Raw genomic sequence first — 54,285 nt, 5'->3', positions numbered from 1 at the left:
GACAGTACTTTTTGCACCGCGGCCGGCATCGCTTCCAGCTCGGCGAACTCGCGGGCGACCTCGTCCGGGTACTTCGTGCCGCGCGCCTGCGCCAGCGCGAGGCCGACGAGATAGTTCGCGGCGATCTGCGCGAGGAACGCCTTGGTCGACGCGACGCCGATCTCCGGACCGGCGTGCGTGTACAGCACGGCGTCGGACTCACGCGGGATCTGCGCGCCGTTGGTGTTGCAGACCGCGAGCACGCGGGCCTTCTGCTCGCGCGCGTGCCGCACGGCTTCGAGGGTGTCCGCGGTCTCGCCGGACTGCGAGACGGCGACGACGAGCGTGTCGCGGTCGAGCACCGGGTCGCGGTAGCGGAACTCCGACGCCAGCTCCACCTCGACCGGCAGCCGGCACCAGTGCTCGATGGCGTACTTCGCGACGAGCCCGGAGTGGTACGCCGAACCGCAGGCGACGACGAACACCTTGTCGACGTCGCGCAGGTCCTGGTCGGAAATGCGCTGCTCGTCGAGGATGATCCGGCCCGCCTCGAAGTGGCCGCGCAGCGTGTTCGCCAGCGCCTCGGGCTGTTCCTCGATCTCCTTGAGCATGAAGTACTCGTGGCCGCCCTTCTCGGCGGCCGACAGGTCCCAGTCGACGGTGAACGGCTTGGCCTGCGCGGCGTCGCCGTGGAAGTCGGTGACCCGGTAGCCGTCGCGGGTGATGACGACCAGCTGGTCCTGGCCCAGTTCGACGGCCTCGCGGGTGTGCTCGATGAACGCCGCGACGTCGGACGCGACGAAGTGCTCGCCCTCGCCGACCCCGACCACCAGCGGCGAAGACCGGCGTGCGGCGACGATCGTGTCCGGCTCGTCCGCGTGCGTCACGACGAGCGTGAACGCGCCCTCCAGACGGCGGCAGACCGCGGCGACGCTGGCCGGCAAGTCTCCCTTGGTGTCGCCCTCGGTGTAGGCGAGAGCGACCAGGTGCGCGGCGGTTTCGGTGTCGGTGTCGCTGGCCATCTCGATGCCCGCGGCCTCGAGTTCAGCGCGCAAGGCGGCGAAGTTCTCGATGATCCCGTTGTGCACCACCGCGACGCGACCGGTGGCGTCCCGGTGCGGATGCGAGTTGCGGTCGATCGGGGCCCCGTGCGTGGCCCAGCGGGTGTGGCCCATGCCCGCGGTGCCGGCGAACGCGTCGCGGCCGACCTCGTCGAGCCGAGCCTCCAGGTTGGCCAGCCGGCCGGCCTTGCGCTCGACGGTCAGCGCGCCGGCGCCGTCCAGCACCGCCACGCCAGCCGAGTCGTAGCCCCGGTATTCCATGCGGCGGAGCCCACCGAGCACGACGTCCAGAGCCGGGCGGTGTCCGACGTATCCCACGATTCCACACACGCGAACTAGCGTAACGAGACAAGTCCAGTCCCCTACTCCGGTCCCTAGAGCGGGGTTTTCAGTGCCGCTGAGCTGGGCGAGCGGCCTTCCGGACAACCATTGGCCGGTTCTTCGCGCACCGTGGCGGCGGACCCCTAAACCGCTCGGGGTGGCGCACCGGGCCGGGACTGGGCACGGGCAGTAAGGTCACGCGCATGGCCAGCAAGCCCAAGCAGCTGCTCACGGAGCTGTCCCACCCGGGTCCGCACGAGGTTTTGCGCGGCAATCTCGCCCTGGTCGGACTGCCCGGCGTCGTGTTCACCCCGCGCCAAGGCCTCGGCCTCCCGGCCATCGCGTTCGGGCACGGCTGGCTGCAGCCCGCCACCCGCTACCGACAGCTGCTGCACCACCTCGCGAGCTGGGGCGTGGTCGCCGCGGCCCCCGCGACGCAGCTCGGCCCGCTCCCGTCGCACCGCCTGCTGGCCGGCGACCTGCTGACGACGCTCGACGTCATCACCACGGTCCGCCTCGGCCCGGACGGCATCAGCGTCGACCCGGAAAAACTGGGCCTGGCCGGCCACTCCACCGGCGGCGGTTCGGCAGTGCTGGCAGCCGCCCAGTCCGCCGCCGCGGGCGACGACGCCCGCCCGAAGGTCCGCGCGGTGGCGACAGTGGCCGCGGCGCAGACCTTCCCGCCCGCCACGGACGCCGCGAAGGTCATCAACGCCCCCGGCCTGCACCTGGCGGTGGACGGCGACCTGGTCGCCCCGGCGGTCGGCCACGCGGACGCCATCGCCCAGGCGTGGGCCGGCCCGGTGCAGCTGCGGACGCTGTCGAAGTCCTCCCACCTGGCGGTGACCGAGGGCCGGCACTGGAGCCAGCTGCTGCTGCAGGGCAAACCGCAGCGCGCGACGCAGCAGCTGACGAAGGCGCTGTTCACTGCGTTCTTTCTCACGCATTTGACGGGTACGGAGAAGTACCTGCCGCTGCTGGACGCCGATGTGAAACGCGCGCCGATCGAGGTTCCGGAGGACGAGGAACCGGCTGCCTGATCAGCGGATGCCGGTCAGGTAGCCAGCCAGTCGGTGTTCGTGTAGTCGTCCTCGTCGTGGTGCACGCCACGCCGATGCCGTCCCGACGCCGCGGCAGGCGGTGCCGGAGCCGGCGGAGGCGTGCTGGGCCGTTGCGGAGCAGGCTCGGCAGGCACATAGCCGGCGCGACGTTCCTTCTCCGCTTCCTCGTCTTCGAAACCGAAACTGACCTCGCCCTTGGCCTTGTCGCCGACGGTCGACTCCATCACCCAGCCGCCGGCCTTCGCCGCGCGGCGAGCGTTCTCCTGCACGCGGACGATCACCTGGCCGACCGTGCGCAGCTGCTTGTCGCTGGCCTCTTTGCTTTCCTTGAGGTCTTTCCGGACCCGGCTGCCGATCAACGCGAGCCGTTCCTCGGCCTCGCGTTCGATCTGAGCCATCTTGTGGCGGAACCCCGCCCCCAGGTCTTCGCTGCTCACCGCGTCCTCCCCCGTTCTAACGGCCAGGCTGATCGTCGTCGAGCAGCGACCCGCTGATCCGGTTCGAGCCGGCCTGCGAACCGAAAAGACCGCCGTCGGCCCGGTACGCGCTCGACGAACGTTCCTGCTCCTGTCCGCCGCCCGGCGCGTTGCCGAGCCCGCCCATCATGCCGCCGCCCATCATCGCCGGGGTTCCGGAGCCGCTCGCCTCGTGGTGCACCGGGGCGGTGCCGAGCTGCGAGGTGTCGGTCGGCGGGGCATCGCCTGCCGAGGCGGCCATCGGATCGCCGGTGTCGCCAAGGCCGGGGTGGGGAACGGTGCCGATCCCGGGGTCGGAGGAGAACGGGTCGAGCACCGACTGGGCACTCGTCGACTCGTCCGGGCCTGATGCCGCGGCGGGCGCGCTCGCCGGCTCGTGGGTCACCGGCAGTTCGTGCGAGGACGGCTGGCCCGGGATGATCCGGTGCTCATGGGCGGCTGGCTGGTCCGGAACGGCCTGGTGGCTCTGCGCGGCGGGCTGCTCGGGAACGATTTGCTGACCTTGCGCGGCGACCTGGTCCGGAACGACCTGGTTGGCCGCCGCGACGACCGGCTGGCCCGCGGCTGCCGCCGCGTCCGGCACCGGCGTCCCGGGAGGCGTCGGCACACCCGGCGTGGCCTGCCCGCCGGCCGCGGCTCCGCCGCCGGAGTGGTGGCCGCTGGGGTTCAGCGCACCGTCGTCACCGAGGGTGTACTTCGTCGGATGTCCCGAGCCGTCGTCGATCGTCACGACCGTGGGACCGTCGGCCCCGGACAGCCGCTCGGCCACGATCGACAGCTTGCCGTCCTGGATGTGGATCTTGCCGTCCGGGCCCGGCTGGTACTTCTGGCCGGCTCCCTGCGTGCCGTCGGGGTTCTTCGCGGCGTCCGGGGTTCCCTCGTGGCCTTGGCCGGTCCCTTGCGCCCCGTCGTGGCCCTGCGGCCCGAACCCGGTCGCCGGGTCCGGATGCTGCTGCCCGGGCAGCGAAGTCCCCGGCGGTTGCGTCGCGCCGGGCTTCGCCTGGTCCCCGAAGTCGAGGTCGTAGGTCTTCGGCTTGCCAGTGCCGTCGTCGACGCTGATCCCCATGTGCCCGTCCTTGCCGGGTTCGGACATGGAGATCTTGTGCCCGTCGTGCTCGACGGTCATCGTCTCGGGCTCTTCGGGTTTGAGGGCCGCGCCCGTCTTCGGGTCGATCGGATACGGCTGCCCAGTCTTCGGATCTACCTCGAGCGGCTGGTGAGTGACCGGGTTGAGCCCCTCGGCCGATTGCGGCTGGGTCTGCGGCGGTTCCGGCGTCTTGGGCATCTGCGCCGCGGCCGGCATCGGCCCCGAGCCGCCGGTGCTCGGCATCCCCGAATCCTTGCCACCGCCGCCGGAGGACGACGGCACGGTCTGCTGGCCGCCTCCGTCCGACTGCTGGCCGCCGCCTTGGTCAGCGGGCTTCGACGACGTGGTGAAGAGGTCCTCGCGGGCCTTGCCCAACGACGCGCCCAGCTCGTTCCACACCTGGTCGACACTGGTGCGCGTGTGCTCGCAGACCTGCTGCCAGTTGGTGACATGCTTGTCCATGAAGCCGCAGAACCCGGCGAGCCACTTCTTGGCCCATTCCTGCCCGGCGTCCTTGGTCTCGTCGTTGAGGTCGTTGCAGTCGTCTTTGATCGTGTCTTGCAGGTCCTTCGGCATCAGCCGGAGAAAATGCTTGAAGTCGTCGTCGCTGGCGTTGCGCCCCATCTCGGCGACCCGGATCAGCCGGTCGATGTCGCCCGGCGAGAAGTCGCCTTTGTTGGGGTACTCGGTGATGTAGTAATCCTGCAGCCACTGGCATTTCGCCCGGATCAGCTTCGCGATCGACGCGATGCTGCGGTCAATCAGCCCCGCCCCGTCCTTCAGGGTCTGCTCGACGGTCTTCGTGCCGTCGGTGATCCCCTTCCAGGACTGCTGGGCCTTGTCCCGTGCGTCGCCCGACCAGTTGGCGAACACCGTCGCCATCCGGTTGTCCTGATCCGCCGCGGCGTCCACAATGGACGCGTTGACGTCCGTCAATTCCTTGGCGGCGGCCTTGAATTTGTCGAACGGGATGTCCCGCTGCTCGTCGAACGGGTCGCCGACGTGCGGCTGGAACGGGTGCTCCGGCAGGTTCTGCGCGACGAGGCCGCGGGCGCGGTTGTAGAGCGGCAGCAGGTTCCGGAACGGCTGCAAGCCCGAGACGCCGAGGTCGAGGATCTCGTTCGAGTTCGCGACACCCGGATCGGTGTCGGTGTTCTTGGCCCCTTGGTCCTTCAGCTTCTGCTTGTCGCCGTCAACGGCCTGCTGCTGCTTGTCCTGCGCCGCCTTCGCGCCTTTGTCGGCTTCGTCTTTCGCCTTGCCGTACCAGTCGTAGACGTCGCTCTTGCTCGACCACTCCCAGTCCATGTCCCCTTCGGAGATGGACAGCGTCTGCTTGTAGTAGTCGCGCCAGTGGTTGCGGTCTTCGTCGCTCTGGAAGCCGTAACTCTGCGCTTCGCCGTCGTCGTCTTCGTCCTCGACGTAGTCGAAGTAGCGAAGTGCCAGTCCCCGTTTGGTGTTGCGGTCGATGCTGGGGTCGTTCATCAACTGCTGGAACTCTTGGAACGTCGGGAAGTTCCCGCTGCGCTTGGCCATCAGCGCTTGCCGCTCTTCGTGATGGAGTCCGAGCTGCTCGCCTCGTTGGCGGTGTACTTCTTGCTCGCCGACCCGAGGTTGTTCCCGAAGTCCTCACAGGCCTTCACGTAGCTGTCGACACATTTGCCGACCGCCTCGATCCCGGTCTTGTACAGCTGGAACGAGCCGTGGTGCTTGCGCCCGAAGTCCGCCTCGGTGATCTGGATCTGCTTCAACGCGGGCAGCGTCGTCTGCAGACGGTCCTTCGCCGCGTCCCGCACGAATCCGCCCGCCGTCTCCAGCATCTGCGGATCGACATTCTGCCGGTTCCCCACGCTCGCCCCTCCTCGACTGCCCAGTGCTTCCGGACCTTGGACGCACGGAAGCCGTCGGCGGTGCCGGACACTCGTCTACGGAATGTACCCGGAGAGTGACGAGGGGCGCAGCGATTCGGGCAGTTCGGTCAGGAGACCGCGGACACGACCCCGGCCAGCCGGTCCGCCGCTGCCTGGGCCGTGGCGTGGGCCGGGGCTTCCACCATGACCCGCACCAACTGTTCGGTCCCGGACGGGCGCAGCAGGACCCGGCCTTCCTCGCCGAGTTCGGCTTCTACCTCGCCGACCGCGTCGCGGACCTCGGCGGAGCCGGCTACTGCTGCCTTGTCCGCGACCGGGACGTTGACCAGCACCTGCGGCAGCCGGTTCATCACCGAGGCCAGCTCGGCCAGCGGTTTGCCCGTGGCGGCCATCCGGGCCATCAGGCGCAGTGCGGTCAGGAGGCCGTCGCCGGTGGTGGCGTGGGCGGGGAGGACTACGTGGCCGGACTGTTCGCCGCCGAGGGCCAGGCCGGAGGCGCGCAGTTCCTCGAGCACGTAGCGGTCACCCACCGCAGTCGTGACGACCGTGATGCCGTGTGCCTTCATCGCCAGGTGCAGGCCGAGGTTGCTCATCACGGTCGCGACGAGCGTGTCCTTCACCAGCGCGCCTTCTTCGGCGAGCGCCAGCGCCAGGACGGCCATGATCTGGTCGCCGTCCACCAGCTCGCCGGCGGCGTCGACGGCCACGCAGCGGTCGGCGTCTCCGTCGTGGCCGATGCCGAGGTCGGCACCGTGTTCGACGACCGCGGCGCGCAGCAGGTCGGGGTGGTTCGAGCCACAGTTGTCGTTGATGTTGATGCCGTCCGGCTCCGCGTGCAGGGCCACGACCTCGGCGCCGGCCCGGCGGTACGCCTCCGGGGCGGCCGCGGACGACGCGCCGTTCGCGCAGTCCACCACGACCTTCAGGCCGGTCAGCGGGTGCGGCGTCGCGGCGACCAGGTGCTCGATGTACTTGTCGAGCGCGTCCGGGACGTCGGTGACGCGGCCGACGCCGTCGCCGGTCGGGCGGGTGATCCCGGTCGCGTCGAGGCCGGATTCGATCTCGTCCTCGATGCTGTCCGGCAGTTTGTGCCCGCCGGCGGCGAAGAGCTTGATGCCGTTGTCCGGCATGGGGTTGTGCGAGGCGGAGATCATCACGCCGAGGTCCGCGTCGAGCGCACCCACGAGGTACGCGACGGCGGGCGTCGGCAGCACGCCGAGCCGCAGGACGTCCGCACCGGCCGACGCGAGGCCCGCCACCACGGCGGCCTCCAGCATCTCGCCGCTCGCCCGCGGGTCGCGGCCGACCACGGCCACCGGACGGTGCGAACGGTCGTGGGCCGCCAGCACCCGGGCGGCGCTCGCCGCGACCGACAGGGCCAGCTCCGGGGACAGGTCGGCGTTGGCCAGACCGCGTACCCCGTCGGTGCCGAACAGTCGAGCCATCTCGACCTCCTTGTCTTGATTCACCGGCCTCGGGGCGTGCCGGGCCTCGACAAACCTAGCGCCGGACCCGGCAGGGGTACTCCCCTGCCCTACCCCAAGACAGTCGTGCCAGTGGCGGAAAACGCATCAACCAGCCCCGAAAACGCCGGAAGCGCCCATCCGATGGACGGATGGGCGCTTCCAGGGTTGCGCCAGGGCTGAAAATCAGCGCTTGGAGTACTGCGGGGCCTTGCGGGCCTTCTTGAGGCCGTACTTCTTCCGCTCCGTGGCGCGCGCGTCACGGGTCAGGAAGCCGGCCTTCTTCAGGGCCGGACGGTCGTCGGCGTCGACCTCGACCAGCGCACGGGCGATGGCGAGACGCAGCGCGCCCGCCTGGCCCGAGATCCCGCCGCCCTTGAGGTTGGCGAAGATGTCGAAGGAGTCCGGCTTCTCGACGGTCACGAGCGGCTCGCGGATGAGCTGCTGGTGGACCTTGTTCGGGAAGTACTGCTCGAGCGACTTGCCGTTGAGCTTGAACTCACCGGTACCCGGCACGACGCGGACGCGGACCACGGCCTCCTTGCGGCGGCCGACCGTCTGCGCGTTGCCACCGGCGGCACGCGACGGGCGCGGGGCGGCGGCGGACTCGCTGGTCGCCACGGCCTCGGCGGGGGTCTCGGTCGAAGCGACGACCTCGGTCTCGGTGCTGGTCAACTGTTCCTCACTCACTGCGCGACCTGCGCGATCTTGGTGATCTCGCGCGCCTGCGGCTGCTGCGCGGCGTGCGGGTGCTGCGGGCCGGCGTACACCTTCAGCTTCTTGGCCATGGCGCGGCCGAGCTTGTTCTTCGGCAGCATGCCCTTGACCACCTTCTCCACGAGGTGCTCGGGCTTGGTGTCGAGCAGCTCGCCGAAGGAGCGCTTCCGCAGACCGCCGGGATAACCGCTGTGCCGGTACGCGAACTTCTGCTCGCGCTTGTTACCGGTGAGAGCGACCTTCTCGGCGTTGACGATGATGACGAAGTCACCGGTGTCCACGTGCGGGGCGTAGGTCGGCTTGTGCTTGCCGCGCAGCAGCGTGGCGACCTCGGTCGCGAGCCGTCCGAGCACGACATCCTCGGCGTCGATCACGTGCCAGGCACGAGTGACGTCGCCGGGCTTGGGGCTGTACGTGGGCAAGGGTCTACCTCGTCGTCATTGCGTGTGGGTAATGTGCGGGCCGAGCGCTGACGCGCCGCAACGCACAACGACATATGAAGATACCCCTGTGGTCCCGTTGCTTTGCAGCGGGGGGTGCGAAGGCGCCTCGTCGGCCGGTCGCAGCTTACCCGACCTGCTCCCGGAACCACCACGCCGCCGCGCGGGTCGTACCAGGATGAGACGATTCGGGCGCGCAGCCGCGCCAGCACGACGAGCACCTGGGGACAGCAGTTGAAGACACGAGCGAGGACGATCCGGGCCGCACGGACGGCGGGAGCCGTCGCCGCCGTGCTGGCGCTCGCGACCGCGTGCGGGCAGGCCCGCGCCGGCACCGCGCTGCCCGACGGCGACCAGGCCGCCGCGTACGTCGGCGCGAAGTTCGAGAAGGCCATGTCGAAGCTGGGCGACACGATCACCGAGCCGCGCGATGTGACCAACTCCGCGGACCGGTACTTCAAGTTCGACGACAGGTACCTGCACAACATCGTCACCTCCGCGCGCACCGGCAGCCCGGAGAGCCGCATCGTGCACAACCGGTCGCAGAAGAACCCCAACGAGTTCCTCGACACGTTCACCCCGGCCGACGGCGCCGTCGAGTACCTCTACTTGGGCCCGGCCTACAAATCGCTCGCGCCGACGCCGTGGGTGTCGATGCCCAAGCCGGAGAACGGGCTCGTCCAGCCGTGTGTGTGGGGCGGGGTGCACATCGCGTGCAAGATGGGCGCCGCGGTCGACAGCGCGTACAAGGCGGACAAGAAAGCGCTGCGCGGTGCGAAGAGCTCCGCGGACGGCACCGAGCAGCTGAGCGTGAACGTGCCGTTCGCGATCTTCCTCGACCAGCGCGTCGAACTGCTGCCGGACAAGGTCGTCAACCAGGTCGGGCCGGAACTGCGCAAGGCCGTCGTGCCGAGCACGATCACGCTCAAGCCGGACGGTTCGCTCGCCGCGTTCACCATGGCGGCCAAGTTCGAGGGCGACGGGCACAAGGTCGAACTGCGCTACGAGTTCAAGTTCACCGGGCAGGCCACCGTCTCGGACCTGCCGACGGTGCCGGACGCCTCGCAGGTCACCGTCCTCGCGGACGACGCGGCCAAACAGGACTTCTACCGCAGGCTCGCCGACCTGCAGGGGCGTTGATGCGCGCCCTTCCGCCGGCCCCCGCGCCGATCGACCCCCGAGGTGAGCACCGATGACCCAGCCTCCCGACCAGCAGCCGCAGTGGTGGCAGCCGGGGAACCAGCCACAGCAGCAGCCGGGTTATCCGTCCGAAGTGGACAACTCCGGTTGGCAGGGCGGCCAGTGGACGCCGCAACCTCCGGCGCAGCAACAGTTTCCGCAGGGGCAGTACCCGCAGCAGGGTTATCCGGCCCAGCCCTACGGCCAGCCGCCGAGCCAGCCGACGCCCGCGCCGTACGGCGGACCCGGTCAGCCGCAGAGCCAGCCGACCCCGGTCCCGCCGGGACAGCAGTCCTCCGGAAGTCCTTACGGCGGCGGGTTCCAGCCGTCCGAGTACGGCGGACTCGGCGCGTTTTCCTCCGCGAAGCCGGGGAAACCGCGGTCGAAGAAACCGTTCCTGATCGCCGGGGCGGTCGTGGTGGTGCTGGCCGCCGCGGGCGGGATCTCGTGGGCGGCCGGGGTGTTCAGCGGGGACACCCTCGACCAGAAGTCGTTGCAAGAGGGCGTTTCCCGGGTGCTGAACGAGAACTACGGCGAGCCGGACGTGAAGAACGTCGTGTGCCCGTCCGGGCAGCCGATCGAGAACGGCACCACGTTCGACTGCACGGTGCAGGTCGGCGGGCAGCCGAAGAAGGTGACCGTGCGGGTGCTGAACGACAAGCCGGAATATTCCGTCGGCGCTCCGCACTGACGAGGTCTTAAGCCGTGGGCCCGGACCGGGCACCGCGGAAAGAAGTCGCTGCGGGAGGGCATTTCCCAGGGTGCGCAACGAGCCGCCCGCAGCGCGCCAGAATATTCCGGCAACGCCTCGCGCCGAGCGCCGAAACCCGTTCCTCCGACGAGAAGCGGGTGGGGGAAATGGCTTCCCTGCGGGAGAATCCGCCGACCCGGGCGGCCTCGAAGTACGCACACGAAAACGGCGGGCCCGCACCCGAAGGTGCCTGGCCCGCCGTGGTTTCGGAGCTTGGCTCAGAACAGGTTCTGCACCGAGCGGTCCGTCGCCTGGTAGCCGTCCGCGATCTGCGGCAGCACGGCGGCGATCTGCGCCAGCAGCTGAGTGAACTCCTCGAACTTCTGGTTCCACTCGTTCTGGGCCTGGTGGTACTGGTCCTTCGCTTCACCGGTCCAGCTGTTGGTCAGCGGGCTGAGGTCACTCTGCAGGTTGTCGAAGAGGGTCTTCAGCTCGCCGCCGGTGGCGGTGCAGTCCTCCGCGGCGCGGTGGATGGTACCCGGGTCAACAACAATGCGGCCGTCAGGCATGTCGAACTCCTGTCAGAAGAAAGAATGAGGAAAAGGCGAATCTGAACGGAAAAGAACTGGATCAGCCGAGAACGCCGAAGCCCTTGTTGAGCGAGTTGATGTGCTCGTGCTGAGCCGCCTCGCTCTTGGCGTAGGTGGAACCCGCTTCCTGGAGCAGCTCGCCGATACGGTGCAGCGCGTCGTTCAGGCCGCGACCGCAGTCGTCGAAGCGGCGCATGACGTTGTCGAAGGCGCGCTGCGCGTCGCCTTCCCAGCCCGCGCGGGTCGCTTCGATGTTGGAGCGCAGGTCGCTCAGGTTCTTGTTCATCCGGCTGGTCGCGTCGACGACGCGCCCCTCCGCCGCGGTGAATTCCTTCGGATCCCCAGTGAAACCGCCAGCAGCCATGGGAGCTACCCCCTTCGTCAGTGGTTGTGCGCGCCGGCTGGTGTTTCCGGCACTGCACCTACGACGAAGACATTGCCAGTTCGGTTCACACTTGTCGCGACTTCTTCGCAAGTAGTTGCTTGCGTGAACGCGGGCCAAGGGAACCGCCCGGCAACGGCCCGGTGAACGGCTTCCCGGTGTCCCCGAAAAAACCTTGTCCACCAGCGTGGTTAGCACACGCACAGCCGGTTCCCGGAACGTTTCAGGAGTCCCGGCTCATGATTCGCGACTGCGAAAAGTCCTCGTCCTCTTCACTCGTCCGGGGCTGTTCGGGCGAAATATCGGGACGAACGGGAACCGGCTCGGGCACGGCGGGCTCGGCGGGCATCGGCAATCCGCGGGCGGCGCGGAACCGGCGGGCGGCCCCGCGCAACGCGGACGGCGCGGGTTCCGCGGCTCCGGAAAGCCGCCGCCTGCCGAACTCCTTCAGCAATTCCCGGTTTTCGCTGCGATGCCGTTCGCTGCGCGCGAGCGCGGTGCCCGCGACGCGGCGCGAGAAGGTGACGGCGTCCTGTCCCGCTCGGGTGAATGCCGCCGGCGCGGATTCCGGTTCGGACGGCACAGGCGCTCCTTCAGCTGGTGATCTTCAGCGTGCGCACCACTTGCTCGCACGCGGCGTCGACGCGCTGCTGCACCGCGGGAGATTGGTACTGGCAGCCGACGTGCACCCGGATCCGCCCTTGCACGAGCACATACCAGCGGACGGTAATCCGTTCCGGTTTGCTCTCGACATAGCCGATCACGTTGCGGCCACCGTAAGTCAGATCGGGGCGGAACGCAGTGTAGTTCGCGTTTCCGCTGACCCCGGACCGCAAAGCGTCGACGAGTTTCTGCCGGTCCGCCGTCGCGTCGTAGTCCATCACGAACTCCTGCGCGAGCACGAGATCGTTGCCGTTGGCCGCGTCCTGCGGGTGCAGGATGACCTGCCGGTCCGCGACCTCGTCGGTGGTCTGGATCCAGTCGCTCGGCGCGACGAGGCTGAAGTCGTATTGCGAGAACGAACGGCCCTGATCCGAGGTGTTCCCGCGGCTGACGAAGTAGACGACTCCGGCCGCGACCAGCGCCACGACCGCGACCGCCGCGGTGATCAACCACAGCCGACGGCGTTTCTTCGCCCCGCCACCGGAGTCTTCCGCACCGGGAACGGCGAACGCCCCGTTCCCGGAACCGTTCTGCCCCAACGCGTTCTTGCCCGGACCAGTCCGCAATGGACTCGCGCCGACGGGCGCTACCGCTCCGAACGGCGCGCTTTGCGGTCCCCTGGCCGCCTCCGCGGCGGAGAACCCGCGCGGCGGCAACGGCTGTGCCGGAGGGGTGCGCGGCACCGGCGCCGGACCTCGCCGGACCGGCGCGTCCCCGCGGACGATCTCGGTGCGGTGCTCGGCAGGCCCCGGAATCGACGACCCGGGCAGCACGCCGGTGCGGTCCGGTTCCAGCAGCACCGCACGCAGCGCGCCGCGCGCCACGACGGTCTCCGGCTGGTCGAGGCTCGTCGGCACCACGCCGGTGCGCTCGTGCACCAGCCGGGAGATCATCGGGATCCGGCTCGAACCGCCGACGAGGAAGATCGCCGCGAGCTGCTTCGGGCGCAGGCCGGAGTCGGCGATCGCGGCGCTGGTCAGCTCGACCACCCGGCCGAGCTGAGGCCCGATCAACCGCTCCAGGTCCGCCCGCGTCACGTGCGCGTCCGCGAACGGCGGCGGCAACGGGACATCGGTGTAGGTGTGCCGCGACAGCGTTTCCTTCGCGCCGCGGACGTCCTGGCGCAGCACCCGGCGCCGCCGTCGCTCAGCCAGCTCGCGGCCCTCGACCAGTTGCCGCCACGCCTGCGGATCCGTGCCGGACACCAAAGAACCGACGTGCTCCAGCAACGCCTGGTCGATGTCGGCCCCGCCGAAACTCGGGTCGCCGCGCGTGGCCAGCACCTGGAACCCGCCCCGCTGCGGCGGCGCGCCCGGCACTCGCGCCGCGCGGGCGGCCTCCGGCGACCGCTGGACGACGCTGACGTCGACCGTGCCGCCGCCGAGGTCGAGCACCGCCAGCGCGTCGCCGGGACGGCCGGAGAACTCGACCGTCCGCCCGCCCGGCGAGGCCTCCGGGGCGAACGTGGCCGCGTGGTACACCGCCGCGGCCACCGGTTCCGGCACCAGCGCCACCTCGCGCGCCAGCCGGCCCGCGGCCTGGCGCAGCAGCCGGGTGCGGATCGCGCCCCAGTCCGCCGGGTGCGTGAGCACCAGCAGGTCCACCTCGACGTCGCCCGCGACGCGCCGCGCCTCCGCGACCGCCCGGTCCAGCACCGCGTGCACGACGTCGATGACCCGCAGCACCGAATCGCCGAGCAGCAGATCGCCCTCGTCGATCCGCCGCTTCGGATTCGGCTCGTACCGCGACGGGTCGACGGCCGCCTGCCGCTCGGCCTCCTGGCCGACGAACAGGGTGCCGTCGGACGCCGCGTACACCGCCGAGGACATCAGCGGCTGCCCGTCGATCACCACGACCTGCGGTTCGCGGCCGTTGACCGACACGACGACGCAGGTGCTCGAGGTCCCGAAGTCGACCGCGACCCGCACCGTCACCGGGCACCCCTTCCGTCAGCCGCGACGGCTCCCCGGTCGGTCAGTCGGGCTGGATCCACGACACCTGCACGAGCTGCTTCCCGTTCTTGCGGCTCAGCATGTTGCCCCGGCCCGGCGGCATGGCGCTCGGCCGGATGTTGCCGATCAGCACGCCCTCGTCGCGCGAACCGTTCATCACCATGCCGGTGGCCGCCAGCTCCTTGAGCTTGCCGATGATCGGGTCGTACGCCGCCCGCGACGCGCCACCGGTGCGCCGGACCACGATCAGGTGCAGGCCGACGTCCTTCGCCTGGGCGAGGAACTCCGACAGCGGCTTGAGCGGGTTGGTGGACTGCGTTGCCACCAGGTCGTAGTCGTCGACCAGGATGAACAGCTCCGGACCGGTCCACCAGGACCGCGTCTTCAGCTGCTCCTGGGTGACGTCCGGACCCGGCAGCCGCCGCGTCATCGACCCGTGCACGTCCTGGACCATGCTGTCCAGCTGCGCGGACGACACGGCGTAGCCGAGCAGCGAATCGCCCTCGAGGAACCCGAGCATCGTGCGCCGGTAGTCGACCAGCAGGACCACGGCCTCCTGCGGCGTGTAGCGCTCGGTGATGCCGCGCGCGATCTGCCGCAGCAGGTTCGTCTTGCCGGACTCGCCGTCGGCGAACGCGAAGAAGTGCGGATCCGCGTCGAAGTCCAGGTAGATCGGCTGCAGGTCCTCCTCGTTGACGCCGATCGGGATGAGCTTCGTGTCCCGCTTCTGGTCGAGCTTCAGGACCTCTTCGTAGGTGATCATCTCCGGCAGCAGGCGCACCTGCGGAGCCACCCGGCCGCGCCACGCCCCGCGAATCTTCGCGACCGCGTCCGCGACGCCCGCCGCGACCGTCTCCGGATCGCTCGACCCGTCGATCCGCGGCAGGCCGGTGAGCAGGTGCAGCTTGTCGCGGGTGAGCCCGCGGCCCGGGCGCCCGGCCGGGACGTTGACCGCGATCCGGCGGTCCATTTCGGACTCCGTGGGGTCACCGAGGCGCAGCTCGAACCGCGTGCCGAGCATGTCCTTGATCGCCGGGCGGAGGTCCGCCCACCGGTTGGCCGAGATGATCACGTGCACGCCGTAGGCGAGACCCTGGGTGGCCAGCCGCGTGATCGACGTCTCCAGCTCCTCGAAGTCGTCGCGCAGGGCCCGCCAGTTGTCCACGATCAGGAACGCGTCGCCGAACGGGTCCTGCTCCGCCGTGATCTCGCCGCGGCGCTTCCGGTTGCGGAACTCCGTCATCGAGTCGACGCCCAGCGCCCCGAACCGGCCTTCGCGCTCGGTCAGCAGCGTGGTCAGCTCCGCCACGATGCGCCGCGCCTTGTCCGGCTCGCGCCGGGCCACCGCGACCCCGCCGACGTGCGGAAGGTCCGCGAGGCCGGCGAGCGTGCCGCCGCCGAGGTCGAGGCAGTAGAACTGCGCTTCCTCGGGGGTGTGGGTGAGCGCCATCGACATGATCAGCGTCCGGAGCATGGTCGACTTGCCCGACTGCGGGCCGCCCGCGATGACGCCGTGGCCCTGCGCACCGGAGAAGTCCGCCCACAGCAGGTCGCGCCGCTGCTCGTACGGCCGGTCGACGATGCCCATCGGCACCTGCAGCCTGCCGTTGCCGAAGAACCCGACCGGGGAGAGCCCCCGGTCGTCGGTGGGGTTGAGGTTCGGCAGCATCGTGTCGAGCGAGTTCGGCTCGTTCAGCGGCGGCAGCCACACCTCGTGCGCCGGCGGGCCCTGCCCGACCAGGCGGCTGACGATCACGTCCAGCTCGCTGGGCTCGACCGCCTCTTCGGACTCCTGCTGTTTCGGAGCCTCTTCCTCGACGACCGGCTCCGGCTCGGGTTCCTTCGGCAGTTCGACGAAGTCCGGCACGAACAGCTGCGGCCGCTTGTCCGCGCGCACCACCGTGGCGGCGGGCCCGGCCGCCTTGATGCCGGCCGGCCGGTACGGCCCCGACACGTAGGAAGCCTTGAACCGCACCAGGGTCGAGGTGTCGTACTTGAGGTAACCGCCACCGGGGACCGACGGCAGTTCGAACGCGTCCGGCACGCCGATCGCCGCGCGGGATTCCGCCGCGGAGAACGTCTTCAGGCCGATCCGGTAGGACAGGTGCGAGTCGAGACCGCGCAGCTTGCCCTCTTCCAGCCGCTGCGACGCGAGCAGCATGTGCATCTGCAGCGACCGGCCCAGCCGCCCGATGGCGACGAACAGGTCGATGAAGTCCGGCTTCGCCGCGAGAAGTTCGGAGAACTCGTCGCAGACGATGAACAGCGCGGGCAGCGGGTCGAGGTCGGCTCCGTTCTCGCGGGCCTTCTCGTATTCCCAGACGTTCTTGAAGTTGCCGCCGTTCTTCAGCGCTTCCTGGCGGCGGTTCATCTCGCCGGCCAGCGCGTCCTTCATGCGGTCGACCAGCGTGACCTCGTCCGCGAGGTTGGTGATGACCGCGGACACGTGCGGGGCCTTGTCCAGGCCCAGGAACGTCGCGCCGCCCTTGAAGTCGACGAGGACGAAGTTCAGCGTGCTCGACGAATGCGTGGCCAGCATGCCCAGCACCAGCGTGCGGAGGAACTCCGACTTGCCGGAACCGGTCGCGCCGATGCACAGCCCGTGCGGGCCCATGCCCTCGGCCGCGGCCTCCTTGATGTCCAGCTCCACCGGCTGGCCGTACTCGCCGACGCCGAACGGGACGCGGTAGCGGTCGCGGATCGGCCGGGGCCGCCACGCCTGCTGCACGTCAAATGTCATCGGGTCGCCCGGGATGCCGAGCAGTTCCAGCAGCGACGGGTTGGACAGCAGCGGCTCTTCCTCGCTGACGTCCGTTCCGCCGCCCCCGCCGACGCGGTACGGCGCGATGAGCCGGGCCAGCGCCTCGACCTCGACCACGCTGAGCGAGTCCGGGCGGCCGAACCATTCGACCCCGCCCGCGCTGCGCGCGCCGAGCCGCTCCTCCTCGACCACGAGCCGCAGGCCGCGCCGGGCGGCCAGGTTGCCGATCGAATCGGAAAGGTCGACCAGGGTGACGCCGACCAGGCCCTCCTCGAGGATGATCTGCTCCTCGCGGGTGACCTCGGCGTCGTCGATGACGATCACGACGTGCGGCTGGTCCGGCGCGGGCGTCGCGTTGCGGGAGAACCGCTGGCGGTCGCGCAGTTCCTCGTCCAGCCAGTCTTCGATCTGCTTGAGCGAACCCGCCATCATGCGCAGCTGGCCGATGCCGTCGGACAGCGTGGGGTGCTGGGCGTGCGGGAGCCACTTCGCCCATTCCCACTCCTGCTTCGCCCGGCCCGCGGTGGCGACCGCGATCATGACGTCGTCCGGGCTGTGGAAGGTGACCAGCTGGGCGAGCATCGCGCGGGTCAGCGCGCGGGTGCGGTGCCGCTCGCCCTGCATGCTGACCGCCGCGAACCCGCGGAGGGTGATCTGGGTGGGCAGGTCCGGCACGATCGAGTGCGCGCGCACGAACCGGCGCAGCGCGAGGGTGGCGATCGGTTCCAATTCGTCCACCGGGCCGGTCTGGGGCGGGACCAGCCGGGTGGCGAGGCGGTGCGAGCTGCGGCCGACGCGCAGGTGCAGGAAGTCCTGGTCGTTCTGCCTGCGCTCCCACATCCGGCGGCTCGCCGCGAGCGACCACAGCGACTGCGGGTCCGGGTGCACCCATTCGAGCGCGGCGCGCTGGTCGACCATCGCCTCGCGGGCGCGGTCGCGCATCTGGCCGAGGTACCGCAGGTAGTCCTTGCGGTCCTCGTCCATCTCGGCCTTCTTCTGGCCGCCGCCCTTTCCGCCGCCTCCGGCGAGCATGCCGACGGTGCCCATCAGCATCATGCCGCTCATCATGATCGTGGTCGGGTTTTTGCCGCCCGCCGTGAACATGAAGACCATCATCCCGAGCGACGCGAAGATCATCACGCCCGGAATAGCCTTGGCGACGATGTTTCCCGGGATCGTGCGGGGCACCTCGGGCGGCGGCTCGAGATGCACCTCGCCGCCCGGCGGGCGCGGCGCGGCCAGCCGCGGCGACTTCTTGAACTGCAGCGTGCTCATCTCGAAGGACCCCTCTATTCCTGCTCGACGCCTGCACCCGGGTGCGCGGGACAACCTATCGAACGTCGTCCCGGAAATCCGGCCAACTCCAGGATCGGCACCTCGCACCCCTCCCCCAGGCCCCGGCGGGGCCCGTCCTCCCAGTGCGCCCGAGTGTAAGGACCGCCACCGACAGTTATCGGACCAGGCGGACGAACCCGCTGGTCGATCTGGCCCAGCCCGGCCGGTACGGGTACTTTCGCCGATGATTTGCGGAGACGCGCTGAAACCTGTCCCCAGGTTCGGTATAAGTTCCCCGGGAGCTGACTCTTCAGAGCGGGGGATCTAGTGGCAACGGGCACGACGGTATTCAGCAGGGTCACGGTGGTCGCACCGACGACGCGCATCGACGTCGCGCTTCCGGCCGACGTGGCGGTGGCCGACCTGCTGCCCATGCTTCTGGAGATGGCCAAGGAGGTCACTCCGGACGGCGGGGCCCGGCACGGCGGGTGGGCGCTGGCCAAGCTCGGCGACGCCCCGCTCGACCCGAGCCGGACGCTCGCGTCCCTCGGCGTGGTCGACGGCGAACTGCTGCAGCTGCGCAAGCGCAACGAGAACCCGCCGCCGCCGATGTACGACGACGTCGTCGACGCCATCGCGGAGGCCGACCCGGACACCTTCCGCCCGTGGACCAAGGAAACCGCGCGCCGGTTCGGCCACGCCGCCGGCGGGCTCGCCCTCTTCTTCTCCGCGCTGGCCCTGTTCTTCAGCGGCTCCCTCTACGGCGGTTCCGCGCTCGGCCCGGCGATCGCCGGCGGCCTCGGCGCGATCGCCTGCGTCGCGGTCGGCGCCACGCTCGCCAAGGCCTACCAGGCCGAGGCCACCGGCGTGCTGATCGCTTCCGCGGGCGGCCTGCCGCTGGCGTTCGTGAGCGGCTTCTACATCGTGCCCGGGCTGTCGGTACGGGCGAACCTGCTGCTCGGCGCGGTGCTGGTGCTGATCGTCTCGGCGGTCTGCATCCTCGTGGTCAGCGCGGGCATCCGCGTGTTCATCGCGACCGCCACCGCGGGCGTGTTCGGCGCGCTCGCCTTCCTCGTCGCGACGCTGGTGACCAGCGCCGACACCGCGTCGGTCGCGGCGGGCACGGTCGCCGTCGCGCTGGGCTGCATCTCCTTCCTGCCGCGCGCCACCATCTGGCTCGCCAAGCTTCCGCTGCCGTACGTGCCGAGCACCGCCGAGGAACTGAAGGAAGACTCCGGCTTCCCGGACTACCAGGCGATCGAGCAGCGCACCGCGGTCGCGCACGACTACATGACCGGCCTGATGATCGGCTGCGGCGCCACCACGGCCGTCGCGGCGATCCTCGCGGCCACCGCCCCGAACGTCTTCGGCATCATCCTCGGCGTCATCGCCACGCTGGTCCTCCTGCTGCGCGCCCGCGCCTACGCCAACGGCGCGCAGGCGATCGCGCTGCTCACCACCGGCATGGTCGCCGCGGCGGGCATCCTGCTCGGCTGGCTGTTCTTCTCCGCCACCGCCGAGCAGCGGCTGCTGTACGTCTTCGGCGCGCTGATCCTGATCGCCGCGGCCGCCCTCGTGGTCGGCGTGGTCTTCCCGGACCAGCGCTTCTCGCCGCCGCTGCGGCGCACCGTGGAAATCATCGAGGCGATCTGCATCGCCGTGGTGCTTCCGCTCGCCCTCGGCGTGATGGACCTCTACTCGACGCTGCGCCACCTCAACCTCAAGTGAGCGCCGCGATGGGCTCCCGACGTTCCTTCCCGCGCCGGCTCGGCCTTCCGGGCCGGGCCGGGGTGGCGCTCTTCGCGGCCGGGCTCGGGCTGGCGTCCCCGTTCGCCGCCGCTCCGGCGGCGGCGCAGACGTCAAGCGCGCCCGCGGGCACCTGGGCCACTCCGCCGCCGCTGGGCCCGGGCGACGCGCCGCCCGCCGACAGCGGCCGCCCGGACACCACGTACAAGAAGAAAAACGAGTGCGTGCAACGCAGTCTCGGGCAGAACGTCGAGATCAACTTCCGCCCATGGGGCCAGGAATACCTGCAGCTGGAGAAGGCGCAGGAGATCGTCCGCGCGGCGACCGGATCGGTCGGCGGCAAGCAGCGGGTCGCCGTGATCGACACCGGCGTCACGCCGCATCCGTGGTTCCAGGGCCGGGTGGAAAGCGGCGGGGACTACGTCGCCAACCCGGACAACGGCGCGGACCCGGGCCTGCAGGACTGCGACGGCCACGGCACCGAGGTCGCCGGGATCATCGCGGGCAACCCGCAGGACCCGAAGGTCGGCTTCATCGGCGTGGCCCCGGACGCGCACATCGTGTCCTACCGGCAGCTGAGCGAGAACTACGCCAAGGACGACAACCCGCAGCCGCCCGCGGCTCCCCCGTCGAGCGGGACCGGCCAGCCGCCCTCGGGCGGCAACAGCCAGCAACCCCCGGCGGGTAGCGGCAACAGCCAGCTGCCCCCGTCCTCGGGCGGCGGCACCGGCAGCGGCAGCGGCACGGCGCCCCAGCAGGACAACAAGGGCGACAACCGGCAGCTGCAGAAGGAAGGCACCGCGGGCACGCTGAACACGCTCGCGCAGATCATCCGCGGCATCGCCGACAGCCAGAAGGCCGGCGTGATCAACATGTCGGTCGACCACTGCCGCGCGGGCACCGCGCCCGGCGACATCCAGGAGGGCGAGCGCAAGGTCCAGGCCGCGGTGCACTACGCGGTCGAGAAGAACATCGTGGTCGTCGCGGCCGCGGGCAACGTCTCGGAGAACTGCCCGCAGAACGACCAGGCCGACCCGAACAAGCCGAAGTCGATCGTCACTCCGCCGTGGTTCTCCGACGACGTGCTGTCCGTCGCCGCCATCCAGGAGGACGGCGGCGTCGCGCCGTTCAGCGTGCACGGCCCGTGGGTCGGCGTCGCCGCGCCGGGCACCAAAATCGTGTCTCTCGACCCGGCGGAGCACTCGACCGGACTCGCGAACCTGACCATCGCGAACGGCAACCCGTCGCCGATCCAGGGCACCAGCTTCGCCGCGCCGTACGTGGCGGGCGTCGCCGCGCTGGTCCGCTCGATGTTCCCGAACATGGACGCACGCGACGTGGTCAAGCGGCTCAAGGCGACCGCGCAGCATCCGGCCGCTCCGGGCGGGCGCGACAACTTCGTCGGCTACGGCGTGATCGACCCGGTGGCCGCGCTCACCGCGAACCTGCCCGGCGACACCGGCAACCTCTCGCTGCCGAAGCCGGTGGTGCAGGAGGCCAAGCTGCCGCCCGCCGACGGCATCAGCTCGACCCCGATGATCGTCGCGCTCGCCGGCACCGGCGGCGGCGTGGCGGCGCTGCTGATCACGCTGTTCGTGGTGCACACGATCCGGCGGAACCGGTCCGGAACGGCACCTCCGCGATAGCTTCGCGCCACCACAACGGGCCGTTCCCCGAGGGGAGCGGCCCGTTGTGTTCCAGCGCAACGGAGGAATCCGGTTCCGGGCAAGGAAAAGGCCGCGCGCCGCGGATATCGCGACGGCGGCCTTCCGGGTCACTTCCCGGATTTCGGCGGCTTCCCGTCCTTCTCCGGCCGCCGCGCGGGCGGGTCCTGGCCGATCACCGGCGGAGTCACCTGCGCGGGCTCGCCGAAGATCTCGGACGTCTTCGCCGGCGTGCGTTGCCTCGGCTTGTGCTGCGAACTGCCGCCGCCCCCGCCTCCGCCGCCCATTCCGGCGAAGCCCATCATCGGCATCATCGACGTGCCCGACCCCTGGTTCGCCGCGGGCTGCGCGGCCGGGGCCACCGGCTCGACGGGCGGAATGCCCGCCTGCCCTTGCTCCAGCCGCGGATCGGCGGCGGTTTCCTTGCCGTGCCGGGAATCCTCCGCGGCGGACGGCGTCACCGAATCGTCCGAAGAGGCCACTGTGGACTCTGTGGACTCTCCGGCGGCAGCGGCGGGTGCGCTCGCGGGCGCGTCCGCGTCGTGCAGCCGGAACTGCTGCGCCGGATAGTGGTGCCGCAGTTCGATGCTCGACGGGCTCCCGGCCGGAGCGTCCACTCCGGCGCACAACCGGCCGAACTCGCGCAGGACGTCCTCCGCGGCCTCGTGCAAGGACTTCAGCGACTGTTCGGTCTCCCGCAGCTGCGACCGCGCCCGCGAAGCGCCGCCGCTGGGCAGCATCGCCGATTCCGACAGCAGATCGGCCGCGTCGACCAGTATCTCCTCCGCCGCGCCCGCGATCTTGCGCAGCGATTCGGCGAGCTGGTCGATCGAACCGGCGAGCGCGTCGAGCGCGTCCTCCGCGCCCTCGCTCGCGGCACGGATTTCGCCCAGGTACGCGACAAACGCGTCCGCGTCGGGACCGGACCACGACGCGTCGATCCGGCCGAGATCCTCCGCGAGGTCGGCGGACACCCGGGCCGCCGTGCGGGCCGCGCCGCGCAGGCTCTCGGCCTCCGCGTCCAGTTCCTCCCAGCGGCCGGTGAGCGGCCGGTAGTAGGCGGCGACCGGATCGGGCACGCCCAGCTCGCGGGCCAGTTCGGTCACGTACGCCAAAGACGGCTCGGTCACGAGATCCTCCCGGCGCGTTCGATCCGCTCGGCCGCGTCGGCGTCCCGTTCGGTGTGGCCGGTGGTGAGCTGCTCCAGCGCCGCGGTGACCGATCGCAGCGCGGCCACCCCGGCCGCGAGCTGACCGCGCAACGCTTGCGAGGCCTGTGCGTACGACTCCGGCACGCCCAGCCGCGCGCCCAGCTCGCCGTACGCCTCGGCGGTGCTCGCTCCCGCGCCGACCTTGCCCGCGGCGGTCTCCAGTTCGTCGGCCGCCCGCGCGACTTTCGCCGCGTAGCCGCCGACGACCGCGCCGTCGATCCGCACGGCGCTTGTTCCCGGACTGCTTCCCGGCGCTGCCACGTCAAACCCTCCGCTCACCCGGCTCTGGTCCGAGTGTGACGGACGGAATCCGCCGTCAGTTCCCGGCAGGTTGCTGCTGTCCGGCCGCCTGCGGTTTGTACGAGCCCGCGTTCGGGTCGATCGGGACCGAATCGAACTGCTTCATCACGTTCTGCACGTTCAGCGACGCCCCGGTCGGCAGGAGCCCGATGATCGACTCCGGCGCGGGAAGCCGGTTGTTCAGCCCCAGTTCCTCCGCGGTCGCCGCGTCCGGCACGCCGTAGCGGATGCCGCGGTCGGAGATCAGCTGGATCGGGCCCTTGCCGAAGGTCTTGTCCGATTCGGTGGCCGACTGCACCACCGCGCCGTACCCGGTCGGCATGTAGAAACCGGTGATCGGCACGCCGTTCGGGCCGGTGTTGCCGACGCTCAGGATCTTCGAGGTGCCGTCGGCGTTCTTCTCCACCGGGATCTGCTTGTTGATGTACACCGAGGTGTGCGCCTGGGTGTGGTCGGCGTTGAGCGACCAGCCGAGGCACGCGACCGGGGAGCCCTGCGTGGCGTCGAGGACGGTCGGGACGACCTTCGGGTAGTCGTCGACCTGGACGTAGTCCGGGTCGCCCTTCTGCAGCACCTTGACGTTGTTGATCTTGTCGAGGCCCAGCGTCGGCGTGGTGGCCGTGCCGCCGCTCTTCGCCGTGCGGACGATGTCCGCGACCGCGGGCGACACCTTCTGGATGCCGCTCTTGGCGATCAGCCAGTACTCCTGCGCGCCGCCGGTCGGCTGGGTCGAGAAGACGTTGCCGACGGTCAGGCCGTCGAAGCTGCTCGACGGCGTCGTGTTCTCGCCCGCCACCAGCGGCGGGGTCAGCTTGGTGACCTCGGGGATCGCGTTGAGGAAGGCCTGCGACACCTTGCGCGCCTTCGTCGGAAGATGCAGCGCGGACCGCACCGGGTCGTTGGAACCGGACGGCACCTCGGCGCGCACGGTGTTCGCGTTCGGCCGGCTCTGCGTCGCCGGCAGCCGGTAGATGAGGTAGGTCTTGCCGTTGCCCGCGTCGCCGAGCAGCGCCTGGTTCTCCTGCAGTTCGCTGCCGAGCTTGTCGACGCCGGCGATCACGTCCGTGTTCGTCTTGTTGACCGAGTCCTGCTGCGGCAGCGACGGGTCGAGCACGACCTCGTCGCACACCGCCCAGTTGGGGGAAATCCGCTGGTCCGCCGACGGGATCAGCTGCGGACCGTCCGGGATGCCGGTGAGCTTCTCGCGCGGCATGTTCTTCAGCTGTTCATCGGAGACGACAGTCGGGTTCTTCACCTCGGACGCCTGCTGGCCGCCTTGGCCGCCCTGCTGTCCCTGGCCCCCCTGCTGCTTCTGCGCCATGAGGATCAGCCGCGCCGACGCGAGGTTGAACGTCGGGATCAGCCTCGCCGGGTTCCCGGTGACGACATATACCGTGCCGGACTGCTCGCCGATCACGATGTTGTCCGACGACGGCACCGACGGCGCGGGGCTCAACAGCCCCCACAGCACGAAAACGACGGCGCCCAGGACGCCGAGGATCACTCCGACCGCGGTCGCGCGCCCGTGGGAGCGCATCGGGTCGTGCAACATCACCGCGTCGCGGCGGACCAGCGCGGACTGCATCCGGCGCAGGACGAACTTGTATGCCTGAACCTGAGACTTAGTCGTGGGTGTTGATGGCATTCTCGACCTACAGTCCTCCCCGTCGCGGTACGGTTCCGCAGGATAGCCGTACGGGGACCGTCTGGTGTGGGGTTTCTACCAACTCCGGTTAGGGTCAGGCATCCCGGGACCGGCTTTCCGGGTACGCAGCACTCACGAGGGGAAGAGAACGCGCGGATGTCCGTCAGCACGCCTCCACGTCCGCCTGGTCCGCAGGGGCCGCCGCCGCCTCCCGGGGGACGTCCCCCGGGCCCGCCGCAGCGGCCCGGAAGAACCGGCGGCCCCGGCGCGGCTCCCGGCGGACCCGGCCTTCCCCCGCGCACTCCCCCTCCCGGCGTCCCGGGCGGTCCCGGTCGTCCCGGCGGACCGATCACTCCCGGACCCGGCGTTCCCAAGCCCGGCGGTCCTGGCGTGCCCGGCGCTCCGGGTCCGGGCGGGCCCCCGCCTGGCGGACCCGGCGGTCCCGGTGGTCCCAAGCCCGGTCCTGGCGGGCCGAAGCCCGGCGGCCCCGCTGGCCCTGGCGGTCCGGGCGGTCCCGCTGGCCCGAGGACTGGACGTCCTGGCGGCGGCGGACCTAACGCTCCTCGTCCCGGAGGTCCCGGAGGTCCCGGAGGTCCCGGCGGACCTGGTGGTCCCGGTGGTCCGGGCGGACCTGGCGGCGGCGGACCCGGTGGTCCGGGGGGACCCGGCGGCGGCGGACCAGGTGGTCCCGGCGGCCCTGGCGGACCCAGCGGCGGCGGCCCGGAAAGCGGCGAACCCGCCCCGACCGGCGGCACCGCGACGGCGCTCCGGATGGCCCCGCCCTCGCGGCGGCGCTCCGGCGGCATCACGCTCGGCCCGCTGCCCGTGGTCAACCTCGTCGTGCTGGAAGTCGGCGTCGCGATCGGACTCGTGCTGCTGGCGATCAACATGCAGCTCAAGTACGTCGCGATCGGCGTCGCCGCGCTCGGCCTGATCCTCGCCTTCCTGCGCGTGGGCGGACGCTGGTTCACCCAGTGGCTCTCGCTGACGCTGCGGTACCGGTTCCGCTCGCACGGCCGCGTGGCGACCCCTCCGCCGCCGACCAGCATCGAGGAACTCGCCGAGGAAAGCGCGGTCACCGGCCCGGAGGACGCGCGCGTCAGCCTGCTGCGGCTGGCGGTGCCGGACCTCGTGGTGGCGCACGCCGTCGACCACGAACGGCAGGAAGTCGGCATCGCCTGGAACGAGGGCACCTGGACCGCGGTCCTGCTCGTCGAGCCGATGCCGGCGATGATCTCCCAAGCAGGCGGCGCGCCCAGCCTTCCGCTGTCCGCGCTCGCGCCGTGCCTGGAAGACCGCGGCGTGCTGCTGGACTCCATCCAGATGATCTGGCACAGCTACCCGGGTTCGGCCGCGATGCCCGCGGACGCCCCGGCGCTCAGTTCTTATCTCGAGGTGCTCGGCCCGCTGCCCGCGGCGGCCCGGCGGACGACGTGGATCGCGGTCCGGCTCGACCCGCGGCGCTGCCCGGAGGCGATCCGGGAACGCGGCGGCGGCGTCGTCGGCGCGCACCGCGCGATGATCGGTGCGCTGTCGCGGGTGCGCAACGCGCTGGAGTCCCAGGGCGTGCCGACCCGGCCGCTGGACCCGGACGAACTGCTGCGCGCCAGCATCTCGGCGGCCGAACTCACCGCGGTCGCCGGCTCGAACGAGAAGGTCAGCCTGCAGGAGAGCTGGACCGGCGTCACCGCGGCCGGCATCGGGCACTCGAGCTACGCGATCACCGGCTGGCCCAAGGGCAAGATCAGCGGCAGCCTGAACGGGCTGACCAGCGTGCGCGCGCTGTCCGCGACGGTCGCCATGGCGATCTCGCCGTCGGCCGACGAGGGCCGCATCGGCCTGCGCGGCGTAGTGCGGCTGAGCGCCCGCAACCCGCGCGAGCTGGACGCCGCCGACCAGCGGCTGCAGAGCATCGCGGAGCGGCTGGACGTCGACCTGACCCCGATGAAGGGCATGCAGATCCCGGCGTTCTCCGCGACGCTGCCGATCGGAGGGACCGCGTGAGTACTCGAGTTCGCGACGCCGGGCAGAACACCGGGCTCGCCCCGGAGTTCACCGTCGACCCGGCCATGCTCGACGCGATCAGCCCGTCCGGCGACCGCGGCGGCGTCGTCCTCGGCTCCGGTCTCAAGGGCGAACCGCTGACCGTCTCCGCGCTGCGCTCGCAGCCGACCCGCATCGTGCTCGTCGGCGGCCTTTACCTGGCCCGCCAGGTCGCGCTGCGTGCCATGGCAACCGGTGCGTGGGTGGTCGTGGCCACCGGGCGTCCGGCAGCGTGGCAGGTACTGCAGCAAGCCGCCGGAAGCCGCGACGGACGCCCGTCGCCGCTGGTGCAGATCCGCCGGCTCTCGCCGGTCGAACTGCCGCGCCCGTCCGAGGACGCCCCACTGCTCGTGGTGACCGACGGCGGACCGACCCCGCAGGACCTGTTCCCGCCCCGCTCGCCCTGGCAGACCACGGTGTACGTGCTCCCGTACCTGCACCCGCAGGCGGGCACCACGGCGAACGCCGCGGACCTCGTGCTGATGCAGCGGCTGCCCGCCGGACAGGCCGAACTGGCCGCCCGGATCTGGCGGCTGCCGCCGCAGATGATGCGTCAGCTGACCACGCTGAAGGACGACCAGGTCGTGGCGCTGGGCACGAACCTGTGGCGTCCGCTGCGGCTGGTCACGACGCAGAAGGAACAGCAGTTGCTCGGCCCGGTTCGCCGCGGCGACTGAGCACGATCAGAACGGTGAAGGCCTCCTTGCGGGATTCCGGCAAGGAGGCCTTCACCATTTTCAGCGATCGGCGGTGTGCGACGCGCGAGCCCATTCCGCCAGCCGCTCAGCCACCGACTGATACGGCAAAGTCGCGGTCGCGATCACCAGGTCGTACGCCTCGTCCTCCGGCGCGTCCAGGTCGAAGCCGTTGAGCCCGCCCCCCTCAGCGAGGTCTGCCGCCGGTGCGTCGGGCAGGCCTAGGTCGCGCACTCCGGGCACGCGGAGGTCAGCCGACAGCAGGAGCAGGTTGTCCAGCGTCAGGTACTCGTTTTTCACTGCGCCAGGCGATCAAACAGGGCGGTGTAGCGGGAGCGGCCTTGGAGGGAAAGCTCGTGAACCCGGCCGTTCCGGACCCGGCGGGCTGCGGCGTCCGTGATCGTCCGCGCCGCTGTTTCGTGCTCGCTCACCCCGTCCGCCTCGGACAGCAGCGCGAGCGCACGCTCCGCCTCGTCGTTCAACCACAAAATCCGACCCACCCTGACCTAAAGCTCGGTCGACGACCGCACGTTCCGGGTCTGCTCCGCCCGCGCGGCCAGCAGCTCGTCCGGCGGATAGTCCACCGCCGTCAACGTCAGCCCGTGCGCCGGGGCGACCGCGCTGTCCCGCGTCCCGCTCGCCAGCACCTCGCCCGGCCACCCGGTTCCCCGCCGCCCGTCCCCCACGAGCAGCAAGACCCCGACCAGACTGCGGACCATCGAATGACAGAACGCGTCCGCGGAAACCCGCACTTCCAGCAGGTGCTCGTCGATCCGCGTCCACTCCAGACGCTGCAGCTCGCGGATCGTCGTGCCGCCCTCGCGCTGTTTGCAGTACGCCGCGAAGTCCTGCAGTCCCAGCAATTCCGCCGCGGCAGCGTTCATCCGCTCTGTCGACAGTGGACGGCCCCAGGCCAGGGTGTCGTTGCGGCGCAACGGATCGACGCCCCACGGAGCGTCGGAGACGCGGTAACGGTAGTGCCGCCGGATGGCCGAGAACCGGGCGTCGAAACCGTCCGGGGCCACGCGTGCGTTCAGCACCCGCACATCGGCGGGCAGAAGTTTGTTCCAGCGGCCGCGCATGCGCGTCAGGTCCGGGATTCCCCGTTCGTCCACGGGTATCCGGCCCGGCGCACCGGGCGCGAACGGGACGACGTCGACGTGCACGACCTGTCCGGTCGCGTGCACCCCGGCGTCCGTGCGGCCCGCGACGACCACGGATTTCGGCACCGCTTCCCCCGGCGGCTGCCGCTGCAGCGCCTGCTCCAGTTCTGCCTGCACGGTGCGGCGGCCGGGCTGGCGGGCCCAGCCGGAGAAGTCCGTGCCGTCGTAGCTCACGTCCAAGCGCAGACGAACGAGCCCGCCCTCCCCGTGGGGAGCGGCGGGCTCGTCCGATGCAGACAGTGCCGGCAGGACTCAGTCCTTCTTGGCGTCGGCGTCGCCTTCGGAGGCAGCGGCCTCGTCAGCGGCCGGAGCCTCTTCGGCAGCCGGGGCCTCTTCGGTCGCGGCGGGGGCCTCAGCGGCCTCCTCGGCGACCGGAGCGGCGGCGACCTCGTCCTTGGCGAACTTGGTCTTGCGAGCCCGCTCGGCCTCGGACGTCACGGTCTTCTCCGCGACCAGTTCGATGACGGCCATGGCGGCGTTGTCGCCCTTGCGCGGCATCGTCTTGGTGATGCGGGTGTAGCCGCCGGCGCGCTCCGCGAAGTGCGGGCCGATCTCAGCGAACAGCTTGTGCACGACGTCCTTGTCCCGGACGACCTTCTGCACCAGGCGACGGTTGTGCAGGTCGCCCCGCTTCGCCTTGGTGATCAGCTTCTCGGCCAGCGGGCGGACCCGCTTGGCCTTGGCCTCGGTCGTCGTGATCTTGCCGTGCTCGAACAGCTGAGTGGCCAGGTTGGCCAGGATCAGCCGCTCGTGCGCGGCAGACCCGCCGAGCCGGGCTCCCTTGGTAGGGGTGGGCATGACTTTCTCCTAGTTCAGCTCACAGCGTCCGGGCACGAGGCCTCAGAGCTGCTCGGTCTCTGCGTAGTCCTGGCCATCGTCGTGGCCGTCGTCCGAAATCCCGCCGCCGATGCCGGCGACCCCTTCCGACCAGCCTTCGCCGTCGTAGCTGGTGGCAGCCGCGGACGGGTCGAACCCGGGCGGGCTGTCCTTCAGCGCGAGGCCGAGGCCGACGAGCTTCAGCTTGACCTCGTCGATCGACTTGGCGCCGAAGTTGCGGATGTCGAGCAGGTCCGCCTCGGAGCGCGAGACGAGCTCGCCCACCGTGTGGATGCCTTCGCGCTTCAGGCAGTTGTACGACCGGACGGTGAGGTCCAGGTCCTCGATCGGCATCGCGTAGGCGGCGATGGTGTCCGCCTCCTGCGGCGACGGGCCGATCTCGATGCCCTCGGCGTCGACGTTCAGCTCGCGAGCGAGACCGAACAGCTCCACCAGCGTCTTGCCTGCCGAGGCCACCGCGTCGCGCGCGGTGATCGACGGCTTGGTCTCGACGTCCAGGATCAGCTTGTCGAAGTCGGTGCGCTGCTCGACACGGGTGGCCTCGACCTTGTAGGTCACCTTCAGCACCGGCGAGTAGATGGAGTCGACCGGGATCCGGCCGATCTCCGCGCCCGCCTGCTTGTTCTGCAGGGCCGGAACGTAACCGCGGCCGCGCTCGACGACGAGCTCGATCTCGAGCTTGCCCTTGCCGTTCAGCGACGCGATGTGCAGATCCGGGTTGTGCACGGTGACGCCCGCGGGCGGCACGATGTCGGCAGCCGTGACCTCACCCGGGCCCTGCTTGCGCAGGTACATGGTGACCGGCTCGTCCTCTTCCGAGGACACGACCAGTTCCTTCAGGTTCAGGATGATGTCGGTGACGTCTTCCTTCACCCCGGGAACGGTGGTGAATTCGTGCAGCACGCCGTCGATGCGGATGCTCGTCACGGCCGCGCCCGGGATGGACGACAGCAGCGTGCGCCGCAGCGAGTTGCCGAGCGTGTAGCCGAAGCCGGGCTCCAGCGGTTCGATGGTGAACCGGGAGCGGGTCTCGTTGACCGTCTCTTCGCCGAGAGCCGGCCGCTGGGAAATCAGCATTCCTTAATTCCTTTCCAGACGACGCCCGCCATATGACGTCGAAGGGATGGCGTGGCGGCGGCGCACTGGACGCCGCCGCCCCGTAACCAGTCGCAGAGACCGGTTACTTCGAGTAAAGCTCGACGATCAGCTGTTCCTGGACCGGAACGTCGATCTGCGCGCGCTCCGGCAGCTGGTGGACCAGCACGCGGAGGTTCGACGGCACGACCTGCAGCCAGGCCGGGACCGGACGCTCGCCGAAGGCTTCCTTCGCCGCCACGAACGGCAGCATGCCCATCGACTTCGGCCGCACGTCGATGATGTCCCACTTGGTCACCTGGTAGGACGGCACGTTGACCTTGACGCCGTTGACCAGGAAGTGGCCGTGGCTCACCAGCTGCCGCGCCTGACGGCGGGTGCGGGCGATGCCGGCACGGTAGATCACGTTGTCCAGCCGGGACTCGAGGATCTGCAGCAGGTTCTCACCGGTCTTGCCCGGACGCCGCACGGCTTCCTTGTAGTACCGGACGAACTGGCGCTCGAGAACGCCGTAGGTGTAGCGAGCCTTCTGCTTCTCCTGCGACTGCAGGAGGTACTCGGACTCCTTGATGCGCCCGCGGCCGTGCTGGCCCGGCGGGTAGGGGCGACGCTCGAAAGCCTGGTCGCCGCCGATGAGGTCAACCTTGAGGCGACGCGAAATACGCGTCGCGGGGCCGGTGTAACGAGCCATTTCTTAGTACTCCTCCCCGTTCCTCAGACCCGGCGCCGCTTGGGCGGGCGGCAGCCGTTGTGAGGCTGCGGGGTCACGTCCTGGATGGTGCCGACCTCGAGGCCGGCCGCCTGCAGCGAGCGGATCGCCGTCTCGCGGCCCGAACCCGGGCCCTTCACGAAAACGTCGACCTTCTTCATGCCGTGCTCGGCCGCCTTGCGGGCGGCGTTCTCGGCGGCCATCTGCGCGGCGAACGGGGTCGACTTGCGCGAGCCCTTGAAGCCCACGTGGCCGCTGGAGGCCCACGCGATCACGGCGCCGGTCGGGTCCGTGATGGAGACGATGGTGTTGTTGAAGGTGCTCTTGATGTGCGCGTGACCGTGCGCGACATTCTTCTTTTCCTTGCGGCGGACCTTCTTGGCCCCCGCGGTGCGGGACTTGGGTGGCATTGTCTGAGGGTTCTCCTGTTAACGCGCGTTCTCTTGGTGAGCGGCGACCGCTTCCTGCTGCCCGCGCCGGATGATGGATCCGGCGTCGGTGTAGAGGTTCCGCAGCGCCATCGGGCGGGCGTAGAGCGCCTTGGGCGAGACACAAGCCGTGGAGCGACGGACGGAACCGCCCATGCGAACGACCTTCTTGCCCTGGGTGCTCACTTCTTGCCAGCCTTCTTCTTGCCGGCGACCGTCTTCTTCGGGCCCTTGCGGGTGCGGGCGTTGGTCTTGGTGCGCTGACCGCGCACCGGCAGACCGCGACGCCAGCGCAGACCCTGGTAGGTCCCGATCTCGATCTTGCGCCGGATGTCGGCGTTCACCTCACGGCGAAGGTCACCCTCGACCTTGAAGTTTTCGTCGATGTAGTCCTTCAGCTTGACGAGATCCTCGTCGCTGAGGTCCTTGACGCGGGTGTCGGCGTTCAGCTCGGCAGCAGCGATCATCTGCTTCGAGCGGGTACGGCCGATCCCGTAGATGTAAGTCAGCGCGATCTCCAACCGCTTCTCGCGGGGAAGGTCGACGCCAGCGAGTCGTGCCACTGGTGCTCCTTTTTCGGGTTCGTCTCCAGGTCTGCTCCCCGTCCGGTTCCGGAACCGACTCGCCTGTCGTGCCCGTGGCTTGCGCCCCGGGTGTCCCGGCCCCGGCCTGAAGTCCGGGGGTGCACCGGACCGCTTTCGCGGCCCGGCAGGTACGGGGAGGGTGGGTTAGCCGTCAAGCGGCCTGCTGCAGTGCGGTGGTCAGCCCTGACGCTGCTTGTGGCGCAGGTTCTCGCAGATCACCATGATCCGGCCGTGACGGCGGATCACCTTGCACTTGTCGCAGATCTTCTTGACGCTCGGCTGGACCTTCACGTCTTCCTGCTTCCTGCTCTGCTCGGCTCTGGCGTGATCACTTGTAGCGGTAGACGATGCGACCACGGGAGAGGTCGTAGGGCGACAGCTCCACGACAACCCTGTCTTCGGGCAGGATGCGGATGTAGTGCTGCCGCATCTTGCCGCTGATGTGTGCCAGGACCTTGTGGCCGTTCTCCAACTCGACGCGGAACATCGCGTTGGGGAGCGGCTCGACCACGCGGCCTTCGACCTCGATGGCCCCGTCTTTCTTAGCCATGTCCTCCGCAATCCCTGATGCACGCTTGATGTGCACAGCGTGATCGGTTTTGAGCTCGAGTCCTTGCTTACTGGGTGGTGCTCGGCCACACTCAGGTCCGGGTCCACGTGGTTCGCGAGAATTCACGAGCATGCTGGAACCGGCGCATGAGCGCGCCGACTTGACAGTGTACGCAACCCGTGTAAGACCCCGGCGACCGGGGTCGAAGTAAACCCGTGTGAGTGGCCGCTCAGGACTCTTCGGGCAGAGTGAGCACCCAGGGACCGTCCTCGGTGATCGCGACGGTGTGCTCCCAGTGCGCGGCGCGCGACCCGTCGATGGTGACGACCGTCCAGCCGTCTTCCAGCTCGAGGGTTTCGCCGCTGCCGCCGGTCAGCATGGGTTCGACCGCGAGCGCCATGCCGGGCTTGAGCCGGGGGCCCTTGCCGGGTTTGCCGACGTTCGGCAGGAACGGCTCCATGTGCATCTGGCGGCCGATGCCGTGACCGCCGTATTCGAGGATCTCGCCGTACTCGCGGCCGTCGTCCTCGCCCGCCTGGCGAGCGGCGGTCTGCACGGCGAACGAGATGTCGGTGAGCCGGGAGCCCGCGCGGACGGCCTCGATGCCCGCCCACATGGCGCGTTTGGTCGCCTCCGACAGCTGCCGGTCCTTCTCGCTGACCTCGCCGATCTCCAGCGTGACCGCGGAATCGCCGTGCCAGCCGTCGAGGATCGCGCCGCAGTCGACCGAGATCAGGTCGCCGTCGGCGAGCACCTGCTTGGCCGACGGGATGCCGTGCACGATCTGCTCGTTCACCGACGCGCAGATCGACGCCGGGAATCCGTGGTAGCCCTTGAACGACGGCACCGCGCCGGCGTCGCGGATCGTCTGCTCGGCCAGCTCGTCGAGCTCGGCCGTGCTGACGCCGGGCCGGGCGAGTTCGCGCACGGCGGCGAGGGTGCGGGCGACGACGAGACCGGCCGCCCGCATGGCCTCCAGCTCGCCGCGGGTCTTGACCTCGATCATGCGCCCGCGGCGGAGCACTTGCAGAACACGCAATCCTCCGAGATTCACGTGCGGTCGCGCAGCGCTTTCAGCACGCGGTCCGAGATCTCCTGCACCTCGCCGACGCCGTCGACCTTCACCAGGATGTCGGCGTAGTACTCGAGCAGCGGCGCGGTTTCCGACACGTACACCTGCTGGCGGCGGCGGATGACGTCCTCGGTGTCGTCCGAGCGGCCGCGCGACATGAGGCGGCTGACGACGACGTCCTCGGCCACGTCGAGCTGGATGACCGCGTCGAGCTTGGTGTCGGCCTCGCTCAGCATCTCGCCGAGCACCTCGGCCTGCTTGGTGTTGCGGGGGAACCCGTCGAGCAGGAAGCCCGCCTTCGCGTCCGGTTCGGCCAGCCGCTCGCGGACCATCTCGTTGGTCACCGAGTCGGGGACCAGCTCGCCCGAGTCCAGGTACCGCTTGGCCTCCTGGCCGAGCGGGGTCTCCTGGCCGACGTGCGCCCGGAAGAGGTCGCCCGTCGAGATGTGCGGGATCCGCAGCTGCTCGGACAGGGCAACCGCCTGCGTGCCTTTGCCCGCGCCGGGCGGTCCGACGAGAACCAGTCGCGTCACTTCAAGAACCCTTCGTAGTTGCGCTGCATCAGCTGGCTTTCGATCTGCTTCACGGTGTCGAGCCCGACGCCGACCATGATCAGCACAGCCGTGCCACCGAACGGGAAGTTCTGGTTGTTCCCGCTGCCGGTGAGGGACAGGAAGAAGTTCGGGAGGATCGCGATGATGCCCAGGTACAGCGAGCCGGGAAGAGTGATCCGGCCCAGCACGAAGCTGAGGTACTCGGCGGTGGGACGGCCGGGCCGGATGCCCGGGATGAAGCCGCCGAACTTCTTCATCTCTTCCGCACGCTCGTCCACGTTGAACGTGATCGTGATGTAGAAGTAGGTGAAGAAGATGATCAACAGGAAGTAGAGCAGGATGTGCACCCAGCTGCTCTGGTTGACCAGGTAGTTCTGAATGAACGACTGCCAGCCCGAGTTGCTCTGCGGGTCGCCGATCAGCTGGCTGAGCAGCTGCGGCAGGTACAGCAGCGACGAGGCGAAGATGACCGGGATGACACCGGCCTGGTTCACCTTGATCGGCAGGTAGGTCGACGTGCCGCCGTACATCCGGCGGCCGACCATGCGCTTGGCGTACTGCACCGGGATCCGGCGCTGGCCCTGCTCGACGAAGATGACGCTGGCGATGATCACCAGTCCGAACGCCAGCACGACGACCAGCGCGATGCCGCCGCCGTTGCTGATGATGTTGGCGCCCTCGGCCGGGATGCGGGCCGCGATGTTCAGGAAGATCAGCACGGACATGCCGTTGCCGACGCCGCGCTCGGTGATGAGCTCGCCCAGCCACATCATCACCGCGGTGCCCGCGGTCATGGTGACCACGATCAGCGTCAGCGAGTAGATGCTGTTGTCCGGGATGATCGGCTGCGAGCAGCCCTGGAACAGGGTGCCGCGGTCGGCCAGCGCGACCACGCCGGTGGCCTGCAGGATCGCCAGCGCGATCGTGAGGTACCGGGTGTACTGGGTCAGCTTGTTCTGGCCGGACTGGCCTTCCTTCTTCAGCTCCTCGAACCGGGGGATGACCACGGTGAGCAGCTGGATGATGATGCTCGCGGTGATGTAGGGCATGATGCCCGTCGCGAACAGCGACAGCTGCAGCAGCGCGCCGCCGCTGAAGAGGTTGAGCAGCTGGTACACGCCCTGCTGGTCGGCCTGTGCGGTACAGGCCTGCACGGCGGCGAACGAGACCCCCGGAGCCGGGATGGTTGCACCGATCCGGTAGACCGCGACGATGGCTAGCGTGAACAGGATCTTCTTGCGTAGATCCGGCGTCGCGAGAGCCGAGCGGAATGCGCTGAGCACGCGGGGGACCTCCTCGGCGTCGTCGGTCGTCCCAACCGACGATCGGCTTGGCCGGTACGAGACCGGCGGGATGTCTGACTCACTGGCAAGCCAGGAACGCTTCAGGGCAAACAGGCCCGGAAGCGTGCCGCCGACTCTAACAGCTTCGCATGGGCCACCCGCAGCGCGTGTGCGTTTTACGTCTCACCACGAGCCGACCGAGCACCCAAGAGCCGCAGGTGAGGCCGGTCGGAGCACAGATGATCACCTGTTCGGCCCGCACCGTTAGGCGGGCTTTCCCGCCGCAGCACGGAAAACGGCACCGGACTGAGTTCCGTGAGGGCCACCTTCACGTACTCAGAGTCCCTCAGGGTTCCCCTCACGACCGCATTCCCTCAAGGAGCCCCTCACGGAACCAGATTCCCTCAAGGAGCCCTTCACGGACCGCCTCCACCTGCCGCAGGAATGCGCGCCCCAATGTGGCATTGGGTGCGTCAGACGCACCGAACGCCACATTGGGTGCGTCGCATGCACCCAATGCCACATTGGGGCGCAAGCCCCACCCACCAACAACAGCAACCGGTGCACCTAACGATCGAGGCACCCAGCCCCTCCCCCACACCCCGATACGAAGCCTCCCTGCGGTCTGGGGGTGCTTGTCAAGGCATCTTTCCCGCCTTGACAAGCACCCCCAGACCGTCAGCACAATCAAACTTCGGGGTGCCCCACGTAAGACCCACGGCAAGGTCGCCCGCCAGGGCGACGAGCCGAAACAAAACGGGCCCGCCCGGAAAACCCGGACGGACCCGTTTCTAAACCGAAGCCAGATCAGCTGACGGTGGCCGAACCACCAGCAGCCTCGATCTTCTCCTTGGCAGAACCAGAGAAAGCGTGCGCGGTCAGCTCAAGCTTGACCCCGTTCAGGTCCCCGTTCCCGAGCACCTTAACCAGCTTGCCCTTGCGAACCAGCCCATTCGCAGCCAGCTCCTCCGGCCCGACCTTGCCGCCATCAGCGAACACCCGGGCGATGTCGCCCACGTTCACCGGCTGGTACTCGGTGCGGAACCGGTTCTTGAAACCACGCAGCTTCGGCAGCCGCATGTGGATGGGCATCTGCCCACCCTCGAACCCGGCGGGCACGTTCTTCCGGGCCTTGGTGCCCTTCGTGCCGCGACCCGCCGTCTTGCCCTTCGAACCCTCACCACGGCCGACGCGGATCTTGTCGCGCTTGGCGCCAGGAGCCGGACGAAGGTGGTGGATCTTGATGGCGGTCATGCCTGGACCTCCTCGACCTCCACCAGGTGGCGGACGGTGTGGATCAGGCCGCGCACCTGGGGGGTGTCCTCACGCACGACGCTCTGGCGGATCTTGCGCAGCCCGAGGGTGCGCAGCGACTCGCGGTGAGCGTGCTTCGTGCCGATCTTGCTCTTGACCTGAGTGACCTTGAGCTGAGCCATGTCAGACCCCCTGGCCGGCACGCTGGCGCAGCATCCGGGCCGGGGCGACGTCCTCGAGCGGCAGACCGCGGCGAGCGGCCACCTCCTCCGGACGCTGCAGACCCTTCAGAGCCGCCACGGTCGCGTGCACGATGTTGATGGCGTTGTCGGAGCCGAGCGACTTCGACAGCACGTCGTGGACGCCCGCGCACTCCAGCACCGCGCGCACCGGGCCGCCGGCGATGACGCCGGTACCAGCGGACGCGGGACGGAGCAGCACGACCCCGGCGGCTTCCTCACCCTGGATCGGGTGCGGAATGGTGCCGGCGACGCGCGGAACGCGGAAGAAGTTCTTCTTCGCTTCCTCGACGCCCTTGGCGATGGCCGCGGGAACTTCCTTGGCCTTGCCGTAGCCGACGCCGACCTGGCCGTCGCCGTCGCCGACGACCACCAGAGCGGTGAAGCTGAAGCGACGACCGCCCTTGACGACCTTGGCGACGCGGTTGATCGTCACGACCTTCTCAAGGTGCGGGGTCTTGTCCTGGGCCGCCCCGCCACGGCCGCCGTCGCGCCGGTCGCGACGGTCCCGACGGTCACCGCGGTCGTTGCCGCCCTGACCCGGTCCGCCCTGGCCGCCGCCGAATTGCCGTGTACGTCCCGGCATCAGGCTTTCCTTCCATTCACGAGCATGTGCATCAGAACTTCAACCCCGCCTCGCGGGCGGCGTCGGCGAGCGCGGCGATGCGGCCGTGGTAGGCGTTGCCGCCACGGTCGAACACCACGGCTTCGATGCCGGCGTCCTTGGCGCGCGAAGCGACCAGTTCGCCGACCTTGGCCGCCTTGGCCTTCTTGTCGCCCTCGAAGGACCGCAGGTCCGACTCGAGGGTGGACGCCGACGCCAGCGTGTGACCGGCGAGGTCGTCGATCACCTGCACGGTGATGTGCCGCGAGGACCGCTTGACGACCATGCGCGGACGCACCGGCGTGCCGCTGATCTTCTTGCGGAGGCGGAAATGCCGACGGGCCTTGGCGACGCGGCGGCGGGTCGAGATGTCCTTGCCGACCGGCTTGCGCTTCGTGGTAGTCGTGTCGCTCATCACTTACCCGTCTTTCCGACCTTGCGGCGGATCTTCTCACCCTCGTAGCGCAGGCCCTTGCCCTTGTACGGGTCCGGGCGGCGCAGCTTGCGGATGACCGCGGCGGTCTGGCCGACCTTCTGCTTGTCGATGCCGGACACCGAGAACCGGGTGGGCGACTCGACCTTGAAGGTGATGCCTTCCGGAGCCTCGATCTTGACCGGGTGGCTGTAGCCGAGGGCGAACTCGAGGTCCGAGCCCTTGGCCTGCACGCGGTAACCGACGCCGTGGATTTCCAGCTTCTTCTCGTAGCCCTCGGTCACGCCCACCACGAGGTTGTTCACCAGCGTGCGGGTGAGGCCGTGCAGGGCGCGGCTGGTGCGCTCGTCGTCCGGGCGCTTCACCAGCAGCGCGCCGTCCTCGCCGCGCTCGACGGTGATCGGCTCGGCGACAGTGTGCTCCAAGGTGCCCTTCGGCCCCTTGACCTTGACGTTCTGGCCGTCGATGGTCACCTCGACCCCGGAGGGGACGGAGACCGGCAGCTTTCCGATGCGTGACATGTCTGTGCCCCCTTCCTTACCAGACGTAGGCGAGGACTTCGCCGCCCACGTTGTTGCGCTTGGCCTGCCGGTCGGTCTGCAGCCCCGCGGACGTCGAGATGATCGCGACGCCGAGGCCGCCGAGCACGGACGGCAGTTCGGTCGATTTTGCGTAGACCCGCAGACCCGGCTTGGAGACGCGGCGAAGGCCGGCGATGCTCCGCTCGCGGTTGGGGCCGTACTTCAGCTCGACGACCAGGTTCTTGTGCTTCTCGCCCGGCTCGTCGCGGTAGCTCGCGATGTAGCCCTCGCGCTTGAGGATCTCGGCGATGTTCGCCTTGATCTTCGAGTGCGGAAGCACGACCTCGTCGTGGTACGCCGAGTTCGCGTTGCGCAGACGGGTCAAGAAGTCTGCGATCGGGTCGGTCATCGTCATGGTGACCTGTCAACCTTTCTCGCCTGGTTCCCCGCCTCGCCCGGCCGGAGCGGTGTCCGGCCGGGTCGGCGGGGCCTGTGGCGAACTGGGAATAGAGTTTCGAGCCTTACCAGCTGGACTTGTGAACGCCGGGCAGTTCACCTGCGTGCGCCATTTCCCGGAGGCAGATCCGGCACAGGCCGAACTTGCGGTAGACCGAGTGCGGACGCCCGCACCGGTTGCAACGGGTGTAGGCGCGCACCGCGAACTTCGGCTTCTTCGAGGCCTTGCTGATCAGCGCTTTCTTGGCCATCTCAGTTCTCCTTGAACGGGAAACCGAGCTTGCGCAGCAGCGCCCGGCCCTCGTCGTCGGTGGTGGCGGTGGTGACGACGGTGACGTCCATGCCACGGGGGCGGTCGATGTCGTCCGGGTTGATCTCGTGGAACATCGACTGCTCGTTGAGACCGAACGTGTAGTTGCCGTTGCCGTCGAACTGCTTGGCCGAAAGACCGCGGAAGTCGCGGATACGGGGCAGCGCGATGGTCAGCAGCCGGTCGAGGAATTCCCACATCCGGTCGCCGCGCAGCGTGACGCGCGCGCCGATCGGCTGGCCCTCGCGCAGCTTGAACTGCGCGATGGACTTGCGGGCCTTGCGGATCTCCGGCTTCTGCCCGGTGATCAGGGCGAGGTCGCGGACCGCGCCGTCGATCAGCTTGCTGTCCCGGGCGGCGTCCCCGACACCCATGTTCACGACGATCTTCACGACGCCGGGAATCTGGTGCACGTTGGGGATGGAGAACTCCTTCTGGAGCTCGCCCTTGATCTCTTCGCGGTACCGGGTCTTGAGACGCGGCACGATCTTCTCTGCGGTGGTCATGTCAGATGTCCTTGCCGTTCCGGCGCGAGACCCGGACCTTCTTGCCGTCCTCGCCGATGCGGTAGCCCACCCGGGTCGGCTTGCCGTCCGAGTCCACGACCATCACGTTCGAGACGTGGATGGGCGCTTCCTGGGTCACGATGCCGCCGGACTGCGCGCCGCGCTGGGTCTGGGTGATCCGGGTGTGCTTCTTGATCCGGTTGACACCCTCGACCAGAACGCGCTCGCGGTCCGGGTAGGCCTGGATGACCTTGCCCTTGGCGCCCTTGTCCTTGCCGGCGATAACGACGACCGTGTCGCCCTTCTTCACCTTCATCACAGCACCTCCGGCGCGAGCGAAATGATCTTCATGAACTTTCGGTCGCGCAGCTCGCGGCCCACCGGGCCGAAGATGCGGGTGCCCCGGGGCTCGTTGTCGTTCTTGATGAGCACGGCGGCGTTCTCGTCGAACCGGATGTAGGAACCGTCCGGACGACGGCGCTCCTTCACCGTGCGGACGATGACAGCCTTGACGACATCGCCCTTCTTCACCCCGGCGGCCGGGATGGCGTCCTTCACGGTGGCGACGATGATGTCGCCGATGCCGGCGTAGCGCCGCCCGGAGCCGCCGAGCACGCGGATGCAAAGAATTTCCTTCGCACCGGTGTTGTCGGCAACCCGAAGCCGCGACTCCTGCTGGATCACGTCAACTCCTGTATGTCGCGCTGGTTCTCGCCTGCCGGCGAGCCTTGCGGAACCAAGGACTCCGAGGAGCCCTGCTTACTTGGCCTTCTCCACGACCTGCACCAGACGCCAGCGCTTGGTCGCCGACAGCGGCCGGGTCTCCATCAGGGTGACCCGGTCGCCCACGCCCGCCTCGTTGTTCTCGTCGTGCACCTTCACCTTGGAGGTGGTGCGGACGACCTTCGAGTAGCGCGGGTGCTTCTTGCGGTCTTCGAGCTCGACCACGATCGTCTTGTCCATCTTGTCCGAGACGACGTAACCCTCGCGGACCTTGCGGTAGTTCCGGACGGTCTTCTCGGTGGCTGCCTCGCTCATGCGGCACCTTCACTTTCGGCGTCGGGAGCCACGGACAGCCCGAGCTCGCGCTCGCGCATGACCGTGTAGATCCGCGCGATGTCCGTGCGGACGGTGCGCAGCCGACGGTTGTTGTCCAGCTGCCCGGTCGCCATCTGGAAGCGGAGGTTGAAAAGCTCCTCCTTGTATTCCTTCAGACGCAGCACGAGCTCTTCGGCGGTGAGCTCACGCAGCTCGGATGCCTGTGCGGCTCCGTTAGCCATCAGAACTCACCTTCCCGGGTCACGATGCGGCACTTCATGGGCAGCTTGTGGATCGCGCGGCGGAGCGCCTCGCGGGCGGTCTCCTCGTTCGGGAAGCTGATCTCGAACATCACGCGGCCCGGCTTCACGTTGGCGATCCACCACTCGGGCGAACCCTTGCCGGAACCCATGCGGGTTTCCGCCGGCTTCTTGGTCAGCGGGCGGTCCGGGTAGATCGTGGTCCACACCTTGCCGCCACGCTTGATGTGACGGGTCATGGCGATACGAGCGGACTCGATCTGCCGGTTCGTCACGTAGCTGTGCTCAAGCGCCTGGATGCCGTACTCGCCGAAGTTGACCTTGGTACCGCCCTTGGCGGCGCCGTGGCGCTTCGGGGAGTGCTGCTTGCGGTGCTTGACCCTGCGCGGGATGAGCACGTCTCAGCCCTCCGTCTTTTCTGCGGTCTCGGTGGCCGGGGCCGCCTCGGTCGCGTTGTCGCTCTTCGCAGCGGCGGCGGCGCGTCCGGCCTCGGTCGAGGTCGGGGTCGTGCCCGACGAACCGGAACGACGCGGCCGGGACGGCCGGTCGCCGCGGTCGCGGCGCGGCGCGCGGTCCGCTGCCGACGCGGCGGCGTCGCGCTCGGCGCGCGCCTTCAGCCCGCCGACCAGCTCGCCCTTGTAGATCCACACCTTCACGCCGATGCGGCCGAACGTCGTCTTGGCCTCGAAGAAGCCGTAGTCGATGTCAGCGCGCAGCGTGTGCAGCGGGACCCGGCCGTCGCGGTAGTGCTCGGAACGGGACATCTCGGCGCCGCCGAGACGACCGCCGCACTGCACGCGGATGCCCTTGACCTGCGGCGAGCGCATGGAGGTCTGGATCGCCTTGCGCATCGCGCGGCGGAACGCCACGCGGTTGCTCAGCTGCTCCGCGACGCCCTGGGCGACCAGCTGCGCGTCGGCCTCGGGGTTCTTCACCTCGAGGATGTTCAGCTGGACCTGCTTCTTGGTCAGCTTCTCCAGCGCGCCGCGGATCCGGTCGGCCTCCGCGCCGCGGCGGCCGATGACGATGCCCGGCCGGGCGGTGTGGATGTCGACGCGGACGCGGTCACGGGTGCGCTCGATCTCGACCTTGGAGATGCCGGCGCGCTCCATGCCGGTGGAGAGCAGCTTGCGGATCTTGACGTCCTCGGCCACGTACTCCGCGTACTGCTTGTCGGCGTACCAGCGCGACTTCCAGTCAGTGGTGATACCCAGGCGGAAGCCGTGCGGGTTGATCTTCTGGCCCACTACCGGCCACCTGCCTTCTTGTTGCTCTTCTTCTCCGCAGGCCGCGACTCGACCACCACGGTGATGTGGCTGGTGCGCTTGCGGATCCGGTACGCACGGCCCTGGGCACGCGGACGGATGCGCTTGAGGGTCGGGCCCTCGTCGGCGGTCGCGGACTTGATCCAGAGCGTCTCCGGGTCCAGCTGGAGGTTGTTCTCGGCGTTGGCCGCCGCGCTGGCGATGACCTTCGCGAGCGGCGTGCTGGCCGCCTGCGGCGCGAACCGGAGCACGGCCAAGGCCTCGCTGACGCTACGACCCTTGACGAGCTCGATCACCCGGCGCACCTTCATCGGCGCGTCCCGGACGAAACGAGCCCGCGCGACGGCCGTGGGCAGCTCTTCTGCCGTGGCCGTGGCGTTTGACTGGGCGTTCATCTGCTTCCCTTAACTTTCTCTGGCCCGCTCAGCGGCGGCGCGACTTGCGGTCGTCCTTGATGTGGCCCTTGAAGGTCCGCGTCGGGGCGAACTCGCCCAGCTTGTGACCCACCATCGCCTCGGTGACGAACACCGGGACGTGCTTGCGGCCGTCGTGCACCGCGATCGTGTGTCCCAGGAAGTCCGGGATGATCGTGGAGCGCCGCGACCAAGTCTTGATCACGGTCTTCTTGCCCGATTCGTTCAGCGCGTCCACCTTCTTGAGCAGGTGGTCGTCCACGAACGGGCCCTTCTTAAGGCTGCGTGGCATGTGCTTCTACCTCCCTGCTCAGCGCTTCTTGCCGGTGCGCCGGCGGCGGACGATCAGTTTGTCGGACGGCTTGCTCTTGCGGGTGCGGCCTTCGGGCTTGCCGTTCGGGTTCACCGGGTGACGGCCACCGGAGGTCTTGCCCTCGCCACCGCCGTGCGGGTGGTCGACCGGGTTCATCACGACACCGCGGACGGTCGGGCGCTTGCCGCGCCAGCGGTTGCGGCCCGCCTTGCCCCAGTTGATGTTCGAGTGCTCCGAGTTGCCGACCTCGCCGACGGTCGCGCGGTTGCGCACGTCCACGTTGCGGATCTCGCCCGAGGGGAGACGCAGCTGGGCGTAAGGACCGTCCTTGGCGACGAGCTGCACGCGGGCGCCGGCGGACCGGGCCATCTTCGCGCCGCCGCCGGGGCGGAGCTCGATCGCGTGGATCACGGTGCCGACCGGGATGTTGCGCAGCGGCAGGTTGTTGCCCGGCTTGATGTCGGCCCGGGGGCCGTTCTCGACCGTGTCGCCCTGCTTCAGCTTGTCCGGCGCGATGATGTAGCGCTTCTCGCCGTCGGCGTAGTGCAGCAGCGCGATGCGCGCGGTGCGGTTGGGGTCGTACTCGATGTGCGCGACCTTGGCCGGCACGCCGTCCTTGTCGTGGCGACGGAAGTCGATCACGCGGTAGGCGCGCTTGTGGCCACCGCCCTTGTGCCGGGTGGTGATCTTGCCCGAAGCGTTGCGGCCGCCGGTCTTGCTCAGCGGACGCAGCAGCGACTTCTCCGGCGTGGACCGGGTGATCTCGGCGAAGTCCGAGACGCTCGAACCGCGACGACCCGGGGTCGTCGGCTTGTACTTGCGGATGCCCATACTCAGCTCAGTCCTTTACGCGGTGGGTCCGCCGAAGATCTCGATCGCCTTGCTTTCCGGCGAAAGAGTCACGATGGCGCGCTTGGTGTCCTTGCGCTTGCCGAAGCCGGTACGAGTCCGCTTCCGCTTGCCCTGGCGGTTGGCCGTGTTGACGCTGACGACCTTCACGCCGAACACCTTCTCGACCGCGATCTTGATCTGGGTCTTGTTGGCGTCCGGACGGACGATGAACGTGTACTTGTGGTCCTCGAGCAGCCCGTAGGACTTCTCGGAGATCACCGGCGCGAGCAGGATGTCGCGGGGGTCCGGGATGGCGACCGAGCTCACTTCTCGTCACTCCCTTCCGAAACCTCGCTCGAACGCGCGAGGGCCTTGACGACCTTCCCGCGGACGGGACCTGCCACGAACGCGTCGTAGGCGGCCTTGGTGAACACGACGTCGTCGTTGACCAGGACGTCGTAGGTGTTGAGCTGGTCAGCCCAGATCAGGTGCACGTACGGCAGGTTCCGCGCGGACACCCAGGCGAGCTCCTCGTCGCGGTGCAGGACCACGAGAACGCGCTTGGCCTGGGTCGCGGCGGCGATCGCCGTCTTGGCGGCCTTGGTCGACGGCTTCTCGCCGGTGACCAGTTCCGTCACGACGTGCAGCTGGCCGGCGCGAGCCCGGTCGGAGAGGGCGCCACGCAGGGCGGCGGCCTTCATCTTCTTCGGGGTGCGCTGGGTGTAGTCGCGCGGCGTGGGGCCGTGCACGACGCCACCGCCGGCGAACTGCGGCGCGCGGGTCGAACCCTGGCGGGCGCGACCGGTGCCCTTCTGCCGGTACGGCTTCTTGCCGCCACCGGAGACCTCACCGCGGGTCTTCGTGTCGTGCGTGCCCTGGCGCGCGGCGGCCAGCTGGCCCACCACGACCTGGTGCATCAGCGCGACGTTGGCCTGCACGTCGAAGATCTCCCCGGGGAGCTCGACGGTGCCGTCGGCTTTACCGGCCGGGGTCTTCAGCTCGACGCTCGTCATCGTCAGTTACCACCCTTCGCGGCGCTGCGCACGAACAGCAGGCCGCCCTTGGGACCGGGCACCGCGCCCTTGATCAGCAGCAGGCCGTCCTCGGCACGCACCGCGTGCACGGTCAGGCCCTGCGTGGTGACCCGGTCGCTACCCATCCGGCCCGCCATCCGCAGGCCCTTGAACACGCGGCCCGGCGTGGCGCAGCCGCCGATGGAACCCGGCTTGCGGTGCACGGCCTGCGCACCGTGGCTCGCGCCCTGGCCCTTGAAGCCGTGGCGCTTCATGACACCGGCGTAGCCCTTGCCCTTGCTGGTACCGGTCACGTCGACCGTGGTGCCGGCCTCGAACACCTCGGCGGTGATCTCCTGGCCGACCTCGTAGGTCTCGGCGTCGGTGGTGCGCAGCTCGGCGAGGTGCCGGCGCGGCGTCACGCCCGCCTTGTCGAAGTGGCCGGTGCGCGGCTTGTTCACCTTGCGCGGGTCGACCGCGCCGAACGCCAGCTGCACGGCCGCGTAGCCGTCTTTGTCGGTGGTCCGGACCTGGGTCACCACGTTCGGACCGGCCTTGACGACAGTGACCGGGACGACCCGGTTCTGTTCGTCGAAGACCTGGGTCATGCCGAGCTTGGTGCCCAGGATGCCCTTCATTTGCCTGTCAGACATGAGTTCTTATCTCCGCCGCTCGCCCAACGCTTACTGGATGTTGACGTCGACGCTCGCCGGGAGGTCGATGCGCATGAGCGCGTCCACCGTCTTCGGCGTCGGGTCGAGGATGTCGATCAGACGCTTGTGCGTGCGCATCTCGAAGTGCTCGCGCGAGTCCTTGTACTTGTGCGGCGAGCGGATGACGCAGTAAACGTTCTTCTCGGTAGGCAGCGGCACCGGCCCGACAACACGGGCGCCGGTGCGCGTGACCGTTTCCACGATCTTGCGCGCCGAGGTGTCGATCGCCTCGTGGTCGTAGGCCTTGAGCCGGATGCGGATCTTCTGTCCCGCCATGGTGGCTGCGTTCCTTGTCGTCTCGTGCCGCTTTGTCTCGTCAACCTGGGCCGGAACCCGGGTTTCAGCAGTTCAACGGCCCTGTCCCCGGTCCACGCGGTCGGGCGTGTCGCGCCCGCCGCACAGACGGATCCCTAAGGATCGTCGTCTTGCCTGGTCTTCCTCTACGTGAGGAGGCCGCGGGCCGCCCCGGAGGTCGTCCCTACTGGCCTTTGCCCGCTAGCCTCACCCGAAGGAAGAGCTCCACGGACCGTGGCCACTCGCGCCAGGGCGGCCGGAACCCAGTCGATTGAAAACCGAGAAGGATTCGGCCGCCCCAGGACGAGCAACCTGAATAGTGTCGCACACGTGAGTTGACGCCCTGAACTCGGGGGTGTATTGACCCGAATTCAGGGCGCCGACGTCACTTGATGATCTTGGTAACCTGGCCCGCGCCGACGGTCCGGCCACCCTCGCGGATGGCGAAGCGCAGACCCTCGTCCATGGCGACCGGCTGGATCAGCACGACGCTGATGTCCGTGTTGTCGCCCGGCATGACCATCTCGGTGCCCTCGGGGAGGGTCACGACGCCGGTCACGTCCGTGGTGCGGAAGTAGAACTGCGGGCGGTAGTTGTTGAAGAACGGGGTGTGCCGGCCGCCCTCGTCCTTGGACAGGATGTAGACCCGGCCCTCGAACTCGGTGTGCGGGGTGGTGGTGCCCGGCTTCACGACGACCTGGCCGCGCTCGACGTCCTCGCGCTTGATGCCGCGGAGCAGGAGGCCGACGTTGTCGCCCGCCTGGCCCGAGTCGAGCAGCTTGCGGAACATCTCGACACCGGTGACGGTGGTCTTGGTCGACTTCTCGCGGATGCCGACGATCTCGACCTCTTCGTTCACGTTGACCTGGCCGCGCTCCACGCGACCGGTCACGACGGTGCCGCGACCGGTGATGGTGAAGACGTCCTCGATCGGCATCAGGAACGGCTTCTCGAGGTCACGCACCGGGTCCGGAACGTTGTCGTCGACGGCGTGCATCAGCTCGAGCACGGCGTCGGCCCACTTCTGGTCGCCCTCGAGGGCCTTGAGGCCGGACACGCGCACGACCGGCGCGTCGTCGCCCGGGAACTCCTGCGAGGACAGCAGCTCGCGGACCTCCAGCTCGACGAGCTCGAGGATCTCCTCGTCGTCGACCATGTCGGCCTTGTTCAGCGCCACCACGATGTAGGGCACGCCGACCTGGCGGGCCAGCAGCACGTGCTCGCGGGTCTGCGGCATCGGGCCGTCGGTCGCCGCGACCACCAGGATCGCGCCGTCCATCTGGGCGGCGCCGGTGATCATGTTCTTGATGTAGTCAGCGTGACCCGGGGCGTCCACGTGCGCGTAGTGACGCTTCTCGGTCTGGTACTCGACGTGCGAGATGTTGATCGTGATGCCGCGCTGCTTCTCTTCCGGCGCGTTGTCGATCTGGTCGAACGCACGGGCCTCGTTCAGCTCCGGGTACGCGTCGTGCAGAACCTTGGTGATCGCCGCGGTCAGCGTGGTCTTGCCGTGGTCGACGTGACCGATGGTGCCGATGTTGACGTGCGGCTTGCTCCGCTCGAACTTCGCCTTCGCCACTGGAATGTCCTCCTGGACTGGATTTGCTTTGTGCTCGCGGGGCAGCGTGGCTGCCGCCCCGCGAATGTTCCTTCGTCGTTGCTGCGGACGTTCAGGAGAGTCCCTTAATGCCCGCGAGCGGAGGGGATTACTCCCCCGTCGCCTTCGCGATGATTTCCTTCGCGACGTTCGCGGGAACCTCGGCGTAGGAGTCGAACACCATGGAGTAGTTCGCCCGGCCCTGGGTACGGGACCGCAGGTCGCCGACGTAGCCGAACATCTCCGACAGCGGGACCAGTGCCTTGACGACACGGGTACCGGCGCGCTCCTCCATGGCCTGGATCTGGCCACGGCGGGAGTTGAGGTCGCCGATCACGTCACCCATGTAGTCCTCGGGAGTCGTGACCTCGACGGCCATCATCGGCTCGAGGATGACCGGGCCGGCCTTCTTCGCGGCTTCCTTCATCGCCATGGAACCGGCGATCTTGAACGCCATTTCGGAAGAGTCGACCTCGTGGTACGCGCCATCCAACAAGGTGAACTTCAACCCGACGAGCGGGTAGCCGGCCAGCACGCCGTACTGCATCGCGTCCTGGGCGCCCGCGTCGACCGACGGGATGTACTCCCGCGGCACGCGGCCACCGGTCACCTTGTTGTCGAACTCGTAGAGAGCACCGTCGGTGCGCTCGAGCGGCTCCAGCTTCACGATGACCTTCGCGAACTGGCCGGAACCACCGGTCTGCTTCTTGTGGACGTAGTCGAGCTTGTCCACGGTCTTCTTGATGGTCTCGCGGTAGGCGACCTGCGGCTTGCCGATGTTCGCCTCGACCTTGTAGTCGGACTTCATCCGGTTGACGAGCACCTCGAGGTGGAGCTCGCCCATGCCGGCGATGATCGTCTGACCGGTCTCCTCGTCCAGGTTGACCTGGAACGTGGGGTCCTCCTCGGCGAGCTTCTGGATCGCCAGGGAGAGCTTTTCCTGGTCGGCCTTCGTCTTCGGCTCGATGGCCACCTTGATGACCGGGTCCGGGAAGGTCATCGACTCGAGGACGACCGGGTTCTGCGGGTCCGCGAGGGTGTCGCCGGTCGTGGTGTCCTTCAGGCCGATGACCGCGTAGATGTGGCCGGCCAGGGCCTCGTCGACCGGGTTCTCCTTGTTGGAGTGCATCTGGAAGATCTTCCCGATGCGCTCCTTGCGCTCCTTGGTCGCGTTGACGACCTGCGCTCCGGCGGCGACCTTGCCCGAGTAGACCCGGATGTAGGTCAGCTTGCCGAAGAACGGGTGCGCGGCGATCTTGAACGCGAGCGCGGAGAACGGCTCCTCGGTCGTCGCGTGCCGGGTGACCGGGGTCTCGCCGTCCGGCAGCAGGCCCTCGACCGGCGGCACGTCCAGCGGGGACGGCAGGTAGTCGATGACCGCGTCCAGCATCGGCTGCACGCCCTTGTTCTTGAACGCGGAGCCGGCCAGGACCGGGAACGCCTCGCGGGTGACGACGAGGTGGCGGATGCCGTTCTTGATCTCGTCCTCGGACAGCTCTTCGCCCTCGAGGAACTTCTCCATCAGCGCGTCGTCGGTCTCCGAGACGGCCTCGATCAGCTTCTCGCGGTACTCGGCCGCGCGGTCGGCCAGCTCGGCCGGGATGTCCTCGACGGCGTAGTCCTCGCCCTTCTTGACCTCGCCGCGCCAGACCAGGGCCTTCATCCGGACCAGGTCGATGACGCCCTCGAAGTCGTTCTCCGCGCCGATCGGCAGCTGGATGGCCAGCGGCCGGACGCCGAGACGGTCCTCGATGGTCTTCAGGGTGTAGTAGAAGTCCGCGCCCAGCTTGTCCATCTTGTTGACGAAGCAGATGCGCGGGACGTCGTACTTGTCCGCCTGCCTCCAGACCTGCTCGGACTGCGGCTCGACGCCTTCCTTGCCGTCGAAGACGGCGACCGCGCCGTCGAGCACCCGCAGGTTGCGCTCCACCTCGACGGTGAAGTCGACGTGCCCGGGGGTGTCGATCAGGTTGATCTGGTAGTCGTTCCAGAAGGTGGTGGTCGCAGCCGAGGTGATGGTGATGCCCCGCTTCTGCTCCTCCTCCATCCAGTCCATCGTGGCGGCGCCGTCGTGGACTTCGCCGAGCTTGTAGTTGATCCCGGTGTAGAACAGGATCCGCTCGGTGGTGGTGGTCTTACCGGCGTCGATGTGCGCCATGATGCCGATGTTGCGGACCTTGTTGAGGTCGGTCAGCACTTCACGTGCCACGAGAATGTTCCCCTGTCTCGAACGTGGGGCCCGGCATGGCTTCTATCGGCAGCCGGGCGGTCATCACCAGCGGTAGTGCGCGAAGGCCTTGTTGGACTCGGCCATCTTGTGCGTGTCTTCGCGGCGCTTGACGCTGGCGCCAAGGCCGTTGCTCGCGTCCAGAAGCTCGTTCTGCAGACGCTCGATCATCGTCTTCTCGCGGCGCTGCTGCGAGAAGGAGACCAGCCAGCGCAGGGCCAGCGTGGTGGAGCGGCCGGGCTTGACCTCGATCGGCACCTGGTAGGTGGCGCCGCCGACGCGTCGGCTCTTCACCTCGATGGTGGGCTTCACGTTGTCGAGCGCGCGCTTCAGCGTGACGACCGGGTCGGTGCCGGTCTTCTCGCGAGCGCCTTCGAGAGCGCCGTAGACAATGCGCTCGGCCAGGGACCGCTTGCCGTCCTTCAGCACCTTGTTCACCAGCTGGGTGACCAGCGGGGAGGCGTAGACGGGGTCGGAGATCAGCGGCCGCTTCGGCGCCGGACCCTTGCGAGGCATTAGCTCTTCTCCTTCTTCGCGCCGTAACGGCTGCGCGCCTGCTTCCGGTTCTTCACACCCTGGGTGTCGAGCGAACCGCGGATGATCTTGTACCGAACACCCGGCAGGTCCTTCACACGACCGCCGCGCACGAGCACCATCGAGTGCTCCTGGAGGTTGTGACCCTCACCGGGGATGTATGCGGTGACCTCGATGCCGCTGGTCAGCTTCACACGAGCAACCTTGCGCAGGGCCGAGTTCGGCTTCTTCGGGGTCGTGGTGTACACGCGGGTGCACACGCCACGACGCTGCGGGCTCCCCTTGAGGGCCGCGGTCTTCTGCTTGGCAGCCTTGTCCTGGCGGCCCTTGCGGACCAGCTGCTGGATCGTGGGCAATGGACCAGCTTCCTGTCGTGATCTTGCTTCTTCGTGTCTTCACCGGTCCCCGCGGTCGGGCGTGTCGGCCCGCGTCACGGTCTCGCGACCGGTAACTTCCCGGAGGGATTTTCCGTCGGAACCCCACGTGGCGAGGCCGGTGAACCGGGTGCAAAAGCACCCCGCTCATGCCCAACGGCACGCGGAGCGGCCCGACGCCTGCCGGGCACGGTCTCCAAAGATACCCGTCCACTCGCGGAGCGGTCCGGGCGGGGGGTCGCTACGGTCGCCGACCGGTCATCGTAACCCCAGATCGGGGCCTTGGGACGGCGCCGCGCGGGACTTCCCGGGATGCAGAACGCCACGCGCCGGGACGCTATTCCCGGAGGAGTTGCCGCGGTCAGAGCGCCCTCCGGTTCGGATGCCGGGACGGGACGACCACGGGATGGACCCGCGGCGGGCGCCGTCCGCCGGAATAGTCCGGCCGGGCGCGCGGGGGGCGTCAAAAACGCGAGAGAAATTCGTCGGCGGCAAGAAGAAGAGCCGCTGGGAGCTCCACAATGGAGCGGGTCCCGGGGTGACGATCGCCTCACCGGGACGGGACCGCGGAACCGGCCCGGCGGCGTGCACCCGCCGGGCCGGGCCGGGGTCAGTCCTCGTCGGGCTTCGCGTGGTCGGGCTTGCCCGGGTTGGGGTCGCGCGACAGATCGATCAGCGGGTGCACTCCGGCCCCCTCCGGCGCGGCATGGCTGCCGCCGGTCTTCTTGTCCCCCGGCTGGTCGACGTTCTGGCTGCCGTCCATGTCGCCTCCTCGTTCGGTTCCCCTGCCGTTCTGCACGGTACCTGCCGGGGAAATCGGTGGACGGCCTCCCCAAGATGAGAGACGTGGACTGGAAGATCGGCGAAATCGCGCCCGGACAACCCGAGGCCGCGGCGATTCTGCGCGAGTACCTGGACGAGGTCGCGTCGCGGTATTACGGCCGCCCGGCCACGCGCGCCGAGGTGGACGAAGCGCTGGCCGACGAGCCCAGCGACGACCTCGTCCCGCCGACCGGGGCTTTCCTGATGGCCTACCGGGACGGGAAGCCCGCCGGCTGTGTCGGGGTTCGGATGGTCGAGCCGGGGCTGAGCGCGTTGACGAAGGTCTACATCCGCCCGGAGCATCGCGGGCACGGCGGCGGGAAGCTGATCGTCACGGCGGCCGAGGAAGCGGCGAAGCGGCTGGGCTCGTCCCGGATGCGGCTGGACACCCGGGACGATCTGGTCGAAGCACGCGCGCTGTATGCGTCGATGGGCTACACGGAGGTCGAGGCGTTCAACGACGACCAGTACGCCGAACACTGGTTCTCCAAGAACCTCAGCTGAGCCGTCCCGCGCAGCTCGCGACCTCGCCGTCGGCGGCTTTCGCGGACCGGGCCAGCACGCCGTTCACCGAAATCCGGCATTCGACCGGGCCGCTCGACTGGCCCATCAGCTGCACGGTCGGCGCGACGGCCGTCTTCGGCCAGGTCAGGGTCTTGCTCCAGGGCAGGGGCACGGACAGTTCCTGGTGCACCAGGCCGAGGCCGTTGTCGTCGTAAACCACGGTGGCGGTGCCGGAACCCGCGAGTTCGTAGGTGATCTGCCAGCTGGACGGAGCGGGCGCGACCGACGCGGTGGACGTCGTCGGGGCCAGGGTGCGGGTGATCGTGCGGTCCGGGGCGCGCGGCGGCACGCCGGCGGTCGGCGCGGAGACGGCGGCCGGGGCGGGCGCGGGGTCGTCGCCGGCGCCGAGGATCACGACGGTCGCGGCGACGGCGGCCACCGCGATGCCGGCGATCGCGAGCCGGCCGATCAGCTGTCTGTCCATGTTCCTTCTTTCGGGACCTCGCCCGGGCCGCCGGCGGTTCCCGGGGACGAGGGGAACCGCCGGCGGAGCCGGGTCAGCCGGGCAGGATCCGGCCGGGGACGCCGTTCAGCGACTGGATCAGGCCCAGCACGGGCACGCCCAGCGGCGCGAACGTCCAGATGTTGTTCAAGTTCGACGTGTCCGGCTCGTCGACGACCGTGACGCCGGGCTGGTCCTGCGTGGCGGCCAGCGCGGGAGCCGCGGCGCCGAGCACCGAGGCCCCGGCGAGCGCGGTGGCGGCGACGGCGCGGACGACTGTCTTCTTCATGGCTTTCTCCTTCAGTGCTCGGGAAACGGCTCAGGAAACGGCGGTCACGAGGTTGAACACCGGCGCGAGGAGCTGGGCCGGGGCCTGGGTGGTCGGGCCGAGGAGGCTGCCCGCGTCGAGACCGGGGACGACCCAGACCGACGGGTTGCCGCCGGTCGGCGCGCCGGGGAGTCCGGGCAGGCCCGGCAGCGAGGGCAGGCCGCCGGTCGGCAGCGACGGAAGGCCACCCGTCGGAAGGGAGGGGAGCCCGCCGGTCGGCAGCGAGGGCAGTCCCGCGGCGGGCGTGCCGGGGGCGGCGGGGGTAGCGGCGTCAGCCACTCCCCCGGCGAATCCGGCGAACGCCCCGGCCGCGGCGAGCGGCAGCAGGATCCGGACGGCAGTGCGTTTCATCAGGGGTTTCCTAATCGGTAGTAGGGATAGTTCTTCCGGCTCGTGACCGGGTCGGTTGGTGCTGGTCCGCCGGCGGGCGACGCCTGTGGGTTCCCGTCGTTCGACGACTTGTGAAAGAACGGCGCGTCCGCCGGTGGACTGGTGATCGTGGTGGTGGGATGTCGTGGCCCGAGTCCGCCGCAGGAGGTGACCTCTCGATGTGTTCCCGAGCTTCGAGCTCTTCGACAGAACGAGGACCCTGCGGTGTGCTGGAGTCACGAACGGCTACTGAGATGACGGACCGCCGAGTCCCGCGATTAGGGCGCTGCGTGACCCCGCCTGGACCCGTGAGCAGCAGCAACAGGAAAGGAAACGTGACGGTTTGACACTGTTCTGCGGCATCGACTGGGCCGAATCCCACCACGACGTCGCCATCATCGACGACACCGCAACCGTGATCGCCAAAGCCCGCATCGGCGACGACGCCACCGGGTTCGCCCGGCTGCTCGACCTGCTCGCCGAGGCCGGAGACACCGCCGACGCGCAGATCCCGGTCGGCATCGAAACCGACCACGGGCTGCTCGTCGCCGCGCTGCGCTCCACCGGCCGCACCATTTACGCGATCAACCCCCTCTCGGCATCGCGCTACCGGGCCCGGCACCAGGTGTCGGGCGCGAAGTCCGACGCCGCGGACGCCGCGCTGCTGGCCAACATCGTGCGCACCGACGCGGCCGCGCACCGACCGCTGCCGGCCGACACCGAACTGGCCCAAGCGGTGCGGGTGCTGGCACGAGCGCAACAGGACGCGGTCTGGGCCCGCCAGCAGCTGGGCAACCAGCTCCGGTCGCTGCTCAAGGAGTTCTACCCCGCGGCGCTGGAAGCGTTCGCCGGACAGCCCGAGGGCGGCCTGGCCCGCCGCGACGCCCGCACCGTCCTCGCCGCCGCCCCGACACCCGCGCTCGCAGCGACACTGACCCGCGCCCGGCTGCGGACACTGCTGACCAAGGCCGGACGCCGCCGCAACGTCGATGCCGACGTCGACCGCCTCCACGGCGTGTTC

67 protein-coding genes (2 of these 67 cut by a window edge) are annotated in these 54,285 nt (G+C 69.3%); 9 read left to right on the top strand and 58 right to left on the bottom strand.

The genetic code is table 11. The features are described 5' to 3' along the window. Positions 1–1,370 carry the 5' portion of a glutamine--fructose-6-phosphate transaminase (isomerizing) gene (gene glmS / locus SSMG_RS02175; RefSeq protein WP_009072368.1) on the bottom strand. Its footprint begins 493 nt before the window's first position, so the window shows 1,370 of its 1,863 coding nt (coding positions 1–1,370); its start codon is at positions 1,368–1,370; its stop codon lies off the left edge, out of view. A 194-nt stretch (positions 1,371–1,564) separates the two neighbouring features. Between glmS and SSMG_RS02170 the strand changes: the two genes are divergently transcribed. Beyond that, positions 1,565–2,401: a dienelactone hydrolase gene (locus SSMG_RS02170; RefSeq protein ID WP_037712288.1), complete on the top strand. Its 837-nt coding sequence runs from the start codon at positions 1,565–1,567 to the stop codon at positions 2,399–2,401. Positions 2,402–2,415: 14 nt separating this feature from the next. On the opposite strand, the gene SSMG_RS02165 is transcribed toward SSMG_RS02170, so the two are convergent. From SSMG_RS02165 to rplM, 6 genes are all read right to left on the bottom strand, one after another. Beyond that, positions 2,416–2,859 (bottom strand): hypothetical protein, encoded by a 444-nt coding sequence (locus tag SSMG_RS02165; protein WP_009072366.1) that lies wholly within the window; start codon positions 2,857–2,859, stop codon positions 2,416–2,418. A 16-nt stretch (positions 2,860–2,875) separates the two neighbouring features. Beyond that, the gene (locus SSMG_RS02160; protein WP_009072365.1) at positions 2,876–5,518 is read right to left on the bottom strand and encodes a hypothetical protein; all 2,643 of its coding nucleotides are present in this window, start codon (positions 5,516–5,518) and stop codon (positions 2,876–2,878) included. After that, positions 5,518–5,832, bottom strand: a complete 315-nt coding sequence (locus SSMG_RS02155) for a hypothetical protein (RefSeq protein WP_009072364.1) — start codon at positions 5,830–5,832, stop codon at positions 5,518–5,520. The genes SSMG_RS02160 and SSMG_RS02155 overlap by 1 nt, the downstream gene beginning before the upstream one ends. A 128-nt stretch (positions 5,833–5,960) precedes the next feature. Further along, entirely contained in the window at positions 5,961–7,298 is a 1,338-nt protein-coding gene (gene glmM, locus SSMG_RS02150; RefSeq protein ID WP_009072363.1) for a phosphoglucosamine mutase, read from the bottom strand. A 204-nt stretch (positions 7,299–7,502) separates the two neighbouring features. After that, positions 7,503–8,006, bottom strand: coding sequence for a 30S ribosomal protein S9 (gene rpsI, locus SSMG_RS02145; RefSeq protein ID WP_086024859.1), 504 nt, complete (start codon positions 8,004–8,006; stop codon positions 7,503–7,505). Next, positions 8,003–8,455 carry a 50S ribosomal protein L13 gene (rplM, locus tag SSMG_RS02140; protein ID WP_009072361.1) on the bottom strand — a complete coding sequence of 151 codons (453 nt, stop codon included), beginning with the start codon at positions 8,453–8,455 and terminating at the stop codon, positions 8,003–8,005. Before rplM ends, rpsI begins: the two co-directional genes overlap by 4 nt. Positions 8,456–8,707: 252 nt before the next feature. Between rplM and SSMG_RS02135 the strand changes: the two genes are divergently transcribed. Together SSMG_RS02135 and SSMG_RS02130 are read left to right on the top strand one after the other, a co-directional pair. Then, on the top strand, positions 8,708–9,613 hold the full coding sequence (locus SSMG_RS02135; RefSeq protein WP_199785755.1) for a hypothetical protein: 906 nt from the start codon (positions 8,708–8,710) through the stop codon (positions 9,611–9,613). Between the two features lie 52 nt (positions 9,614–9,665). Further along, positions 9,666–10,343 (top strand): DUF4333 domain-containing protein, encoded by a 678-nt coding sequence (locus tag SSMG_RS02130; protein ID WP_009072359.1) that lies wholly within the window; start codon positions 9,666–9,668, stop codon positions 10,341–10,343. A gap of 278 nt (positions 10,344–10,621) precedes the next feature. Here SSMG_RS02130 and SSMG_RS02125 read toward each other — a convergent pair whose 3' ends face one another. The 5 genes from SSMG_RS02125 to SSMG_RS02105 all read right to left on the bottom strand — a co-directional run bounded on the left by SSMG_RS02125 (position 10,622) and on the right by SSMG_RS02105 (position 17,966). Further along, on the bottom strand, positions 10,622–10,912 hold the full coding sequence (locus SSMG_RS02125) for a WXG100 family type VII secretion target (RefSeq protein ID WP_009072358.1): 291 nt from the start codon (positions 10,910–10,912) through the stop codon (positions 10,622–10,624). A 61-nt stretch (positions 10,913–10,973) separates the two neighbouring features. Further along, on the bottom strand, positions 10,974–11,297 hold the full coding sequence (locus SSMG_RS02120) for a WXG100 family type VII secretion target (RefSeq protein ID WP_009072357.1): 324 nt from the start codon (positions 11,295–11,297) through the stop codon (positions 10,974–10,976). Between the two features lie 241 nt (positions 11,298–11,538). Further along, positions 11,539–11,898, bottom strand: coding sequence for a hypothetical protein (locus SSMG_RS02115; RefSeq protein WP_009072356.1), 360 nt, complete (start codon positions 11,896–11,898; stop codon positions 11,539–11,541). Between the two features lie 10 nt (positions 11,899–11,908). Then, entirely contained in the window at positions 11,909–13,912 is a 2,004-nt protein-coding gene (locus SSMG_RS02110; protein ID WP_009072355.1) for a type VII secretion-associated protein, read from the bottom strand. Positions 13,913–13,952: 40 nt separating this feature from the next. Beyond that, entirely contained in the window at positions 13,953–17,966 is a 4,014-nt protein-coding gene (locus SSMG_RS02105; RefSeq protein WP_009072354.1) for a type VII secretion protein EccC, read from the bottom strand. Between the two features lie 363 nt (positions 17,967–18,329). Here SSMG_RS02105 and eccD point away from each other — a divergent pair, with 363 nt between their 5' ends. Both eccD and SSMG_RS02095 read left to right on the top strand, forming a co-directional pair. Beyond that, on the top strand, positions 18,330–19,694 hold the full coding sequence (gene eccD / locus SSMG_RS02100) for a type VII secretion integral membrane protein EccD (RefSeq protein ID WP_199785754.1): 1,365 nt from the start codon (positions 18,330–18,332) through the stop codon (positions 19,692–19,694). A gap of 8 nt (positions 19,695–19,702) precedes the next feature. Beyond that, the gene (locus SSMG_RS02095) at positions 19,703–21,358 is read left to right on the top strand and encodes a S8 family serine peptidase (RefSeq protein WP_050788381.1); all 1,656 of its coding nucleotides are present in this window, start codon (positions 19,703–19,705) and stop codon (positions 21,356–21,358) included. A 128-nt stretch (positions 21,359–21,486) separates the two neighbouring features. On the opposite strand, the gene SSMG_RS02090 is transcribed toward SSMG_RS02095, so the two are convergent. The 3 genes from SSMG_RS02090 to eccB all read right to left on the bottom strand — a co-directional run bounded on the left by SSMG_RS02090 (position 21,487) and on the right by eccB (position 24,531). Then, the gene (locus SSMG_RS02090) at positions 21,487–22,506 is read right to left on the bottom strand and encodes a WXG100 family type VII secretion target (RefSeq protein ID WP_009072351.1); all 1,020 of its coding nucleotides are present in this window, start codon (positions 22,504–22,506) and stop codon (positions 21,487–21,489) included. After that, positions 22,503–22,811, bottom strand: coding sequence for a hypothetical protein (locus tag SSMG_RS02085; protein ID WP_100266687.1), 309 nt, complete (start codon positions 22,809–22,811; stop codon positions 22,503–22,505). The genes SSMG_RS02090 and SSMG_RS02085 overlap by 4 nt, the downstream gene beginning before the upstream one ends. A gap of 91 nt (positions 22,812–22,902) precedes the next feature. Then, positions 22,903–24,531, bottom strand: coding sequence for a type VII secretion protein EccB (gene eccB, locus SSMG_RS02080; RefSeq protein ID WP_009072349.1), 1,629 nt, complete (start codon positions 24,529–24,531; stop codon positions 22,903–22,905). A 771-nt stretch (positions 24,532–25,302) separates the two neighbouring features. On the opposite strand from eccB, the gene eccE reads away from it, so the two are divergent. Then, positions 25,303–26,535, top strand: coding sequence for a type VII secretion protein EccE (gene eccE / locus SSMG_RS02075; RefSeq protein WP_009072348.1), 1,233 nt, complete (start codon positions 25,303–25,305; stop codon positions 26,533–26,535). Further along, a complete protein-coding gene (locus SSMG_RS02070) occupies positions 26,532–27,251 on the top strand; it encodes a hypothetical protein (RefSeq protein WP_009072347.1) in 720 nt (239 codons plus the stop codon). Before eccE ends, SSMG_RS02070 begins: the two co-directional genes overlap by 4 nt. Positions 27,252–27,311: 60 nt before the next feature. Here the strand turns inward: SSMG_RS02070 and SSMG_RS02065 are convergent, their stop codons facing one another. From SSMG_RS02065 to SSMG_RS44585, 40 genes are all read right to left on the bottom strand, one after another. After that, positions 27,312–27,569 carry a hypothetical protein gene (locus SSMG_RS02065; protein WP_009072346.1) on the bottom strand — a complete coding sequence of 86 codons (258 nt, stop codon included), beginning with the start codon at positions 27,567–27,569 and terminating at the stop codon, positions 27,312–27,314. After that, complete coding sequence (locus SSMG_RS02060) at positions 27,566–27,751, bottom strand: CopG family transcriptional regulator (protein WP_199785753.1); 186 nt, start codon at positions 27,749–27,751, stop codon at positions 27,566–27,568. The genes SSMG_RS02065 and SSMG_RS02060 overlap by 4 nt, the downstream gene beginning before the upstream one ends. 24 nt (positions 27,752–27,775) lie before the next feature. Beyond that, a complete protein-coding gene (truA, locus tag SSMG_RS02055; protein ID WP_086024858.1) occupies positions 27,776–28,612 on the bottom strand; it encodes a tRNA pseudouridine(38-40) synthase TruA in 837 nt (278 codons plus the stop codon). Positions 28,613–28,684: 72 nt separating this feature from the next. Continuing rightward, on the bottom strand, positions 28,685–29,230 hold the full coding sequence (gene rplQ, locus SSMG_RS02050) for a 50S ribosomal protein L17 (protein WP_009072343.1): 546 nt from the start codon (positions 29,228–29,230) through the stop codon (positions 28,685–28,687). A gap of 42 nt (positions 29,231–29,272) precedes the next feature. After that, positions 29,273–30,346 carry a DNA-directed RNA polymerase subunit alpha gene (locus SSMG_RS02045; protein WP_009072342.1) on the bottom strand — a complete coding sequence of 358 codons (1,074 nt, stop codon included), beginning with the start codon at positions 30,344–30,346 and terminating at the stop codon, positions 29,273–29,275. A 103-nt stretch (positions 30,347–30,449) separates the two neighbouring features. Then, complete coding sequence (gene rpsD / locus SSMG_RS02040; RefSeq protein ID WP_009072341.1) at positions 30,450–31,055, bottom strand: 30S ribosomal protein S4; 606 nt, start codon at positions 31,053–31,055, stop codon at positions 30,450–30,452. Between the two features lie 23 nt (positions 31,056–31,078). Next, a complete protein-coding gene (rpsK, locus tag SSMG_RS02035; protein ID WP_009072340.1) occupies positions 31,079–31,483 on the bottom strand; it encodes a 30S ribosomal protein S11 in 405 nt (134 codons plus the stop codon). An 18-nt stretch (positions 31,484–31,501) separates the two neighbouring features. Continuing rightward, entirely contained in the window at positions 31,502–31,687 is a 186-nt protein-coding gene (locus tag SSMG_RS02030) for a hypothetical protein (protein ID WP_009072338.1), read from the bottom strand. Next, positions 31,684–32,064 carry a 30S ribosomal protein S13 gene (rpsM, locus tag SSMG_RS02025; RefSeq protein WP_009072337.1) on the bottom strand — a complete coding sequence of 127 codons (381 nt, stop codon included), beginning with the start codon at positions 32,062–32,064 and terminating at the stop codon, positions 31,684–31,686. The genes SSMG_RS02030 and rpsM overlap by 4 nt, the downstream gene beginning before the upstream one ends. Positions 32,065–32,262: 198 nt before the next feature. After that, positions 32,263–32,376 (bottom strand): 50S ribosomal protein L36, encoded by a 114-nt coding sequence (gene rpmJ / locus SSMG_RS02020; RefSeq protein ID WP_004558882.1) that lies wholly within the window; start codon positions 32,374–32,376, stop codon positions 32,263–32,265. A 37-nt stretch (positions 32,377–32,413) separates the two neighbouring features. After that, positions 32,414–32,635 (bottom strand): translation initiation factor IF-1, encoded by a 222-nt coding sequence (gene infA / locus SSMG_RS02015; RefSeq protein WP_004558881.1) that lies wholly within the window; start codon positions 32,633–32,635, stop codon positions 32,414–32,416. Between the two features lie 229 nt (positions 32,636–32,864). Then, entirely contained in the window at positions 32,865–33,674 is an 810-nt protein-coding gene (gene map / locus SSMG_RS02010) for a type I methionyl aminopeptidase (protein ID WP_353611742.1), read from the bottom strand. Positions 33,675–33,685: 11 nt separating this feature from the next. Next, positions 33,686–34,240 carry an adenylate kinase gene (locus tag SSMG_RS02005; RefSeq protein ID WP_037712276.1) on the bottom strand — a complete coding sequence of 185 codons (555 nt, stop codon included), beginning with the start codon at positions 34,238–34,240 and terminating at the stop codon, positions 33,686–33,688. After that, entirely contained in the window at positions 34,237–35,544 is a 1,308-nt protein-coding gene (secY, locus tag SSMG_RS02000; protein ID WP_009072330.1) for a preprotein translocase subunit SecY, read from the bottom strand. Before secY ends, SSMG_RS02005 begins: the two co-directional genes overlap by 4 nt. Before the next feature lie 807 nt (positions 35,545–36,351). Further along, the gene (gene rplO, locus SSMG_RS01995) at positions 36,352–36,798 is read right to left on the bottom strand and encodes a 50S ribosomal protein L15 (RefSeq protein ID WP_009072329.1); all 447 of its coding nucleotides are present in this window, start codon (positions 36,796–36,798) and stop codon (positions 36,352–36,354) included. Continuing rightward, entirely contained in the window at positions 36,795–36,980 is a 186-nt protein-coding gene (rpmD, locus tag SSMG_RS01990) for a 50S ribosomal protein L30 (protein ID WP_004558875.1), read from the bottom strand. Before rpmD ends, rplO begins: the two co-directional genes overlap by 4 nt. Before the next feature lies 1 nt (position 36,981). Continuing rightward, complete coding sequence (rpsE, locus tag SSMG_RS01985; protein WP_009072328.1) at positions 36,982–37,623, bottom strand: 30S ribosomal protein S5; 642 nt, start codon at positions 37,621–37,623, stop codon at positions 36,982–36,984. A gap of 31 nt (positions 37,624–37,654) precedes the next feature. After that, positions 37,655–38,056, bottom strand: a complete 402-nt coding sequence (gene rplR, locus SSMG_RS01980) for a 50S ribosomal protein L18 (RefSeq protein WP_037712274.1) — start codon at positions 38,054–38,056, stop codon at positions 37,655–37,657. Beyond that, positions 38,056–38,595 (bottom strand): 50S ribosomal protein L6, encoded by a 540-nt coding sequence (gene rplF, locus SSMG_RS01975; RefSeq protein WP_009072324.1) that lies wholly within the window; start codon positions 38,593–38,595, stop codon positions 38,056–38,058. The genes rplR and rplF overlap by 1 nt, the downstream gene beginning before the upstream one ends. Before the next feature lie 16 nt (positions 38,596–38,611). Further along, entirely contained in the window at positions 38,612–39,010 is a 399-nt protein-coding gene (gene rpsH, locus SSMG_RS01970) for a 30S ribosomal protein S8 (protein WP_009072322.1), read from the bottom strand. Positions 39,011–39,116: 106 nt separating this feature from the next. Further along, positions 39,117–39,302, bottom strand: coding sequence for a type Z 30S ribosomal protein S14 (locus SSMG_RS01965; RefSeq protein ID WP_009072321.1), 186 nt, complete (start codon positions 39,300–39,302; stop codon positions 39,117–39,119). A gap of 1 nt (position 39,303) precedes the next feature. Next, complete coding sequence (rplE, locus tag SSMG_RS01960; protein WP_009072319.1) at positions 39,304–39,867, bottom strand: 50S ribosomal protein L5; 564 nt, start codon at positions 39,865–39,867, stop codon at positions 39,304–39,306. Position 39,868: 1 nt separating this feature from the next. Next, positions 39,869–40,183 carry a 50S ribosomal protein L24 gene (gene rplX / locus SSMG_RS01955; RefSeq protein WP_009072317.1) on the bottom strand — a complete coding sequence of 105 codons (315 nt, stop codon included), beginning with the start codon at positions 40,181–40,183 and terminating at the stop codon, positions 39,869–39,871. Then, positions 40,183–40,551 carry a 50S ribosomal protein L14 gene (rplN, locus tag SSMG_RS01950; protein WP_004558867.1) on the bottom strand — a complete coding sequence of 123 codons (369 nt, stop codon included), beginning with the start codon at positions 40,549–40,551 and terminating at the stop codon, positions 40,183–40,185. Before rplN ends, rplX begins: the two co-directional genes overlap by 1 nt. A 75-nt stretch (positions 40,552–40,626) precedes the next feature. Further along, on the bottom strand, positions 40,627–40,905 hold the full coding sequence (gene rpsQ, locus SSMG_RS01945; protein WP_009072315.1) for a 30S ribosomal protein S17: 279 nt from the start codon (positions 40,903–40,905) through the stop codon (positions 40,627–40,629). Further along, positions 40,902–41,147, bottom strand: a complete 246-nt coding sequence (gene rpmC, locus SSMG_RS01940; RefSeq protein WP_009072314.1) for a 50S ribosomal protein L29 — start codon at positions 41,145–41,147, stop codon at positions 40,902–40,904. Before rpmC ends, rpsQ begins: the two co-directional genes overlap by 4 nt. After that, a complete protein-coding gene (gene rplP, locus SSMG_RS01935) occupies positions 41,147–41,563 on the bottom strand; it encodes a 50S ribosomal protein L16 (protein ID WP_009072313.1) in 417 nt (138 codons plus the stop codon). The genes rpmC and rplP overlap by 1 nt, the downstream gene beginning before the upstream one ends. Before the next feature lie 3 nt (positions 41,564–41,566). Further along, positions 41,567–42,412 carry a 30S ribosomal protein S3 gene (gene rpsC / locus SSMG_RS01930; protein ID WP_009072311.1) on the bottom strand — a complete coding sequence of 282 codons (846 nt, stop codon included), beginning with the start codon at positions 42,410–42,412 and terminating at the stop codon, positions 41,567–41,569. After that, positions 42,412–42,825, bottom strand: coding sequence for a 50S ribosomal protein L22 (rplV, locus tag SSMG_RS01925; RefSeq protein WP_009072309.1), 414 nt, complete (start codon positions 42,823–42,825; stop codon positions 42,412–42,414). Before rplV ends, rpsC begins: the two co-directional genes overlap by 1 nt. Before the next feature lie 28 nt (positions 42,826–42,853). After that, a complete protein-coding gene (gene rpsS / locus SSMG_RS01920) occupies positions 42,854–43,135 on the bottom strand; it encodes a 30S ribosomal protein S19 (protein ID WP_003102083.1) in 282 nt (93 codons plus the stop codon). Between the two features lie 18 nt (positions 43,136–43,153). Beyond that, positions 43,154–43,987, bottom strand: a complete 834-nt coding sequence (gene rplB / locus SSMG_RS01915) for a 50S ribosomal protein L2 (RefSeq protein WP_009072306.1) — start codon at positions 43,985–43,987, stop codon at positions 43,154–43,156. Between the two features lie 15 nt (positions 43,988–44,002). Continuing rightward, positions 44,003–44,314 (bottom strand): 50S ribosomal protein L23, encoded by a 312-nt coding sequence (gene rplW / locus SSMG_RS01910; RefSeq protein WP_009072304.1) that lies wholly within the window; start codon positions 44,312–44,314, stop codon positions 44,003–44,005. After that, positions 44,311–45,000 (bottom strand): 50S ribosomal protein L4, encoded by a 690-nt coding sequence (rplD, locus tag SSMG_RS01905; protein ID WP_009072302.1) that lies wholly within the window; start codon positions 44,998–45,000, stop codon positions 44,311–44,313. Before rplD ends, rplW begins: the two co-directional genes overlap by 4 nt. Positions 45,001–45,002: 2 nt before the next feature. Next, complete coding sequence (rplC, locus tag SSMG_RS01900) at positions 45,003–45,653, bottom strand: 50S ribosomal protein L3 (protein ID WP_009072300.1); 651 nt, start codon at positions 45,651–45,653, stop codon at positions 45,003–45,005. A gap of 30 nt (positions 45,654–45,683) precedes the next feature. Continuing rightward, complete coding sequence (rpsJ, locus tag SSMG_RS01895; protein WP_003102098.1) at positions 45,684–45,989, bottom strand: 30S ribosomal protein S10; 306 nt, start codon at positions 45,987–45,989, stop codon at positions 45,684–45,686. Between the two features lie 403 nt (positions 45,990–46,392). Further along, positions 46,393–47,586 carry an elongation factor Tu gene (gene tuf, locus SSMG_RS01890; protein ID WP_009072295.1) on the bottom strand — a complete coding sequence of 398 codons (1,194 nt, stop codon included), beginning with the start codon at positions 47,584–47,586 and terminating at the stop codon, positions 46,393–46,395. Positions 47,587–47,713: 127 nt separating this feature from the next. Beyond that, on the bottom strand, positions 47,714–49,801 hold the full coding sequence (gene fusA, locus SSMG_RS01885) for an elongation factor G (RefSeq protein ID WP_286157016.1): 2,088 nt from the start codon (positions 49,799–49,801) through the stop codon (positions 47,714–47,716). A 75-nt stretch (positions 49,802–49,876) separates the two neighbouring features. Continuing rightward, a complete protein-coding gene (rpsG, locus tag SSMG_RS01880) occupies positions 49,877–50,347 on the bottom strand; it encodes a 30S ribosomal protein S7 (protein WP_009072291.1) in 471 nt (156 codons plus the stop codon). Beyond that, positions 50,347–50,721, bottom strand: coding sequence for a 30S ribosomal protein S12 (gene rpsL, locus SSMG_RS01875; RefSeq protein ID WP_003102113.1), 375 nt, complete (start codon positions 50,719–50,721; stop codon positions 50,347–50,349). The genes rpsG and rpsL overlap by 1 nt, the downstream gene beginning before the upstream one ends. A 628-nt stretch (positions 50,722–51,349) precedes the next feature. Next, entirely contained in the window at positions 51,350–51,502 is a 153-nt protein-coding gene (locus SSMG_RS44585; RefSeq protein ID WP_100266685.1) for a hypothetical protein, read from the bottom strand. Between the two features lie 83 nt (positions 51,503–51,585). Here SSMG_RS44585 and SSMG_RS01870 point away from each other — a divergent pair, with 83 nt between their 5' ends. Continuing rightward, positions 51,586–52,065 (top strand): GNAT family N-acetyltransferase, encoded by a 480-nt coding sequence (locus SSMG_RS01870; protein WP_286156926.1) that lies wholly within the window; start codon positions 51,586–51,588, stop codon positions 52,063–52,065. On the opposite strand, the gene SSMG_RS01865 is transcribed toward SSMG_RS01870, so the two are convergent. The 3 genes from SSMG_RS01865 to SSMG_RS44230 all read right to left on the bottom strand — a co-directional run bounded on the left by SSMG_RS01865 (position 52,058) and on the right by SSMG_RS44230 (position 53,246). After that, positions 52,058–52,549 (bottom strand): MmpS family transport accessory protein, encoded by a 492-nt coding sequence (locus SSMG_RS01865; RefSeq protein ID WP_009072280.1) that lies wholly within the window; start codon positions 52,547–52,549, stop codon positions 52,058–52,060. The two genes, SSMG_RS01870 and SSMG_RS01865, sit on opposite strands and share 8 nt — an antisense overlap. A 73-nt stretch (positions 52,550–52,622) precedes the next feature. Next, positions 52,623–52,856 (bottom strand): hypothetical protein, encoded by a 234-nt coding sequence (locus tag SSMG_RS01860; RefSeq protein ID WP_009072278.1) that lies wholly within the window; start codon positions 52,854–52,856, stop codon positions 52,623–52,625. 30 nt (positions 52,857–52,886) lie between these two features. Next, positions 52,887–53,246 (bottom strand): hypothetical protein, encoded by a 360-nt coding sequence (locus SSMG_RS44230; protein ID WP_009072276.1) that lies wholly within the window; start codon positions 53,244–53,246, stop codon positions 52,887–52,889. Positions 53,247–53,607: 361 nt separating this feature from the next. Here SSMG_RS44230 and SSMG_RS01850 point away from each other — a divergent pair, with 361 nt between their 5' ends. After that, positions 53,608–54,285, top strand: partial view of an IS110 family transposase gene (locus SSMG_RS01850; RefSeq protein ID WP_009072274.1) — the 5' portion only. Its footprint extends 555 nt past the window's final position; 678 of the gene's 1,233 nt are visible here — the first part of the coding sequence; the start codon lies at positions 53,608–53,610; its stop codon lies beyond the right edge, outside the window.

Origin of the sequence: Streptomyces sp. AA4, assembly GCF_000158875.1 — a bacterium.
Taxonomy (GTDB): Bacteria; Actinomycetota; Actinomycetes; order Mycobacteriales; family Pseudonocardiaceae; genus Amycolatopsis.
The sequence above is the reverse complement of the archived record's forward strand: the minus strand, read 5'-3'. Positions and strand labels throughout refer to the sequence as shown.

Bases quoted from the DNA above. Each gene is read 5' to 3' on its own strand.
- SSMG_RS02170 (WP_037712288.1), top strand. From the start codon at position 1,565: ATGGCCAGCAAGCCCAAGCAGCTGCTCACGGAGCTGTCCCACCCGGGT.
- SSMG_RS02160 (WP_009072365.1), bottom strand. From the start codon at position 5,518: ATGGCCAAGCGCAGCGGGAACTTCCCGACGTTCCAAGAGTTCCAGCAG.
- glmM (WP_009072363.1), bottom strand. From the start codon at position 7,298: ATGGCTCGACTGTTCGGCACCGACGGGGTACGCGGTCTGGCCAACGCC.
- SSMG_RS02130 (WP_009072359.1), top strand. From the start codon at position 9,666: ATGACCCAGCCTCCCGACCAGCAGCCGCAGTGGTGGCAGCCGGGGAAC.
- SSMG_RS02125 (WP_009072358.1), bottom strand. From the start codon at position 10,912: ATGCCTGACGGCCGCATTGTTGTTGACCCGGGTACCATCCACCGCGCC.
- SSMG_RS02120 (WP_009072357.1), bottom strand. From the start codon at position 11,297: ATGGCTGCTGGCGGTTTCACTGGGGATCCGAAGGAATTCACCGCGGCG.
- SSMG_RS02105 (WP_009072354.1), bottom strand. From the start codon at position 17,966: ATGAGCACGCTGCAGTTCAAGAAGTCGCCGCGGCTGGCCGCGCCGCGC.
- SSMG_RS02095 (WP_050788381.1), top strand. From the start codon at position 19,703: ATGGGCTCCCGACGTTCCTTCCCGCGCCGGCTCGGCCTTCCGGGCCGG.
- eccB (WP_009072349.1), bottom strand. From the start codon at position 24,531: ATGCCATCAACACCCACGACTAAGTCTCAGGTTCAGGCATACAAGTTC.
- eccE (WP_009072348.1), top strand. From the start codon at position 25,303: ATGGCCCCGCCCTCGCGGCGGCGCTCCGGCGGCATCACGCTCGGCCCG.
- rplQ (WP_009072343.1), bottom strand. From the start codon at position 29,230: ATGCCCACCCCTACCAAGGGAGCCCGGCTCGGCGGGTCTGCCGCGCAC.
- SSMG_RS02045 (WP_009072342.1), bottom strand. From the start codon at position 30,346: ATGCTGATTTCCCAGCGGCCGGCTCTCGGCGAAGAGACGGTCAACGAG.
- rpsD (WP_009072341.1), bottom strand. From the start codon at position 31,055: ATGGCTCGTTACACCGGCCCCGCGACGCGTATTTCGCGTCGCCTCAAG.
- rpsK (WP_009072340.1), bottom strand. From the start codon at position 31,483: ATGCCACCCAAGTCCCGCACCGCGGGGGCCAAGAAGGTCCGCCGCAAG.
- infA (WP_004558881.1), bottom strand. From the start codon at position 32,635: ATGGCTAAGAAAGACGGGGCCATCGAGGTCGAAGGCCGCGTGGTCGAG.
- rplO (WP_009072329.1), bottom strand. From the start codon at position 36,798: ATGACCGCCATCAAGATCCACCACCTTCGTCCGGCTCCTGGCGCCAAG.
- rpmD (WP_004558875.1), bottom strand. From the start codon at position 36,980: ATGGCTCAGCTCAAGGTCACTCAGGTCAAGAGCAAGATCGGCACGAAG.
- rpsE (WP_009072328.1), bottom strand. From the start codon at position 37,623: ATGCCGGGACGTACACGGCAATTCGGCGGCGGCCAGGGCGGACCGGGT.
- rplR (WP_037712274.1), bottom strand. From the start codon at position 38,056: ATGAGCGACACGACTACCACGAAGCGCAAGCCGGTCGGCAAGGACATC.
- rplF (WP_009072324.1), bottom strand. From the start codon at position 38,595: ATGTCACGCATCGGAAAGCTGCCGGTCTCCGTCCCCTCCGGGGTCGAG.
- rpsH (WP_009072322.1), bottom strand. From the start codon at position 39,010: ATGACGATGACCGACCCGATCGCAGACTTCTTGACCCGTCTGCGCAAC.
- SSMG_RS01965 (WP_009072321.1), bottom strand. From the start codon at position 39,302: ATGGCCAAGAAAGCGCTGATCAGCAAGGCCTCGAAGAAGCCGAAGTTC.
- rplE (WP_009072319.1), bottom strand. From the start codon at position 39,867: ATGACCACCGCAGAGAAGATCGTGCCGCGTCTCAAGACCCGGTACCGC.
- rplX (WP_009072317.1), bottom strand. From the start codon at position 40,183: ATGAAGGTGAAGAAGGGCGACACGGTCGTCGTTATCGCCGGCAAGGAC.
- rpsQ (WP_009072315.1), bottom strand. From the start codon at position 40,905: ATGAGCGAGGCAGCCACCGAGAAGACCGTCCGGAACTACCGCAAGGTC.
- rpmC (WP_009072314.1), bottom strand. From the start codon at position 41,147: ATGGCTAACGGAGCCGCACAGGCATCCGAGCTGCGTGAGCTCACCGCC.
- rplV (WP_009072309.1), bottom strand. From the start codon at position 42,825: ATGAACGCCCAGTCAAACGCCACGGCCACGGCAGAAGAGCTGCCCACG.
- rpsS (WP_003102083.1), bottom strand. From the start codon at position 43,135: ATGCCACGCAGCCTTAAGAAGGGCCCGTTCGTGGACGACCACCTGCTC.
- rplB (WP_009072306.1), bottom strand. From the start codon at position 43,987: ATGGGCATCCGCAAGTACAAGCCGACGACCCCGGGTCGTCGCGGTTCG.
- rplD (WP_009072302.1), bottom strand. From the start codon at position 45,000: ATGACGAGCGTCGAGCTGAAGACCCCGGCCGGTAAAGCCGACGGCACC.
- rplC (WP_009072300.1), bottom strand. From the start codon at position 45,653: ATGTCTGACAGGCAAATGAAGGGCATCCTGGGCACCAAGCTCGGCATG.
- rpsJ (WP_003102098.1), bottom strand. From the start codon at position 45,989: ATGGCGGGACAGAAGATCCGCATCCGGCTCAAGGCCTACGACCACGAG.
- rpsG (WP_009072291.1), bottom strand. From the start codon at position 50,347: ATGCCTCGCAAGGGTCCGGCGCCGAAGCGGCCGCTGATCTCCGACCCC.
- SSMG_RS44585 (WP_100266685.1), bottom strand. From the start codon at position 51,502: ATGGACGGCAGCCAGAACGTCGACCAGCCGGGGGACAAGAAGACCGGC.
- SSMG_RS01865 (WP_009072280.1), bottom strand. From the start codon at position 52,549: ATGGACAGACAGCTGATCGGCCGGCTCGCGATCGCCGGCATCGCGGTG.
- SSMG_RS01860 (WP_009072278.1), bottom strand. From the start codon at position 52,856: ATGAAGAAGACAGTCGTCCGCGCCGTCGCCGCCACCGCGCTCGCCGGG.
- SSMG_RS44230 (WP_009072276.1), bottom strand. From the start codon at position 53,246: ATGAAACGCACTGCCGTCCGGATCCTGCTGCCGCTCGCCGCGGCCGGG.